This is a genomic window from Kitasatospora sp. NPDC015121, assembly GCF_055562955.1.
In genome coordinates this window covers 1-56588 of sequence record NZ_JBVHEH010000033.1, presented here as the reverse complement: position 1 = coordinate 56588, position 56588 = coordinate 1, and the positions used below count along the sequence as shown (strand labels likewise).

Genomic DNA, 56588 nt, shown 5'->3' with positions numbered 1-56588 from the left:
GGTCCGGTGACCGGCGGCGGGACGGGCACCACGGTGTGGTCGCCCGCGCTCGGCCGGGCCGGGTTCTGGGCCGCCGACCTGCCCGCCCTCCCCGGCGGCCGGGTCTACCAGCTCTGGTTCGACGACGCGGGCACCATGCGCCCCGCCGGGCTGCTCCCCTCCGACGGCTCCCTCGTCCTGGCCGGGGCCATCGGCGGGGCCGACGGCGTCGGCGTCACCGAGGAGCCCGCGGGCGGCTCGGCCCACCCCACCTCGCCCCCGCTCCTCGTCCTGCCCTTCACCTGACGCCCCGGCGGGCCGGCGGGCGGGCGGGCGGGCCGGCGGGCGGACGGGCGGTCCGGCGCGGCGGGGAGCGGCGGCGGCCGGCGGGCGCGGACGCGGGGTTCCCCCGGCCCGCCCGCCGGGTCTACTGTTCGGTAACATCCCGCGCCGTCCGGACGCCCCAGGAGAGCCGATGACCGCCGACCGCCCCGACCGCTCCGCCCGCCTGCTCGGCGGGCTCCTGCTGGCCGCCGGAGCCGCGCACTTCGCCGTCCCGGAGCCGTTCGACGCGATCGTGCCGCGCGCCCTGCCCGGCTCGCCCCGGACCTGGACCAGGGCGAGCGGGCTGGCCGAACTGGCCGTCGGCGCGGCGGTCCTGCACCCGCGCGGCCGCCGCGCCGGCGCGCTGGCGGCCGCGGGGCTGTTCGCCGCCGTCTTCCCGGCCAACGTCCAGATGGCCCACGACTGGCGCCACCGCCCGGCCCCGCTGCGCGCCGCCGCGTTCGCCCGACTGCCCCTGCAGGTCCCGCTGGTCCTCTGGGCGCTGCGGGTCGCCCGCCGCTGACGCCGCGTCAGCGCGGGTACCACTCGGCGGGCCGGACGGTCCCGTCCGCGCCGCCGGGGCGGCGGGCCAGGATCTGGTCGACGCCCATCCGCCCCTCCGCGAAGGCCAGCGAGCTGCCGGCCAGGTAGAGCTGCCACAACCGCACCGTCGGCCGTCCGACCAGCGCGGTGAACCGGTCCTGCTGCCGGGTCAGCTCGGCGCGCCAGGCGTCGATGGTGCGGGCGTAGTGCGGGCGCATCGCCTCGGTGTGCAGCACCTCCAGGCCGGCCGCCTCGATCAGGTCGACGGTCCGCCCCAGCGGGCGCATGTGCATGTCGGGGGTGATGTACGCCTCGATGAACGCGCCGCCGCCGGGCGCGACGGCGCCGCGCGACATCTGCTGGACCAGCAGCCGCCCGCCCGGGCGCAGCAGGCCGTGCAGGCGGGCGGCGAAGGCGGGGTACTCGTCCCGGCCGACGTGTTCGCCCATCTCCACGCAGCTGACCGCGTCGTAGGCGGCCGCGGCGATCTCCCGGTAGTCGCACAGCCGGACGTCCACCAGGTCCGCCACGCCCGCCTCGGCCACCAGGGCCCGGGCGTGGGCGTGCTGGCGGGCGGAGAGGGTGACGGCGGTGACGGCGGCGCCGTAGTGGAGGGCGGCGTGCCGGGCCAGCGCGCCCCAGCCGCAGCCGACGTCGAGCAGGCGGCTGCCGGGGCGCAGGTCGAGCTTGCGGCAGACCAGGTCGAACTTGGCCTCCTGGGCGGCCCGCAGGGACTGGTCGTCGGAGGTGTAGTAGGCGCAGGAGTAGGCCATGGCCGGGCCGAGCAGCAGGGCGTAGAACTCGTTCGACAGGTCGTAGTGGTGGCTGATCACCGCCCGGTCCCGGCTGCGGCTGTGCAGGGCGCCGCGGACCTCCGCCCGGCCGCCGGGCCGGGGCGGCGGGGGCCCGACGGCGCCGAGCCGGGCGGCCGCGGCCAGCAGGGCCGGCCAGCTGCGCGGTGCCGGGCGGCCGACCGTCCGCCCGGCGAGGCCCCGGCGGACGGCGGACAGGGCGGCGGCGAGGTCGCCGTCGACGTCGAGCTCCCCGCTGATCCAGGCGTCGGCGAGGCCGAGTTCGCCCGGCTGCCAGAGCAGCCTGCGCAGGGCCCGGCGGTGGCGCACCCGCAGCCGCGGCCCGTCCGCCGGGCCGGTCGTCGAGCCGTCCCACAGGTGCAGGACGAAGGGCGGCGGCCCGGCGAACAGCTCGTGCAGGACGGGTTCGAGCACGTCGGCGGCGCCCTTCCCCCGTCCGGGCGCCCGGGTGGATCGGGTCGTGGGTGCGGTCATCGGTTCCCCTCCTCCGGACGGGGCCTCGGTGCGGCCCCGCGGTCGTCTGCCCCCGGGATTCGGAGCCGCGCCCGCCGCGGCTTGGCCGCCGTCCGCTCCGGAACGGGGCACCGCTCCCGGAACGGTGCGGGAGCGATGCGGGTGGGGTGGCCCGTCGGCGGACCGGAACCTGGAACGGCAAGGGAACACCGAGAGGTCCGTCCGAACCCGGGAGTGGTCATGGGAATCGTCCGTCGTCTGCACGAAGCCGGTGTCAGCAGCGAGCACGCCTACGCGGCGGCGTTCGGCTCCATCGGCCTGTCGCTGGTGAGTTGGTGCGCCTCGGCGAAGACCGAGGGCGGGGGCGTGGAGCGGGCCGACCGGTGGGGGATCTTCATCGGCGAGTGGGCTCCGACGTTCTTCGCGCTGGGCCTGGCGCTGGCCGGCTACGAGCGCGCGGAAGGGGCGCCGGGAGCCTGAACCACCGCGCGGCCGACCCGCCCGACCCGCCGAACGGCAGGTCGGGCGGGTCGGCCCGTCGGGCCTAGGCCCTCTCTTTCGGATCTTGTCGGATCAGCGCGCGGCGTTGGGCGCCCGGCTGGGAGTGCCGGCCCGACGCCCTCGTACTGGATGTACTTGGGTGTGGGGCCGGTGCTTCCAGGCGGGATGATCCGGCGTCGCGCGCCCGGCAAGACCCGAAAGAGAGGGCCTAGTCGCGCTGCGCCGGTCCGAACCGGACCGGGACGCCGGGGGAGAACAGCACGCTCGCCGGGGGCCCGGTGACCTCGATCCCGGCCGACCGCAGCAGGGTCTCGTCGAGGTGCTCCACCTCCGCCTGGTGCAGCGGCCACGGCGGGTGCTCGACCGGCAGGTAGACCGTGCGGCCGGCGGTGCGGGTGTGCAGCCCCCAGCGGGCGGTGAGGAAGTCGGCGAGCGGGCCCGGGCGTTCGAGGCGCGGGCCGACCCGGGCCCGCAGCACGCACCGGGCGCCGCCGCCCCCGGCCCCGCGCACCCGGGTGGCGAGGTGCAGCACGTCGCCGTCCGCCGTCCAGCGGGTCCGCGACCAGCGGTAGGGGAGGCCGAGCGCCGAGCGCGCCACCAGCACCGCGGGCAGCCGGGGGCAGTCGAGCGAGCGGAAGACCACCCCCCGGCGGCCGTGCCCGTCGACGGAGTAGAGCCGCACGTTGACCTCGGGGAACGTCCCGACGTACGGCAGGGCCGCCCGGCCGGGCCCCAGCCGCTCCATGGAGAAGGCGACGAGCCCGGCCCAGGTGGTGCCGCCGCGGACGTCGGGGAACGCGCCGGGCGGCAGCAGGGGCGCGACGGCGGCGGGGTGCACGGGCCAGTGCAGGAAGAGCACGTCGCGCCAGTCCTGGGACAGCAGCGTCGGCCGCACCGGGCGCGGCGCGGTGCCGGTCACCGCTTCGGGGCGCACGGGAGGGCCCTCCGTCCGGACGGGTCGGCGGCGGACGGGTCCCGGTCCTCGACGGCCCGGCGGAGCAGGTCGAGGGCGGCTTCGAGGGTGCGCGGACGGGGCAGTCCGGCCGGGCGGTCGGGACGGTTCCACCCCGGCCCGGCCGTGACGACCAGCGTGTCCAGGCGGGCACCGGCGGCGCCCCACGAGGCGCGGCCCACCTCGCCCGCGAGGTGCGGGTCGGCGGTGGCGCGGCCCTGGGCCCACAGCAGCACCGCCGAGGGGCCCAGGCGGGTGACCGCGTCCAGGAGCGCCCGCGCGGGCACCGCGGCGCCGAGCATCCGGTAGGGCAGGCCGCCCACCGTCATCGCGGCGGCCACGGCCTCCAGCGGGAGCGTGTGCTGCTCGCCCGGCATGGCGGCGAGCAGCACCGGCGGCGCCGCCCGGAAGCGGGCCGGGGCGACCGCCGCGGTGCGCAGCGCGGCGGCGACGTGCCAGGAGAGCAGGTGCTCGACCTCGACGTACTGTTCGCCGTCGGCGGCCCACTTGCGGCCGGCCGCGCGCAGGGCGGGCATCATCACCTCGGTCCACGCCCGGACGGGTCCGAGGCCGTCCACGGCGCCGCGCAGGATCGCGGCCACCTCCGGGCCGTCGAGCCTGACCGCCGCCCGGGCCAGGCCCCGGCACTCGGGGCGGACGGGGCCGAGCGGCATGGCGCGGCCGCCGCCCGGGTGGGTGGTGGCCGCCGGTTCCGGGGCGGGGCGGGCCGCGACCGGCCCGGTGCCGGGTTCGGCCGGGAGCCGGTCGTCGTCGGGCGTCCGGTGCGCGCCGGGCACGGCGGGCGCGCTGGACGCGGCGGAGCGCGCCGCCTTCGCCGCGCCTGCCGCCTCCGCCGGGGGGATGCCGCGGGCGGTCAGCCGGCACATCTCGTCGAGCAGGGAGACGTCCTCGGGGGACCACCGGCGGTGGCGGCCCGCTCCGCGGTGGGAGGGCCCGATGCCGTAGCGGCGCTCCCAGGAGCGGATCGTGGTGGGCGACACGCCCAGCCGCCGGGCGACCGCGCCGGTCGGCACGCCCAGCGGGGAGTCCGCGCCGGGCGGGGAGTCCGCGCCGGGCCGCCCCGGGGCGGACGCCTCCGCGCGGACGGCGGTCCCGGCCTCGTCCCCCTCGGTCGTCTTCCTCACGGCGGTCTCCTCGGGTGCGGTGGCGGGTCGTGCCGGTCGGGCACGGGTGCGGGTGCGGGGCGCGGCGGGCCGGTCAGCCGTCCCGGAGGGCGCCGCGCAGGCGCAGCAGGCCGTCCCGCATGCGGGACTTGACCGTGCCGAGCGGGAGTCCGAGGGCGGCGGCGATCTGGCTCTGCGAGTAGCCGCCGTAGTAGGCCAGGACCAGGGCCTGGCGCTGGGCCGTGCCCAGGGCGGCCAGGGCGTCCCGGACCCGGGCCGCCTCCATGGCCCGTTCGACCGTCTCGACGACGGGCTCCGGCGTCGCCCGGTCCTCCCGCAGGACGCGCTGCTCGCGTTCGCTGGAGGCGCGGACCGACCGGACCCGGTCCACGGCGCGCCGGTGGGCGATCGTGCACGCCCAGGCGGCGACCGAGCCGCGCTCGGGCCGGTAGGACGGCGCGGAGCGCCACACCTCCAGCAGGGCCTCCTGGGCGACCTCCTCGGCCTGGGCGGGGTCCTTGAGCACGCGCAGCGCGATGCCGTACACGGTCGGCGCGAGGTCCTCGTAGAGGCCGGTGTAGGCGCCCCGGTCGCCCCGGGCGGTGCGGGCCACCAGGCCGCGCAGCCGTTCGGCGCGCAGGGCCCGGCAGTCGGCGGCGGGGGGCTGCACCGGGGCGAGGGTGGTGGCGGGTCTCATGCTCCGAACCTGCCTCCCGGCGCCGCCGGGTTCCACTCGCAGCGTTGTCGCAGCGTTTTCGGCGCAGCGTTTCCGCCGCGGCCGCCGCCGGCCCGGACCCGCCCCCGGACCCGCCCCCGCGGGACCGCCCGGTCAGGGCGCGGCGCTCCCGCGGACGGCCTCGGCCGCCAGGACCTCGGGGAGGTCGTCGAGCCGGTCGAGCCCTCCGACGGCGCGGGCGGTGCGGTGGTTGGCGGCCAGCAGCTCGCGGTGGCGGTGGACGAAGGCCCAGTAGCCGCTGGTGAACGGGCAGGCCCGCTCCCCGGTCCGGTCGCCGGGCCGGTAGGCGCAGGGGCGGCAGAGGTCGCTCATCCGGTTCAGGTACGCGCCGCCGCAGGCGTAGGGCTTGGTGGTCGTGGTGCCGCCGTCGGCGTACTGCGACATGCCGATCACGTTGGGGACCATCACCCAGTCGTAGCCGTCCACGAAGCTGCGGTGGAACCAGTCGGTGACCGCGGCCGGGTCGTAGCCGTGCTGCAGGGCCCAGTTCCCGAGCACCATCAGCCGGGGGACGTGGTGGGTCCACCCGGTGTCGCGGACCTGGGCGAGCACGCGGGACAGGCAGCGGGCCCGGACCGCGTCGGCGTCCAGTTCGGCGAACCAGTCGGGCAGCGGGGTGCGGTGGCCGAGCGCGTCGCGGTGCCGGTGGTCCTCGCCGAGGTACCAGTACAGCTGCCAGACGTACTCGCGCCAGCCGGCCACCTGCCGGACGAACCCCTCGACGCTGTTGAGCGGCGCGCTCCCGGAGCGGTGGGCGTCCTCGGCGCGGCGCACGCACTCGCCCGGGTCGAGCAGGCCGAGGTTCAGCGGGACGGAGAGCAGGCTGTGCGCCATCCACGGGTCGTCCGCCAGGACGGCGTCCTCCCAGCGTCCGAAGTGGGGCAGCCGGGCGGTGGCGAAGTGCTCCAGCGCGCGGACGGCCTCGGCGCGGGTGGCGGCGAAGCGGCGGGGGCCGTCCCGTCCGACGAAGCGCACCTCGCCCGACCGCTCCCAGCGGTCGAGGTCGGCCCGCACCTCCTCGTCGATCCCGTCCTCCTCCGGCCACCGGGGCGGCGGCACGGGCAGGACGGACCTCCCGCGCGGCGGCGGCTCCCGGTTGTCGGCGTCGAGGTTCCACCGGCCGCCGACGGGCTCCCCGGCGGGGTCGAGGAGCAGGTGCTCGGCGCGGCGGACCCGCCGGTAGAAGTCCTCCATCAGCAGCCGCCGTCCGCCGAGGCCGTCGGCCCAGCGGCGGAAGTCCCCGAACGGCACCAGGAAGCCGCGCGGCGGGAGCACCTCCACCCGCGGCAGCGCCGTGACCAGGCCGAGCGCCGCCCTGGACGTGGGGTGGCAGACCGTGACGGCCCCCTCCCCCACCGCCTGCCGCAGGCCCTCCCGGTAGGTCTCCGCCCGCACGTAGCGGGCCCGGTCGCCGAGTTCGGCGGCCCGGTGCCGCATCGCGGACAGCACCAGGTGGGCCTTCGCCCGGTGGAAGCGGCGGCGCCGGAACACCGACCGCGCCTCGACGATCACCACGGGCGCCCCGGGGTCCGGTCCGGGCTCCGCGGGGTCGAGGAAGTGCGGACCGAGCTGGTCCCCGAAGAGCCAGTGCGGCCGGGGCCCGCTCACCGGGCCGCTCCCGGACGCCGGTTCCCGCGGTCCATGACGCCACCCTCTTCCGACGGGGAGGCGGGCGCCTCCGCCCTCCAGCGTCGGCTCCCCGCCCGGGCCCGGGCGAACCGCAGCGTTCGCGCAGCGTTGCCCGACGGCCCCGGCGGTCCCGGCGGTCCCGGCGGTCTCAGCAGGGGGTTCAGGTGAGGTGCGCCCGGGTGGCGACCTCCTCGTTGTGACGCATGTGCTGGTGGGCGCGGTCCCCGAGCTCCGCTATCAGCCCGGCGACGAGGCTCTCGACGACGGCCAGCGTCGGCACCAGGCTGTCGTACGGCGAGGGGGCGCCGACCTGGCTGGAGAAGACGACCTCGGCGTGGGCGCTCACCGGGGAGAGCCAGGTGTCGGTGAACAGGACGACGCGCCCCCCGGCCTCGCGGACGAGTTCGGCGGCGGTGACCTTGTCCTCCTCGTAGCGGCGGTAGTCGAAGACGACGAGGACGTCGCGGCGGGTGAGCGAGGCGAGCAGGGCGGTGCGCTCGACGGGCCGGTCGGGCAGGAAGCGGACGTCGTCGCGCACCTGCATCAGGTGGAGCCCGAGGTACTGGGCGAAGAGGTTCGTGAAGCGGCCGCCGGCGAGGGTGACGCGCCGCTTGGGGTCGGCGAGGAGCTGGACGGCCCGGTCGAGGTCGTGCGGGGTGACCTCCGCGAGGGTGCGGTCGACCGCCGCGGTGAAGACCTCCCGGCCGTGGGCGAGCAGGTCCTCCGCCTTGGCCCCGACGTCCGCCGGGCCGGCCGCGGCGCCGCCGTAGTTGCCGCTGCTGTAGAGCGTCACGGGCGAGGCCTGGCGCTCGTCGAGTTCCGCGCGCAGGGCCGCCTGGAAGTCGGGGAAGCCCCGGTAGCCGAGGCGGTTGACGAACCGGATGACGGTGGGGGCGCTGACGCCGGCCCGCTCGGCGAGGGTGGCGATGGTCTCGAACCCGGCGGCCGGCCACCCGGCGAGCAGGATCCTGCCGACCTTGCGCTCGGCGGGACTGCAGTCGCCGAGTCGTTGGCGGATGTCCTCGGCGAGCGTGACGGTGGGCATGGGCGGGCTCCCCTTCCCGGTCTGCGGGCGGTCTTCGGTGGTGCGGCGCGGAGCGCGTCTCCGCAGCCTAGCGAAGTGCCGGGCCGCGGAGATCGCGGAGCGGGTCCGGTGCCCCGGCGGGGGTCCGGGTCAGCCGGCGGCCGGGTGGACGCCGACCTCCAGGTCGGTGAAGGAGGCGGCGGCGGTGCCGTCGGCGGTCCACGCGCGGGTGTCGCCGCGCCGGCGCAGGACGACCTCGGAGGCGGGGGCGGACTCGAAGGTGGTGGCGGTCGCGGTGCGCTGGGCGGTGGTCGCGGTGAGGGCGCGGGCGGTGCCGGAGAGGGAGTAGGGGTGGCCGTCCGGGGCGTCGACGGAGGAGAAGGCGTCGTGGTTGGGCGGCACGGGGGCGTCGGAGCGGGCGGTGAGCGGGCGCTTGCCCTCCCCGGGCCGCGCGCGCCGGGTGCGCGGGTCGTAGCGGTCGCCGTCGGTGAGGTAGCTGTAGCGGACCCCGTCGATCGTCCAGTGCCCGCCGGCGGTGCCGGTGCGGGCGGTGTGCAGGTCGAACACCGAGACGCCGTGGGTGCCGAGGACGCGCAGGCTCTCGCTGCGGGTGCCGACGTGCTCGACCTCGATCGCGGTGTCCTCGTCGAGGGCGAACACCCGGTCGTGGCCGGTGTCGGCGGCCAGCCGGATCGCCCGCCCCTCGCGGCCCCGGGTGCCGGTGTGGGTGTCGAGCAGGCCGGCGTCGAAGAGGCCGAAGCCGCCCTGCGGGAGGTACCCGAGCCGGGTCGGGTCCGCGAAGTAGCCGGGGGCGCTGCCGTCCCGCAGCGCCTGGTAGCTGTCGCCGCCGGTGACCATGTCGGGCCCGGAGGCGATCTGCGCGCCGGCGCTGGAGCCCGCGACGACGGCTCCGGCGGCGAGCTTGCGGCGGATGGCCGCCATGACCGCGGAGTCGGTGCGGGCGTCGCCGTGCAACAGGCTGGTGACGTAGCGGTACTGGTCGCCGCCGCCGAGGAAGAAGCCGGTCATCGACTCGACCTGGGCGACCGCGGCGGCCGAGTCGGCCGCGTCGACGTGCTCGACGTCGATCGGCACCCACTGGGCGTCGGCGGCGCCGTACCGCTTGAGGAGGTCGGCGTAGAAGCGGCCGTTGCAGCGGGAGTTGGAGCAGGCGTCCGGGTCGGCGGCGTCGGGGTCCTGGCTCTCGGGGACGGAGGCCGCGGTCAGGACGCCGATGCGCGCCCTCCCGGGGCCGCCGGCCCTGGCGACGATCTCGCCGTAGATCGCGGCGTTGCCGTCCTTCAGGCCGCCGCCGACCAGGATCAGGGTGCCCCCGGGCCCGGCGGGCCGGGCGGCCTGGTCGGCGGACCGGGCGGCGGCGGCCTGGGCGGCCTGGTCGGTCGGGGCGAGGAGGGCCAGCGCGGCCGCGAGGGCGAGGGCGGTCCGGCCGCGGTGGGTGCGGAGGTGTCGGTGCATCCGGGAGCTCCGTGGTCGTGGGAGGGGGGAACCGTGCGCCGCCGGGCGGGCGCGCGGGGAGGCGCGTCCGCCCGGCGGTGGTGCGGCCGGCAGCGGCGGTGGTGCGGCCGGTGCGGCCGTCAGCGGCGGCCGAGGCGTTCGACGAGCAGCGCCAGCAGGGCGATCCGGTCCGGTGCGCCGACCGTGTCGAGCCACTCCTCGGGGGTGTGGTCGGCGCCGCCGACCGGGCCGAGGCCGTCGAGGGTGGGGACGCCGAGGCCCGAGGTGAGGTTCGCGTCGCCCACGCCGCCGGTGGAGGCGCCGCGGATCCGCAGGCCGAGGTCGGCGCCGGCCCGCCGGGCCGCGGCGAGCAGGGCCGCCGCCGGCGCGGTGTGCTCCATGGGCGGGCACAGGTCGAGCTGGTCGACCCGGGCCGCGGTGCCCGCGACGACGGTCCGGGCGGCGGCCGCGCGGATCCCGGCGATCGCGTGCTCCAGGCCGGCGGTGGTGGCGGCCCGGACCTCGACGTGCAGCTCGGCCTCGGGGCACACGATGTTGGTGCGGGTGCCCGCGCGGACCACGCCGACGTTCAGGGTGACGCCGGGCCGGGTGCCGTTGAGGGCCTGCAGGGCGACCACCAGGTGGGCGGCGGCGAGGGCGGCGTTGGCGCCGCGCTCGGGCTCGATCCCGGCGTGGGCGGCCCGCCCGGTGACGGTGACCAGCAGGTCGGCGACGCCCTTGCGCTCGACGACCAGGTCGCCGTTCTCCCGGGCGCACTCGAGGCCGAGCGCGTAGTGCGCCCCCGCCGCGGTCCGCTCGGTGACCGGCCGGCTGGCCGGCGAGCCGACCTCCTCGTCGGGGGTGGCGAGGACGACGAGTTCGGCGAAGGCCGTCCGGCCGTGGCGCACCAGGAGTTCGGCGGCGGTGACGCCGGCCAGCAGGCCGCCCTTGTCGTCGCTGACGCCGGGGCCGTGGGCCCGGCCGTCGAGGACGCGGAACGGGCGGGCGGCCGCGGTGCCGTCCTCGAAGACGGTGTCCATGTGGCCGACCAGGACGATCCGCGCTCCCCCGTCCCGCTCCGGGAGGGAGCCGGCGAGCCTGGCCACGAGGACGTCCCCGAAGCGCCGCCCGTCCACCGGGCCGGGGGTGGTGCGCTTGGTGGTGAACCCGATCGAGCGCAGCCGGTGCTCGAACCAGTCGGCGACCCGGTTCACGCCGTCGGCGTCGTGGGAGCCGGAGTCGATGGCGACGAGGTCGGCGAGGTCGGCGAGGTAGCGGGGCAGGGCGGCCCGGGCGGCGTCCAGGAGTTCCGCGGCGGGCGGGGCGGCGGCCCGGGTGGGGGCGCCGCTCACAGGACCTTGGACAGGAAGGCGCGGGTGCGCTCCTGCTCCGGGTCGACCAGGACCCTGCGCGGGTCGCCGGCTTCGACGACCACGCCCTCGTCCATGAAGACGGCGGTGTCGCCGACCTCGCGGGCGAAGCCGATCTCGTGGGTGACCACGACCATCGTCATGCCGTCGGCGGCCAGGTCGCGCATCACGTCCAGGACGTCGCCGACGAGTTCGGGGTCGAGGGCGGAGGTCGGCTCGTCGAAGAGCATCAGCTTGGGCCGCATCGCCAGCGCCCGGGCGATCGCCACCCGCTGCTGCTGGCCGCCGGAGAGCTGGGCGGGGTAGTGGCCGGCGCGGTCGGCGAGGCCGACCCGCTCCAGCAGGCGCAGTGCCTCGGCGCGGGCGTCGGCGCGGTTGACCCCGGCGACCCGGACCGGCGCCTCGGTGACGTTCTCCAGGGCGGTCAGGTGCGGGAAGAGGTTGAAGCGCTGGAAGACCATGCCGATCTCGCGGCGGCGCTCGGCGACCTCGGCCTCGCGCAGCTCGTGCAGCCGGGTGCCGGACTGCCGGTAGCCGACCAGGTCGCCGTCGACGGTGAGGCGTCCGCCGTCGACCTTCTCCAGGTGGTTGATGCAGCGCAGGAAGGTGGACTTGCCGGAGCCGGACGGGCCGAGCAGGCAGCAGACCTGTCCGCGTTCGACGGTCAGGTCGACGCCCTTGAGGACCTCCAGCCTGCCGAAGTGCTTGCGCACGCCCTCGGCGTGCACCATGGGGCGGGCCATCGGGTTCAGCCCTTCCGTTCGCGGGTGGTGGGGAGCAGGCCGGGCAGGCCGGTGAACATCCGCCGCAGCGGGGAGACGTGCCCGGCGCGGGCGGTGCCGCGGCCGTAGCGGCGCTCCAGCCAGGCCTGCGGCACGGACAGGACCGTGGTCAGCGCCAGGTACCAGAGGGCGGCGACCACCAGCATCGGGATGACCTGGTAGTTCTGGGCGTAGACGTCCTGGATGTTGGACATCAGGTCGTGCGCGGCGATCACCGAGACGTACGCGGTGGTCTTGAGCATGTTGATGGTCTCGTTGCCCATCGGCGGGATGATGACCTTCATGGCCTGCGGCAGCACGATCCGGCGCATCGTCAGGGCGGGCTTCATGCCCAGCGAGTGGGCGGCCTCGGTCTGGCCCGGGTCGACGGACTGGATGCCGGCCCGGACGATCTCGGAGGCGTAGGCGGCCTCGTTGAGGCCCAGCGCGAGCAGGGCCGCCACGGACGGGGTGAGCAGGCTGTTGGTGTCGAGCTCGACGAAGGTGACCGTGGTGAACGGGATGCCGATCATCAGGTGCTTGTAGAGCGCGGCCGCGTACGCCCAGAAGATGATCTGGACCAGCAGCGGGGTGCCGCGGAACAGCCACACGAAGCCGGTGGACAGCCCGTACAGGACGGGGTTGGCGGACAGTCGCAGGACGGCGACCAGGGTGCCGAGGGCGAGGCCGAGGGCCATCGCGGCGGCCGTCAGCCACAGGGTGGTGGTCAGGCCGTCGAAGATCAGGTCCGCGAACAGGTAGTGGCCGACGACGTCCCAGCGCAGGTTCGGGTTCCCGGCGAGCGAGCCGACCAGGCCGACGAGGGCGACCAGGGCGAGGGCGGCGGCGACCCAGCGCCCCCAGTGGCGGACGGGCACGGCGACCAGGTCCTGCGCGCCGGCGGTCGCGGCGGCCGCCGGGTCGGCGGGGCGGTGTGCGGTGGTGGGCACGTCAGTCCACCGCGCCGTTCCTGGTGGCCTGCTTCACCGCGATGGAGGCCACGCCGTACGTGTCGTAGATCCTGGCGAGCGAGCCGTCGTCGATCAGCGCCTGGAGGGCCTTCTGCACCGCGTCGGTCAGCTCCGGCAGGTTCTTGGCGACGGCGACGCCGTTCGGGGAGGCGTGGTAGCCGCCGAGCGCGGCCGGGTCGTCGACGACGTCGAACGCGGCGCCGCCGTCGGCGGTCTTCGCGGTCCAGCCGGCGGCCGGCTTGGTGAGGACGTCGGCGACCACCTTGCCGGAGCGCAGGGCGAGTTGGGCGTCGGAGTCCTTGGGGAAGGCCTGGACGTCGACGGCCCCCCTGCCGAGCTCGCGGCACCTGTCCTGGTGCTGCTCCAGGAGCTTCTGCTGGTTGGTGGCGGTCTGCACGGCGACGGCGCGCCCGCACAGGTCGTCGAGGGTGGTGATCCGCTCCGGGTTGCCCTCGGCGACCAGCACGCCGCTGCCGGAGACGGAGTAGTCGACGAAGTCGACGACCTGCTCGCGCTCCCTGTTGTCCGTGATGGCGCTGATCGCGACGTCGTACTTGCCGGCCTGCAGGGCGGGGACGATGCCGTCGAACTTCTGCGCCTGGAACTCGAACCGGACGCCGAGCTTGGCGCCGAGCGCCTGCCCGAGGTCGTAGTCGAGGCCGGTCATCTCCTTGCCGCCCTCGGAGACGTACATCTCGAACGGCGGGTACGGGAGGTCGGTGGCGACCCGGACCTTCCCGGACTTCCTGACGGCGGCGGGCAGCGCGTCGTGCAGGGCCCGGTCGGGGGTGATGACGACGCCGGCCACCGTGACCGGTCCGGCGGTGGCGGCGGGGGCGCCGGTCCCGCCGCTCCCGCAGGCGGTCAGGGCGAGGGCGCCGCACAGGGCGAGGGCGGCCGGCAGGGCCGATCTGCGGGTGGCTGAGGAGTTCACGGAGCAACCTTTCGGGGACCTGAGCGGCGCCGAGGGGCCGCGCCGCACGCCAGGACGTTACAGCTAAACCAACTTCGTGGCTATATGTAATGAAGGCTACGAATGCATAACGCTCGGCGGGCCCCCGGCAAACCGCTGATGGGGGCTCAGAAAGTCAAAGTTCTCCCCCGGTCATCCGTTACATCTTTCGCCATCAGCACTACATCTGTATGTTCCGTTTCTGCCGACGGATCGTCGCACCGCGCCGACCGTCCGCGCACCCGCCTGCGCGCGCCCCGCCGCCCAGGCCCTCCCGCCCGGCGCACCCCACCGCGCCCGGGCCCGCCCCCTCGGAGCAGCCAGTGCCCTCCACCGCTCGCCGCACCTCCGCCCTCACCGTCGCCGCCGCCCTCACCGCGGCACTCGGCGTCCTCACGCCCGCCGGCGCGGCGCACGCCGCCACCGGCCCCGGCGCCCTGATCCTGGGCGGCGGCGCCATCGCCGACACCAACAGCGCCGTCTACGGCACCTTCGTCGCCAGGTCCGGCGGCTCCGGCGCCCGGATCGGCGTGATCACCGCCGCCTCCGTCGTCCCCGCCGACGACCCGAACGCGAACGACCCGGCCACCTGCAGCAACTCCGTCTGCAACGGCGCTTACTACACCGGCCTGCTGAAGAACACCTACGGCGCGGCCGACGCCCAGTGGATCCCGATCGACCTCGACCACGTCGGCAACAACTCCAGCCAGGCCGTCCTCGACCAGATCGGCTCGATGACCGGCTTCTTCTTCGGCGGCGGCGACCAGAGCCGGCTGGTGGCCACCCTGCTGCGGAGCGACGACAGCGACTCCCCCGCGCTCGCCGCGATCCGCGCCAGGTTCGCCGCGGGCGCCGCGATCATGGGCACCAGCGCCGGCACCACCATCACCAACGGCCGCGACATGGTCACCGGCGGCGAGAGCTGGGACGCCCTGCGCTACGGGCCGTACACCAGCATCAGCGACAGCCACCCCGACGACCTCAGCTACCGGCCCGCGGGCGGCTTCGGCTTCTTCACCTCCGGCCTGGTCGACACCCACTTCGCCGCCCGCGGCCGCGAGGGCCGGATCGTCCGCCTCGCCGCCGCCACCGGCCACACCCGCGCCTTCGGCATCGACGAGGACACCGCCCTGGTCGTCACGGCCCCCGGCACCGCCGACGAGACCGACAGCGTGGTCGGCACCAACGGCGTCTCCGTCCTCGACCTGCGGGGCGACACCGTCGGCACCCACAGCGGCTACTGGTCGGTCGACGGCGTCAAGTGGAGCTACCTCACCAGCGGCGACACCTACGCCCCCGCCACCTGGACCACCACCTCCACCAAGCCCGCCTACGCCCCCACCACCGGGACGGTCGGCAGCCGCTGGAGCGACGTCTTCTCCTCGCCGAACTCCCCCACCGACCACCCCTACCAGCTGGTCAGGATGGCCAGGGAACTCGTCGCCGCCGGCCGCAGCACCACCCAGTACGGCATCAGCTACGAGAGCGGCCCCACCTTCGAGGCCGACCTCACCAAGGGCGCCGGCTACCGGGCCTGGAAGAGCGGCACCGCGGTCTCCTTCGCCAACCTCACCACCCACCTGTACGTCTACTGACCACCACCGGGGTCCGACCGTCGCCGGGGTCCGGGCGGAGCAGTTCCGCGCCGGCGAACAGCGCGTCGAGGATCGCGGCGGCCCACCGGCCGGGGTCGTCCCCGGCCGGCAGCCGCGGCGGGCTCCCGGCGACGGCGCGCTCCGCGAAACCGGTCGCCAGGTGGGGCGGCCGGGCCTCCAGGACGCTGACCGCCCGGCCGCGCTGCTCCCGCCGGGCGGTCTCCAGCCATCCGCCGAGCGCCGTCTTCGACGCGCGGTAGGCGGCCGCCGAGACCACGGGCCGCTCGACGACGACCCCGGTGACGGCGCCGACGGCACCGGCGCCGCCGCCCCCGCCGACGACCCGGAGCGCCCCGCGCAGGACGGCGACCGGGGCCAGCGCGTTGACCGTCATCAGGTGCTCCTCGGTCGCGGCGGAGGTGTCCTCGGCCCGCCCGAACGCCACGACGCCGACGGTGACGAGGACGGCGTCGAGTCCGCCCAGGCCCGCGGCGGCCCGGCCGGCCAGCTCCGCGCAGCGGTCGAGGTCGTACGCGTCGACCGCCTGCGGGTGCGGGCAGCCGACGCGCCGGGCGACCGCGGCGAGCCGCCCGGCGTCCCGGCCGGCCGGGACCACGCGGGCCCCGCGGTCGGCCGCGAGCCCGGCCACCAGCCCGCCGAGCTCCCCCGTGGCGCCCACCACGAGCAGGCGCGCCCCGTCGACGTCCACAGTCCTCCTCCTTCCCGGTGGCCGGATCCGCCCGCCTCAGCGGGCCGGGCCGGTGAGGCCCGGGCGGGGCGCCGGGTCACCCAGCGGCAGCGCGGTGCCGGGCCGGGCCGCCTCCGGGTGGCGGTGCCGCCAGTACGGGTTGTCGAGCGGGAGCTTGGAGCTGACCCGGCCGTACATGCCGAACGTGGCGATGACCAGGCCCATCGCGAAGCTGAAGACGACGTTGGGGATCCGGAACGCCAGCACGTTGGCACCCGAGTCGAGCAGGGCGAGGTTGACGAACCCGCTCAGGACGAAGAGGGTGCCCACCACGATGTTGACCGTGGACGCGGTGTTGCCGCCGATCACCGCCCCGGCGATCAGCACCACCGCGGTGGCGATGGAGACCAGGCTGAGCAGGCCGTTGCTCGACAGCCCGGCGATCCGCTCGCCGTCGGTGCTGAAGAAGGCCAGGCCGTCCGCCAGGCCCAGGCAGCCGAAGACCAGCAGCGCCACGCCGCACAGTCCCGCTCCGATCCGGTAGACGTTGGCGAGCCGGTGGTCGACGGGAAGCTCGTCGCGGAAGTCCATGACAGTGCTCCATCTCGTGCGGTGGGAACGGTGCCCCCCGCGACCGACTGTCCCCCGCCGGGCCGACCGCCGGAAGTCGCAGCGTCTGTGCAGCGTTCGGCGCGCCGGACCCGCCGGGCGCGGGCTACCCGCCGGCCAGGCGGCGGGGGTCGAGGAGGGCGTCGAGGACCTCGGGCGGCAGCACCCCCGCCTCCCCCGCGACCTCGCGCACCGGGCGCCGCCGCGCCGCCGCGCGCCGCGCCAGCTCGGTGGCCAGCTCGTAGCCGAGGACCGGGTTGAGCGCGGTGGCGAGGGCGGCGGACCCGCTGGCGTGGCCGTACGTCCGCTCGGCGTCCGCCCGGATCCCCTCGACGCAGGCGGTGGCGAGCAGGGAACAGGCGGCGGCGAGCCGGCGCTGCGCGGTCAGGAGGCGGTGGGCGATCAGCGGCTCGAAGGCGTTGAGCTGGAGCTGGCCCGCCTGCGCGGCCAGCGAGACCGCGGTGTCGGCGGCGACGACGTCGAAGCAGACCTGGGTGACGGCCTCGGGGACGACCGGGTTGACCTTGCCGGGCATGATGCTGGAGCCGGCCTGCAGCTCGGGCAGCCTGATCTCGGCGAATCCGGCCCGGGGGCCGGAGGACAGCAGGCGCAGGTCGTTGCAGAGCTTGACCAGGCGCAGCGCGAACCGCTTGAGGGCGTGGGAGAGTTCGATGAACGCCCCGGTGCTCTGGGTGGCTTCGACGAGGTCGCGGGCCGGGCGCACGGGCACTCCGGTGATCCGGGCGAGGTGGTCGGCGCAGGCCCGCGCGAAGCCGGGGTGGGCGTTGAGGCCGGTGCCGATGGCGGTGCCGCCCATGGTGACCTCGCCCAGGGCGCGGGTGGATCGGCGCAGGACGGCGACGTCGTCGCGGACCCCGAGCGCGAAGGCCCCGAACTCCTGGCCGAGCGTCATGGGCACGGCGTCCTGCAGCTGGGTGCGGCCCAGTTTGACGACGTCCTGGAAGGCGGTGGCGCGGCCGGCGAGCGCGGTGGCGAGGCGCCCCATGGCCGGCAGGAGCGCGTGGGCGGCCGCGTGCAGCGCGAGCTTCACCGCCGTCGGGTAGGCGTCGTTGGTGCTCTGGCCGAGGTTGACGTGGTCGTGGGGGCTGAGCAGCGCGTAGTCGCCGGGCACGCTCCCCAGCAGCTCCAGGGCCCGGTTCGCGATGACCTCGTTGGCGTTCATGTTGGTGGAGGTGCCGGCGCCGCCCTGGAGGACGTCGACGACGAAGTGCTCGTGCCAGCGCCCGGCGCGGATCTCCTGGCAGGCGGCGACGACGGCGTCGCAGCGGCGGGCGTCCAGGACGCCCAGGTCCCGGTGGGCGAGCGCCGCGGCCTGCTTCACCGCGGCGAGGGAGGTGACGAGTTCGGGGTGGACGGAGACGGGCGTCCCGGTCAGCGGGAAGTTCTCGGTGGCCCGGAGGGTGTGGATGCCGATGTAGGCGCCGGCGGGCAGCTCGCGCGCGCCGAGGAGGTCGTGCTCGACGCGGCGGGGGGCGTCGGCGGGTTCGGTGGGTGTCGGGTGGGGGTTCACGGTGTCCCGGGATCGGTCGCGGATGCCGCACAGCTCGTACTGTGCGTTTCAGGGCGGGCAACTATCGGCTCTTTGGTAACGCATCGATGGGGTAACAGCCTTAGTCATCGGATGGTCAGCCATCGTTGCATGACTGTAACTGTCGCTACATTATCTGCGAAAGAGGCTGAGATGTAACTTCTGTTCGCGCCGCCCACCCGGGAGGCGCCTGACCGAAGGACTCCTGCCATGACCTCTCCCGGCACCACCACGATCAGGACGATCACCTCCCTGGCCCTGGCGGCCGCCTGCGCCCTCGCGCTGACCGGGTGCGGATCGTCCGCCGCCGGCCCGGCCGGTGGCGGCGGGGCCGCCGCGCCGACCACCGCCGTCGTCGAGGGCGTCACGATCACGGCCGACCCGAAGCTCGCCGCCACGTTGCCAGAGGCGGTCCGGAAGGCGGGCAGGGTCCGGGTCGCGACCGACCTGCCCTACCCGCCCTTCGAGATGTACGCCTCCGAGGGCGGCGGCGAGATCACCGGCATCGACCCCGACCTGGGCCGGGCGATCGGCGCGCGGCTGGGCGTCGAGTTCGAGTTCACCGGCCAGAAGTTCGACGGCCTCCTCCCGGCGGTGCAGGCGGGCAAGTTCGACGCCGTCATGTCCGCCATGACGGACAAGAAGGCCCGCGAGCAGGTCGTCGACTTCGTCGACTACGTCAACGCCGGGCCGGGCTGGCTGGTCCGGAAGGGCAACCCCGACGGCATCAGGGCCGTCACCGACGTGTGCGGCAAGAACGTCTCGGTGCAGACCGGCACCAACCACCAGAGGATCCTCGACCAGCGCCAGGAGCTGTGCAGGGAGCAGGGCAGGCCGCCGATCACCGTCCTCGCCTTCCCGAAGGACTCCGAGGCGCAGCTCGCGCTCCGCGCGGGCAAGGTGTCGGCGGACTTCCTCGACGAGGTGACGGCCGGCTACGTCGCGGACACCGCCGACGGGGGCGCGACGTTCGAGGCCGTCCTGGGCGAGGCGGCCGTCGGACCGACGAGCGCCTCGCCGATCGGGATCGGCGTCTCGAAGTCGGCCCCCGGGCTGAAGGAGGCGATCCGGGCCGCGCTCCAGTCCCTGATGGACGACGGTTCCTACGCCCGGATCCTGGAGGCCCACCACGTGCCCGGCATCGCCATCCCGGAGGCCACGGTCAACGGCGCCCTCGACTGACGGCCCCTCGGCCACCGGTCCGTCCCCGGGCGCCGCCGGTCCGGCGGGGCCCGGGGACGACGGCCCCCGTCGGCGCGGACTCCCGTTCGGCCCTCCCGGCAGGGCGTTCGTCCGGTTTCCTCCTAGTTTGTTGCATGCCCCGGCCGTGCCGGAGCCGGGCGGGCACCCCGCCCGCCCGTGGTCCTCCACCGTGGAGTCGACATGACGCAGCTTCCCCCGCCGATCACCCCCTACCTGGAGCCGGCCGCGGCCGAGCTCGCCAAGGCCACCGACCCGCACCCGCGGATCTACGAGGTGCCGCCGCCCGAGGGCCGGGACATCCTGCTGGGCCTGCAGAGCGGCGAGGGCGTCGAGCGCCCGGCCGTGGACGAGGAGTGGGTGACCGTCGACGCGGGCGAGTGGGGGCGGGTCCGCACCCGGATCATCAAGCCCAAGGGCGCGACCGGCCCGCTGCCCGTGGTGTTCTACATCCACGGCGCGGGCTGGGTGTTCGGCGACGACAGGACCCACGACCGGCTGTTCCGCGAGCTGGCGGTCGGCGCGGGCGCGGCCGGCGTCTTCCCGGTCTACGACCGGGCGCCGGAGGCGAAGTACCCGACCCAGGTCGAGCAGAACTACGCGGTCGGCCGCTGGCTGCAGGAGCACGGCGCCGAACACGGCCTGGACGCCTCCCGCGTCGCCGTGACCGGCGAGTCGGTCGGCGGCTGCATGTCCGCCGTCTTCGCGAACATGAACAAGGAGCGCGGCGGCCTGGACCTCAAGGCCCAGGTGCTCCTCTACCCGGTCACCAACGCCGACTTCGACACCCCGTCCTACCGGCAGTTCGCCGAGGGCTACTACCTCACCCGCGACGGCATGATCTGGTTCTGGGACCAGTACTCCGACCCGGGCCAGCGCAAGGAGCCGCACGCCTCCCCCCTCCAGACCCCGCTGGAGGACCTGCGCGGCCTCCCCGTCACCCTGGTCATCACCGACGAGGCCGACGTGCTGCGCGACGAGGGCGAGCAGTACGCCAACAAGCTCCGCGAGGCCGGGGTCGACGTCACCGCCGTCCGGGTCGCCGGCATGGTCCACGACTTCCTGCTCCTGGACAGCCTGCGCGACACCCGGGCCGCCAACGTCGCCCGCCACCTCGCCGTCGAGGCCCTGAAGAAGGCCCTGCACGACAGCTGAGCACCGCGCCGCACCGGCCCTCCCCCCGCTTCCCCGGGGGGAGGGCCGGTGCGGCGCGTCGGCGCGGGCCGGGTCAGGCGGTCCGGAAGCGCAGGGCCCCGCCCCCGCCGAAGTCGAACCACAGCTGGCCGGGGTGGCGGGCGACGCGGAAGGCGATCTCGGAGCAGCGGGGGCAGCGGGCGACGGCGGCCGGGCCCTGGTCGTAGACGTGCAGGGCCGCCAGGGCGGCGTCACTGCCGCAGCCGGGGCACAGGCGCAGGGCGGTGGTGGGGTCGGGGAGGAACAGCTCGGACAGCGGGCCGGCGAGGGCGTTTCCGTCACGCATGGGGTCTCCCGGGAGGGTGTCAGCCGAACCGTTCGGTGCGGACGAGGTCGGGGCGGTGGCCGAGGTGGACGAGCAGGCCGGCGGCCTTCTCGACGAAGGCGGTGGGCCCGCAGACGAAGGCGAGGGCCGCGTCGGCGGGCCGGAAGCCCGGCAGGTCGAGGTCGGCGGCGGTGATCCGGCCGACCGGCCGGGGGTGCCCGGGCGGGGCGGTGCGGGTGTACAGGCAGGCGGCGGTGACGGCGGGGTCCTCGGCCTCGGCGACGCCGTCCAGCAGGGCGCCGAACCAGCGCTGCCCGGGGTCGCGCAGCGAGTAGGCCAGGTGGAACGGGGGCCCGTCGCCGCCGAGGTCGAGCCGGGCGCGCAGCATGGCGGCGAGCGGCGCGACGCCGGAGCCGCCGGCCACCAGCAGGACGGGCCCGGGCCGTCCGGGCTTCCAGACGAACCAGCCGCCGAGCGGGCCCGTGACCTCGATCGCGGCGCCGACCGGGAAGTCCTCGGCGAGGTACGGGGAGACTTCGCCGAACGGGGCGGGCTGGACGGAGAGCTCGATCCGGTCGCCGTCCGCGGGCGCGGAGAGGGAGTAGCTGCGCACCGCCCGGTAGCCGTCGTCCGCGGTGAGCCGGACGTCGACGTGCTGGCCGGGCAGGTGGCCGGGCCAGCCGGCCACGGTCAGGTGGAGGGTGCGTGCGGTGTCGCTCTCGGGGGTCCGGGCCCGCAGTTCGGCCCGGCGCCAGTCGCTCATCTCCTGGGCCTCGCCTCAGTCGGTCCAGGTGCGCTGCTCGCGCCACGGGTCGCCGTAGTCGTGGTAGCCGAGCTGCTCCCAGAAGCCGCGCCGGTCGGTGCGGCCGAGGGTGAGGCCGGTGATCCACTTCGCGGACTTCCAGAAGTACAGGTGCGGCACCAGCAGCCGGGCGGGGCCGCCGTGCTCGGCGGCCAGGGGTTCGCCGTCGTAGGTGTGGGCGATCCACGCCTTCCCACCCCGCAGGTCCTCCAGCGGCAGGTTGGTGGTGTAGCCGCCGTAGCACTCGGCGAGGGCGTAGCGGGCCCGGGTGGTGATGTCCGCCAGCAGGGTGTCGAGGGAGACGCCGCGCCAGCGGGTGTCGAACTTCGACCAGCGGGTGACGCAGTGCAGGTCGGTGGTGACCTCCTGCTGCGGCAGGGCCGTCAGCTCCTGCCAGTTCCACCGGTGCCGTTCGCCGTTCTCCGTGGTGAGGGTGAACTCCCATCGGTCGAGCGGGACGTCGGGGGTCGGCCCGGCGGAGAGCACCGGGAAGTCCTCGGTGCGGAACTGGCCGGGCGGGAGGCGGTCGCCGCGGGTGCGGCGGTGGCCGTGGAATCCGGGGGTGAGTGTCGCCATCGTCGGGCTCCTCGTGCGTCCGGGGGCGGTCAGTCCTGCCAGGTGCGCTGTTCGCGCCAGGGGTCGCCGTGGTTGTGGTAGCCGGCGGCCTCCCAGAAGCCGGGTTCGTCGACCGGGCTGAGGGTCAGGCCGCGCACCCACTTCGCGGACTTCCACAGGTACAGGTGCGGCACCAGCAGCCGGGCGGGGCCGCCGTGCTCGGGCGAGAGCGGGAACCCGTCGTACTCGTGGACGATCCACGCCCGCCCGTCGAGGACGTCCTCCAGCGGCAGGTTGGTGGTGTAGCCGCCGTGGCAGTGGGCGATCACGAAGTCCGCCGAGGTCTCGGCGTCCGCGAGGAGGGTGTCGAGGGAGACGCCGCGCCAGCGGGTGTCGAACTTCGACCAGCGGGTGACGCAGTGCAGGTCGGTGGTGACCTCCTGCTGCGGCAGGGCCAGGAACCGCTCCCACGTCCAGGCGGTGTGCTGCCCCGTCTCGGTGTCGAGGGTGAACTCCCACTCCGCGGTGTCGACCTCGGGCGTGGGCCCGGCGGACAGCACGGGGAAGTCGTACGTCGGGTACTGGCCGGGCGGCAGGCGGGACGTGTCGAAGCCTCGGCGGCCGGAGAAACCGGGTGACAGGCTCATGCGGGACCTCCGCTCGGGAGCCGGCAGGCGGACGCGGGCCCGTGGGCGCCGCCCTCCCATCAAAGGCCCGTTCGCCCGGCCCCGCACATCGGCTCCGGCGGGTGCGCCGCGCCCCACCGGCGCTTACGGTGACCGTGTCGAGGCACGCCGCCGACGGAGGAGGCAGGGCATGACCACGCTCCTGAAGGGCGCGGACGTCTGGGACGGCCTGGCCGACGCGCCGGTCGGACGGCGCGACGTCCTGGTCGTCGGGGACCGGATCTCCGCCGTCGGGGAGGGCATCGGGCCGCCGGACGGGGCCGAGGTGCTGGACCTGACCGGGCACACGCTGATGCCGGGCTTCATCGACTGCCACACCCACGTCACGCTCGTCCCGGCCCTCGTGCCGGCGCTGGTCTCCTCCCCGGTGGCCGTCGCCCTGCGGGCGCTGCCGGTACTGCGGACGCTGCTGATGAACGGGTTCACCACCGTCCGCGACCTGATGACCGCGGACGGCGGCTACAACACCCTCGACCTGCGCGACGCCGTGGCCGCCGGGCTGGTCACCGGACCGCGGATGCTCGTCGCGCCGCACATGATCTCGGCGCGCGGCGGCCACGGCGACTTCAGCGCGGCGGTCGCCGACCAGTACCAGGGCCCCGGGCGGCCGCTGGAGCTCGCGGCGGCCGACGGCCCCGACGAGATCCGCACCAGGGTCCGGACCGAGGTCCGGGCGGGCGCCGACTGGATCAAGTTCGCGGCGACGGGCGGCTTCTCCAGCCCGTCCGACGACCCGTCCCAGGTCACCTACAGCCAGGAGGAGATGGACGCCCTCGTCGCCACCGCCCGCGACCTGGGCCGTCCCTCCACCCCGCACTGCTACGGCGACGAGGGGGTGCGGCGCGCCGTGCTGGCCGGGGTGCGCAGCGTCGACCACGGCAACCTGGCCTCCGCGGCGACCCTGCGGCTGATGGCCGAGCGCGGGGTGTTCCTGGTGCCCACCCAGTACACCGTGCTGACCAGTGCCCGGCAGGTCGACGACGACGCCCACTGGGCGGGCAAGCCGCCGCACAAGCGGGCCAAGTTCCGGCGCTACCGGGAGGCCCTGCTGGAGGCCGCGACGGCCGTCGCCGAGAGCGACGTCAAGATCGCCTTCGGCACGGACGCGGGCATGTTCCCGCACGCCGAGAACTGGCGGGAGTTCCCCGCCATGGTCTCCACCGGCATCTCCCCCGCCCGGGCCCTGCGGGCGGCCACCAGCGTGGCCGCCGACCTGCTCGGCCTCGACGACCTGGGCGTCCTCGCCCCTGGCAAGGCCGCCGACCTGGTCGCCGTCCCCGGCGACCCGTTCGCGGACATCACCCTCACCGGCCAGGTCGACTTCGTCATGCGGGCGGGCACGGTCCACCGGCGCCCCTGAGGCCCGTCCGTCCGGTCGGGGCGCGGTGCGCCGACAGGCGTGGCGCGGTGCCGGGACGGAGCAGCCGGGGGCGGCGGGCGGTCCTAGCGTGGCGGTGCCGGCGGGAACGACCCGGCGGCACCGGAGAGAGCCGGCGGAGACGGAGCGGAGCATGGCCACGGGCAGCGGGGAGCGCCGGTTCGAACCGGACCTGCGGGGGATGACGCGGATCAACCTGCGGCCGATCGCGTCGCCGATGCCGCTGGGGTTCTGGACGGTGGCCATCGCCTCGGTGGTGGTGGGCTGCTTCCAGCTCGGGTGCTTCGAGGAGGGGGCGCGGCGGGCGGTGGGGCTGGTGGTCCTGCCGGCGTTCGTGCTGCAACTGGTCGTCGCGCTCTTCGCGCTCGGCGCCCGGGACGTGCTGGCCGCGACGCTGATGGGGTGCTTCTCCGGGCTGTGGCTGGCCAGTGCGGCGGTGCTGGTGCTCGACCCGGTGGGCGGGGGCCGGGTGCTGGGCGTGCTGAACGCCGTGTTCGCGCTGTTCGCGCTGTCGATGGCGGCGGTGGCGGGGCGCAAGCGGGCGCTGTGGCTGGTGCTGTGCGCGGCGGTGCCGCGGTTCGCGGCGGGGGCGCTGGCGGGGCTGGGCGGCGCCGGGTGGGCGCTGCGGCTCTCCGGGGGCCTGGGGCTGCTGCTGGCGGCGGTCGCGCTGTACACGGCGTTCGCGCTGATGCTGGAGGACATGCGCGGCGTCGAGGTGCTGCCGATCGGGCGCAGCGGTCCGGCGCACCACGCGGTGGAGGGCGACCTCGGCGTCCAGCTGCGGGACCTCGAACGGCAGGCCGGCGTCCGCCGCACCCTCTGACCGGCTCCGGTTCTCCTACGACAACTTGCTTGCAATGAAAGGGTTTTGACGATGCCTTACCTGACGCTCGCCGATGGTTCGCAGAAGTTCTACAAGGACTGGGGCACCGGCCGGCCGGTGGTCCTCTCGCACGGCTGGCCGCTGAACGCCGACGCGTGGGACACGGTCTCGGTGGCCCTGGGCGAGGCCGGGTTCCGGGCGATCGCCCACGACCGGCGCGGCCACGGGCGCTCCACCCAGACCTGGGAGGGCAACCACATGGACCAGTACGCGGACGACCTCGCCGAACTGGTCGAGCGGTTGGACCTGCGTGACGCCGTCCTGGTGGGGCACTCCACCGGCGGCGGCGAGGTGGTGCGCTACCTGGCGCGGCACGGCGGCGACCGGGTGGCGAAGGCGGTGCTGCTGGGCGCCGTCCCGCCGCTGATGCTGCGGACCGCGGACAACCCGGAGGGGACGCCGCTGGAGGCCTTCGACGGGATCCGGGCCGGGGTGGCGGCCGACCGCTCGCGGTTCTACTACGAGCTGAGCGAGGCGTTCTACGGATTCAACCGGCCCGGGGCGCAGGTGTCGGAGGGCAAGCGCCGCGAGTTCTGGCTGCAGGGGATGCAGGCCGGGCACAAGGCGGCGCTGGACTGCGTGGCGCAGTTCTCGGAGACCGACTTCACCGAGGACCTGAAGAAGATCGACGTGCCGGTGCTGGTCGCGCACGGCGACGACGACCAGATCGTGCCGATCGCGGCCGCCGCGGAGAAGAGCGTGCGGCTGCTGCCGCAGGGCACGCTGAAGGTCTACGCCGGGGCGCCGCACGGCTTGGTCGGCGAGTTCGAGGCCGAGTTCGTCGCGGACCTGCTGGCGTTCGCGGCCGGATGAGCCGACGCGGGGTACTCCGGGCGGACCGGGCGGGCACGGGGTGGCGTGCTCAGCCCGGTCCGCCCGGTCCGGTTTCCGCCAGCGCGTCGCGCAGGCCGGCCCGGGCGCGGACGCCGAGCTTGGCGAACACCTTCCGCAGGTGGTAGCCGACGGTGCGCGGGGACAGGTAGAGGCGGGCCGCGATGTCGCGGTTGGTCAGGCCCCGGGCGGCCAGCTCGGCGATCTGCCGTTCCTGCGGGGTCAGTTCGGCTCGCGGGCCGCCACTGCCGGGGTCCGGGACGTCCGCGCCGGCGGCCCGCAGCTCGGCGGCCGCCCGGTCCCGCCAGGGCCGGGCATCCAACCGCCGGAAGGTGTCCAGGGCGGCGCCCAGCAGCGGCCGCGCCTCGGCGGGCCGGCGCTGCCGGCGCAGCCACTCCGCGTGGTCGAGCTGGGCCAGGGCCCGTTCGAAGGGCCAGCCGGCGCCGGCCGGGTCGGCGAGCGCCGCGCGGAAGTGCTCCTCGGCGGCGCCGGGTTCGGCGAGCAGCGCGGCGGCCCGGGAGACCACGGCGTGCAGCCGCGGCGAGCGGTCGGCGCCGAGGCCGGGTTCGACGGCGGCGAGGACGGCCCGGGCGTCCTCGACCCGGTCCGCGCGAACGGCCGCGGCGGCGAGGTCGCCCAGGTAGTAGGGGGACGCGTGGTAGTGCACCGGCCGGGGGCTGATGTCGCGGGTGAAGACGGCGCGCAGCTGCCGGTACGCCTCGGCGTGGTCCCCGGCGACGGTCGCGGCGATCGACCGGACCGCGCGGTGGCGGACCCGCAGGGCCAGCGAGCGGCCCAGGTCGACGCCGTGGACGGCCCGCTCGGCGCGCTCGGCGGCGGCCGGGTCGCCCTGCCGGGCGTCGAGGGTGGCCTGCAGGATCCGGGTGCCGGTGGCGGGCAGGTCGGCGCCGGCCTCGGCGGCCATCCACAGGGTGTCCTCGGTGCTGGAGCGGGCCGCCGTCCACGCCCCGGACTCGTACTGGGCCAGGGCGATCGCCTGCGAGACGGTGGCGTTGCTGCCCGCGGTGCCGGCCCGGCGCAGGTGCGCCAGGGCCCGGCCGAGCAGGTCGAGCGCGAGTTCCGTCTCGTCCAGGCACCAGGCGGCGCCGCCGAGCACGGTGAGGTCGGAGAGGCTGTCCTCCGGCATCGCCGCGCGGGCGGCCGCCAGCAGCTCCAGGGCGCGGCGCCGGCCGGTGTGCGGGGCGAGCACGGTCCCGATCCAGGCCTGCGCGGTCGGGTCGGGCACCCGGGCGGTGAGCGCGGCCAGGCGGCCGAGTTCGGCCCGGTGGAACGGGTCGCCGGAGGCGAGCGCGGCGGAGGAGGCCATGCTCAGGGCGGTGAGGGCGACTCCCGGGTCGGCCTCGACCCGCTCCGCGGCGACGCCCAGCAGCCCGGTCAGCGCGTCGTCGTGCCGCAGCGTCACCCCGAGCGCCCAGCCGTTGAGGATGCCGGCGTCGGCGCGCAGCACCGGGTCGTCGGTGAGGTCGGGGACCTTCGCGGTCAGGTCGCCGACCCACTGCGGGTGCCCGGCGAACATCGCCGCGCGGGCGGCGGCCAGCAGGCGCGCGCAGCGCGGCGCCGGGTCGGGGGTGAGGTCGGCGGCCCGTTCCAGGGTGGCCGCGGCGGCGGCGTGCCCGCCGCGGCCGCGGGAGCGGTCGGCGCTGGCGGCGAGCGCGTCGGCGACCTCGGCGTCGGGGCCTGTCGCGGCGGCGGCCAGGTGCCAGGCCCGCCGGTCGGGCTGGGCGGCGAGCGCGTCGGCGAGCGCCAGGTGGGCGGCGCGCCGCTCGGCGAACGGGGCCGCCCGGTAGACGGCGGAGCGCACCAACGGGTGCCGCAACCGCAGCCGTCCCTCCTCGACTCGGACCAGGCCGGCGCGTTCGGCGGGTTCCAGGGCGCGCAGGCAGTCCGGGCCGCCCCAGGCGCCGACCACGTCGGCGAGTTCGCCGGTGTCGGTGGCGGCGGTGAGCAGCAGGGCCCGGCGGGTGTCCGCGGGCAGGTCGGGCAGGTCGGCGGCGAACAGGTTCTCCAGCCGCCTGGTCAGCGGCAGCGACCGGCCGTCCCCGGGCTCGGCCCGGCCGTGCGCGAGGGCCCGGCTGAGTTCGACCAGCGCCAGCGGGTTGCCGGCCGCCTCCTGCAGGATCCGGGCCCGGGCCCGGCCGCGCGGCGGCACCGGCTGGGCGTCCAGCAGCAGGCCGGCCGCCGCGCGCTCCAGCGGACCGGCGGCGACCTGGGCGAAGTCCCGGTCGAAGCGCGGCGGGACGGTGTCCTCGCGGGCGGCGGCCAGCAGGGCGGCGGCCTCGCCGTCCAGGCGGCGGCCGACGAAGGCCAGCAGGTCCAGCGTGCCGAGGTCGAGCCACTGGACGTCGTCGGCGAGCAGCAGCAGCGGCTGCCGGGCGGCGGCCTCGCCGACCAGGGTGGCCGCGCCGACCCGCAGGTGCAGCGGGTCGACCGGTTCGCCGGCCCGGGCGCCGATGCCGAACGCGCCGCGCAGCGCCCGGCGCTGGCTCTCCGGCAGCCGGGCGGCGCCCGGCAGCAGCGGGCGCAGCAGCTGGTGCGCCCCCGCCAGGCCGATGCCGTGCTCGCTCTCGCTGCCGCGCACCCGCAGGACCAGGGCGCCGGCCTCGGCGGCCCGGTCGGCGGCGTGGTCGAGCAGCGAACTCTTGCCCGCGCCGGGTTCACCGGTCAGGACGAGCACCGAGGGGCCCGGGCCGCCGGACAGGGTGGCCAGCAGGGCGTCGATCCGGGCGGTCTCCCGCTCCCGGCCGAACAGCGCCGGGGCGGCGTCGGTGCGCTGCCGGGTGGTGCCCACGCTGTCGCCCCCGTCGTCCTGCCGGCCCGTCACGTCCCGGCCATCCTGCCACGGGCGGGTCGTCGGCCGGTCGGCCGGGGCGGGGAAAGCGCTGCTCAGCGCGGGTGCGGGGCCGCGGTCGGGCCGGTCGGGGCGGTCGGGGCGGTCGGGGCAGGCGACGAGGCCGGGGCGGTCGGGCCGGTCGGGGCGGTCTGCCAGCGGCTGGGCGGCACCCCGTACTCGTCGCGGAAGACCCGGCTGAAGTGGGAGGGGTTGGCGAAGCCCCAGCGGGCCGCCACCGCCGCCACCGAGGCCCGGCGGTGCGGCGGGCGGTCCAGTTCCTGCCGGCACGCCTCCAGTCGGCGGCGGCGCACCCACCGGCCGACCGTCACGCCGTCCTGCTGGAACAGCTTGTGCAGGTAGCGGACGGAGATGTGGTGGGCGCGGGCGATGGACTGCGGGGACAGCGCCGGGTCCGCCAGGTTCCGTTCGATGTGGACGCGGATCCGGTTCAGCAGCGCCGCCGTGCCGTCGGCGCGGGCGGGGCCCTGCCGGTCCAGCAGGTCGGCGAGCAGCAGGGCGAGCAGGTCGGCGGCGTTGCGGGCCAGCCGGACCCGGGCGGGCGTCTGCGGCCCGGCGGCCGGCTCGGCGAGCAGGGTGAGGAAGCGGGAGGCGAGCGCGCCCACGCCCTCGTCGCCGGGGGCGAGCAGGACGCCGGCGGCGCGCACCTCGGCGAGCGAGACGCCCAGCGCGGCGCACGGCACCCGGTACACCAGGGCCGTCCGGTCGGCCGTCCCCAGCAGGTTCGCCGGCCGGGGTTCCGCGCTGACCACCAGGTCGCCCGGCGCGAGCGGCAGTTCGCCCTCCGGCCGGTGCAGGGCCGCCCGGCCGGTCAGGTGCACGGTGACGTGGACGCGGGGCCCGGCGGGCGGGTTGCCGTCCACCGGGAGCAGGTCGAGGCAGCCGCCCGAGCCCGCCGCGTCCGGCCGGGGCGCGGCGGTCGGCGGGAGGGTGCTGGTACTCGGAAGGCGCACGGGAGGTCCGTTCGTGAGGTGAGGGGCGGGACAGGAGGGGTGTGAAGTGAGGGGTGTGAGGTGAGGGGGTGGTGGGGGTGCGGGCCGCGCCACCGATTCTGGGCGGCGGCCGCACCCGGCCACCACCGCCGCGCGTAGGGAACGCGGGGGCGGGGTTCCACGGTCTGTCGCGGCCGTGGTGGCGGGGCGTCAGGACGCGGCCGACACCGGGCGGGTCCCGGCCAGCACTCCGGCCAGGCGCAGGCCCAGGTGCAGCAGCAGGCGGTCGGCGCCGCTGTCGAGGTCCAGTCCGGTGACCTCCTGGATCTGGCGCAGCCGGTAGTACAGCGAGGTGCGGTGCAGGCAGAGGTCCCGCGCGGTCCGCGGGACGGACCCCGCGTTCTCCAGGTAGCAGGCCAGGGTCTCGGTCAGCCGGGCGTGCTGGGGGTGGTCGAGCAGGCGGCGCAGCGGCCGGGGCACCAGGGAGGGCGTGAGCGTCTCCTCGGGCAGTTGCAGCAGCACCCCGTACTCGCCGAGCCGCTCCCAGACGCCGATGCCGGCGAGGTGCGGCAGGCGGCGGGCGGCCCGCAGGGCGGTGCGGGCCTGCTCGCCGGAGACCCACGCCTCGGCGGGGGTGGGACGCACGCCGCCGACACCGACCGCCGCGGTCGCACCCGGCCCCAGGTAGGGGGCGAGGGCGTCGGCGATCCGGCGGGCCTGCTCGGCGAGTTCGGCCTCGGCGGGCTCCCGGTCGAAGCACTGCACCAGGACGGCGCGGTCGTCGTCCACCGCCGGCACCCCGCGGGCGGTGCGGGTGCGCAGGCAGCCCTCCAGGGCGCCGCGCAGCGCCACCGCGACCGGACCGGCGGCGGCGCGCGGCCCGCTCACCGCGATCCTGGTGACCGCGGTGGGGCCCTCGGAGAGCGGTCCGTCGTCGACCAGGGCGCGCAGCGCCGCCCCGCGGGCCGGACCGTCGCGGCCCACCAGCCCCCGGACCAGGGCGCGGGAGCGCCGGTCGTCGGCGTCGGCGGCGAGGCGCTCCGCGTACAGCTGGACGGCCACCGCGCGGCCGGTCGCGTCGATCGCGTCGCGCTGGGCCGGGGCCGGCTCACCCTCCTCGGCGACGACCATGAGGACGCCCAGCAGGTGCCCGCGCTCCCGGAGCGGAACGCAGTAGCGCGGCCGCAGGCCCAGGTCGGGCCGGCCGGTGGTCCAGCCCGGGGCGGTCCAGCGGGTGACGCCCTGGGCGAGGACGTGGCGCACCGGCTCGGCGTCCGCGGTGCCCTGCAGCAGGGTGCGGACCCGCACCGGGTCCTCGTCGCCGAAGTGCCGGCTGGTGCACACCATCCGGATCAGCGGGTCGTCCAGCACCACCGAGCGGCCCAGCCGCTCCGCCAGGCCGTCGACCAGGGCCTGCACCGTCTCGCTCGCCCCGCGGGCGCGCTGGATCCACGTCGTCATCTCCCGTACCTCCCGGCCGTATTCCTACTGGCCCCGGGACGGGACGGCCAAGCTCCGCCGGGCCGCCCGGCGCGACTCGCCGACCGCCCGCCGGGCCGGTGGGAACGCCGCTGAGCTGCGCCGACGCCGTCGGCCCTGCGGCGGGCGCGGCGCCGGGCGCACCGGGGAGGACTGGTCATTCGACCGATGGGCGCGCCGGCCCGCGCACGGGCGGGGCGGCCAGGGCGTGGGTGACGGACGGGGCGGCGCGCAGCAGGCGGCGGGCCGCCCGGTCGAGGGCGCGGTCGTCGGCGGTGCCGCGGTCGTCGTGCTGGGCCAGGTGCTCGTCCCAGGACGCGACGGTGAAGCTCTCCAGCACGCGGCCCGGGTCGGCCAGGTCGTGGAACAGGCCCCAGGCGGTGGCGCCGGTCCGGCGGCGCGCCCCGCCGACGGCGTCCATCGCGGCCGCGAACGCGCCCTGGTCGGCGGGGGCGACCCGGTACTCGACGAGCACCAGGACGGGACCGTCGGCCGGCCCGGGCTCCCCCGGCCCGACCGGCTCCGGCCAGCAGTCGGCGGGGCCGGGGTCGGCGCGGCCCGCCGGGAGCGGCAGCCGCCGCAGGGTCAGCGCGCCGGCCGCCAGCAGGCAGGCGGCGGCGCCCAGCGCGGCACCGGCCCCGCACAGGGCCGCGATCCGGCCCCAGGCGAGCGCCGCGAGGGCCTGCCCGCCCTGGAAGACCACCAGGTGGACCGCGACCGCGCGGGCCCGCACCCAGCCGGGCAGCTCCAGTTGGAGGGCCGCGTTGAGGGTGGCCAGCGCCCAGATCCACGCCGCCCCGGCCGCCGCCAGCACCGGCACCGCCCAGCGGGCGTCCCGGGTCGCGGCCAGCGACAGCAGCGCACCGGCCGTCACCGCGGCGGCGACCGCCAGCAGCCCCGTACCGCCGATCCGCCCGGCGATCCGGGGCAGTGCCAGCGCCCCGAGGACCGCGCCCGCGCCGACCGCGCCCAGCAGCAGCCCGTACCCGGCGGAGCCCGTACGCAGGCGTTCGGCCGCGACGACCGGCAGCAGCGTCCACAGCGCGCCGGCCCCCGGGACGAACAGGGCGGTGCGCAGCATGATCCGCCGCACCCGCGGCGCGTGCCGGACGTAGCGCAGCCCCGCCGCCAGCGCGGCCGCGGCCGGCTCGCGGCGGCGCGGGGCGTCGGCGGCGGGCGGCGGACGCAGCGCCAGCACGGCCAGGACGGCGAGGAAGGACGCGGCGTTGACCGCGAACGTCCAGCCCGCGCCCGCCGCGGCGACCAGCAGGCCGCCGAGCGCGGGGCCCACCGCCCGGGCCAGGTTCATGTTGACCGCGCCGAGGGCGGACGCCTGCCGCAGCAGACCGCGCGGGACCAGCGAGGGCTGCAGGGCCTGCCAGGCGGGCGCGCCGACCGCGGTGAGGCAGCCGAGCACGAAGGTGCCGCACAGGACGACGGCCGGGGAGCCCCGACCGGCCAGCGCGAGGACGGCGAGGACGGCGGCGACCGCCGCGAGCGCCCCCTGGACGACCAGCAGCAACCGCCGCCGGTCGACCGAGTCGGCCAGCACGCCACCCGGCAGCGCCAGCAGCAGCACCGGCAGCCCGGCGGCGACCTGCACCAGGGCGACGGCCTGCGCACCGTGACCCACCAGCAGCCACTGGGCGCCGACGGTCTGCACCCAACCACCCACGTTGGACGCGAACTGCGCCAGCCACAGGGCGCGAAAGACCCGCTCCCGCAACGGGGCCCAGGCAGTGGGCATGACGGAGGACCTCCTGGACGAGCGAACGGGCGGACGGGCGGACGGGCGGACGGGCGGACGGGCCAATGGATGAGCTGCCGAGCGGGCCAGCAGGCGAGCGGGCGAGCAGGCCAGCAGGCCAGCTGCCGAACGGATGAGCTGCCAGCAGGCCAGCGGGCGTGCCACCAAGCGCGCCAGCGCGCCAGCGGGCCAGCGGGCCAGCGGGCCAGCGGGCCAGCAAGCGAGCGGGCGAGCTGCCAAGCAGGCGAACGGGCCAGCGGGCGAGCGGACAAGCTACCGAGCAGCCAGGAGGCCAACGGACAAGCTGTCGAGCGGGCCAACGGGCCAGCTCCCGACCTGCCAAGCCGCCAAGCCGCCAAGCTCCTGAGCTGCCAAGCTCCCAAGCCCTCAAAAAGCCGGCGGGCGTGCGGGCGGCGGACGGGGACCGCCCGCCGCAGCGGTGGCTGGGGCGGGCGGGTGCGGCCGGGTGGTCTCAGGTTGGCGCGTCGATGGGCGCGGGGTGGTGCAGGAGCGCCCGGACGGCGAGCGCTCCGCCGATCCCGGCGGCGTCGGCGGCGGCCGCCCACCAGGCGGGCCACGGGGTCAGGCCCAGCGCGGCGTCCAGTGACCAGCGGCCCGGCCCGGTGGCGGCGAGCGCCGCGCCGGACAGGACCAGCACCAGCGGGTACTCGTAGCCGTCGTGCTGGACCCACAGCCCGTGCGGGCGCTTGACGGTGACCGCGACGGCCATCACGCCCACGACGCCCGCCGCGGCGAGCGGGGTGAGCAGCCCGGCGGCCAGCATCAGTCCGGCGCCCGCCTGGGTGCCGCCGGCCGCCAAGGCGGTCAGCCGGCCCCCGCGGAAGCCGTCGCCGCGGAACTCGGCGGCGCCGCCCGCCAGTCCGGCGCCGCCCAGCCGGAAGCTGACCTTCTGGATGCCGTGGCCCGCGATCAGCAGGCCCACCGTGAGCCGCAGCAGCAGCAGACCGGTGTTCACGATGACGCCTCCCCGGTCCGGCGTCAGCCCGCGGCGTGCGGGTCGATCATGGTCTGGGCGTAGACCAGGCCCAGGCCGTACGCACCGCCGTGCTCCTTGACCAGTTCGGTCACCGGCCCGTACGTGGCGGTCCGGGCCCAGTCGCGCTGGAGTTCCAGCAGCACCTGCAGCCAGGTGACCGGGACCGCCCCGGCCGCGGTCATCCGCTGCAGGGCGTGCTCGTGGGCCTGCGGGGTGACGCCGCCGGAGGCGTCCGCGACCACGTACACCTCGTAGCCCTGGTCGAGGGCGGACAGCGCGGGCAGCACCAGGCACACCTCGGTCCACAGGCCGGACAGCACGATCTTGGTGCGGCCGGTCGCCCGCACCGCGTCCACCAGCGCCGGGTCCTCCCAGGCGTTCATCGTGGTGCGGTCGATCACCTCGTGGTCCGGGAACACCGACCGCAGCTGCGGCAGGATCGGCCCGGAGAACGAGGCGGCGGCGACCGTGGAGAGCACCACCGGCACGTCGAAGACCCGGGCGGCCTTGGCCAGCGCGACCGTCGCGTTGACGATCGCGGTCCGGTCGCCGCTGCCGGTGCCGAAGAACATCTGCGGCTGGTGGTCGACAAAGAGCATCACCGCGTTCTCCGGGGTGAGCAGATCGGGGGCGGGCGCGGCCTGGACGGCGGCGAGATCGACCATGGGTCGTTCCTTCCGGGGGAGTTGACAGGGCGTCGGGACGGCGCGGGGCGACCGCCCTCGGCGCCGTCCCCAGGACGCTAGGCCGCCGCCGGGGCCCCGGCGCGCCCTCCGGCGCCCCGCGACTGTTCCGTCGGCGCACCGCCGCGGCGCGGTCCGCGAGCCGTGCGCGGCCGGTCCGACCGCGGTGCGCGCAGCGGCGATCCGGCCCGGCCGGGCCGACCTAGCGTGCCCGGGACCAGCCGTGACCGGCCGACCGCCCGGTGCGCCGCCCACCCCCGACCGGAGGAACCCCGTTGTCCAGCATGCCCGTCACCGGAATCCGCCCCGCGACTCCCGCCTCCCCCGCCGACCTCGTCCTGCGCAACGCCCGGATCCACACCGGCGACCCGCGCCGCCCCGCCGCCACCGCCCTCGCGGTCCGGGACGGCCTGGTCGTCGCGGTGGGCGACGACGCCGACACCGCGCCGCTGGTCGGCCCGGACACCCGGGTCGTCGACGCCCTCGGCCGCCGCACCGTGCCGGGCCTCAACGACGCGCACCTGCACGTGATCCGCGGCGGCCTCAACTACGTGCTGGAGCTGCGCTGGGACGGGGTGCCGACGCTCCGGCAGGCGCTGGCGATGCTGCGCGAGCAGGCCGAGCGCACCCCGCCCGGCCAGTGGGTCCGGGTGGTCGGCGGCTGGTCCGCCGAGCAGTTCGCCGAACGCCGCCTGCCGACCCTCGCCGAACTGAACGCCGCCGCCCCGCGGACACCGGTCTTCGTCCTGCACCTCTACCAGTCGGCGCTGCTCAACCGGGCCGCCCTGCGCGCCGCCGGCTTCACCCGCGCCAGCGCCGACCCGGCCGGCGGCCAGATCGTCCGCGGTCACGACGGCCTGCCCACCGGGCTGCTGCTCGCCGCCCCGAGCGCGCTGCTGCTCTACTCCACCCTCGCCAAGGCCCCCGTCCTCGACGAGGCCGAGCGGGAGGCCTCCACCCGGCACTTCCTGCGCGAGCTGAACCGCTTCGGCCTCACCTCGGCGATCGACGCCGCGGGCGGCTTCCAGAGCTTCCCGGAGAACTACGCCGCCGTCACCGCGCTGGCCCGCCGGGGCGAGCTCACCCTGCGGATCGCCTACCACCTGTTCCCGCAGACCGCCGGACAGGAACTCGACGACCTGCGCCGCTGGACCTCCACCGTCCGCCCCGGCGACGGCGACGCCTGGCTACGCCTCAACGGCGCGGGCGAGAACCTCACCTGGGCCGCCGCGGACTTCGAGAACTTCTCCGAGCCGCGTCCCGAACTCGGCCCTTACGAAGCCGAGTTCGAGCAGGCCGTCCGGCTGCTCGGGGAGCACGGCTGGGGCTTCCGGCTGCACGCCACCTACGACGAGACGATCCGGCGGGACCTCGCCGTCCTCGAACGGCTCGCCGCCGAGGGCCTGTTCCCCGGCTCCGGCCGCTGGCTGTTCGACCACGCGGAGACGGTCGGCCCCGCCAGCCTCGACCGGATCGCCGCGCTCGGCGGCGCGGTCTCGGTGCAGAACCGGCTCTCCTTCCAGGGCGGCGCCTTCCTCGACCGCTACGGCGCCCAGGCCGCCGCCGAGGCCCCGCCGCTGCGCGCCATGCTCGACCGGGGCCTGACGGTCGCCGCCGGCACCGACGCCACCCGGGTCTCCTCCTACAACCCGTGGGTGGCCCTGCACTGGCTGGTCAGCGGCCGCACCGTGGGCGGCCGCCGCCTCGCCGCCGACCGCAACCGCCTCAGCCGCGAGCAGGCCCTGGAGCTCTACACCCTCGGCGGCGCCCGCCTGACCGGCGAGCAGGACGTCAAGGGCCGCCTCGCCCCGGGCTGCTACGCCGACTTCGCGGTGCTCAGCGCGGACTGGTTCACCGCCCCCGAGGCCGAACTGCCGCACATCGAATCCGTCCTCACCGTCGTCGGCGGACGGATCGTCCACGGCGCCCTGGAACACGAGGCGCTCGCCGCCCCCCTGCCGCCCGTCACCCCCGCCTGGAGCCCGGTCGCCCGCTTCGGCGGCTACCGCGCCGCGCCCGCCGGCGTCCGCCAGGCCGAACGGGTCGAGGAGGCCGCCGCCGAGGCCGACCTGCACCTGGCCTGGCGCACGGCCCGCGGCCTGGCGGCCCCCGGGCAGCCCGGCCCCGGCCTGCTCGACCCCTGCTTCCACTGACGTCCACCCGCCTCCGCCGTCGGCCCCCCGAGGGAGGTCAGGCGAGCGGGGCGTCGGCCGGGGCGGGGTGCCGGCCCTTCCAGTCGAGGCAGACGACGAGGGCGTCGTCCAGGGCCTCGTCGTCGCGGTGGGCGGCGAGGGCGGTCAGGATCGCCCGCGGCACCTCGGCCGCCGGCAGCAGCCGGGTCTCCTGGATGGCGCGGGGCAGCCGTGCCGCGCCGTACTCCTCGCCGGACGTCGAGGCGGCGGCGTGCACGCCGTCGCTGACGAAGACCAGCCGGTCGCCGCGCTCCAGCCGGATGCGCTGCGCCCGGTACGGGGTGCCGTCGGCCAGGCCGAGCGGCAGCTGCGCTTCGAAGGGGACGTGCTGGACGGTGCCGCCCCGCAGCCGGAGCAGCCGCGGGGAGCCCGCGTCGACGATCTCCACCAGGCCGGTGTCCAGGTGGAACTCCAGCAGCAGCACGGAGACGTACACCTCGCCCCGGTACTGCCCGTACACGGCCTGGTCGGCCAGCGCCGCCTGGTCGGCGATGTCGACGCCGGCGCGGCGCGCGTTGCGCAGCGCGTTGACGGCGAGGTTGGTGAGCAGCGCGGCGTCGATGCCCTCCCCCATGCCGTTGGTGACGGTCAGGGTGAGCCGGTCCTCGGTGGCGGCCCAGTCGAAGTTGTCGCCGCGGATGGCGTAGGCGGGTTCCAGCTGGGCGCCGATGGCGTACTCCTCCCGGGCGCAGGCCCGGGCCGGCAGCAGTTGCCACTGCATCTCGGCGGCCAGGGTGAGGCGGCTCTTGCGGCGGGCCTGGAGGTAGAGGTCGGTGTCCCGCTCGGCCACCACGAGGTGGTGGCCGAGGATCTCGGCGATCTCCCGGAACTCCTCCTGCCGCTGCGGCGTGAGGTGGACGCCGTCCAGCACGAGGCTCAGGACGCCGAGGCGGTCGCCGCGCACGGTCACCGGCAGGTGCAGCACGGCCGGGCCGCCGTCCGGCCCGGCCTCGGCGAAGGGCTGCTGGGACCCGAAGGCCCGCCCGGGGGCGCTGGTGTGCACCGGGACCGGCGGGGCGGTGTACGGCAGGTCGGTGACCCGCTGGAGCACGGTCAGGCTGTAGTCGGCGAGCAGCAGTTCGGCCTCTGGTACGCCGTACAGCCGGACGAGGCTCTCCCGCAGGGTCTCCAACAGGGCGTACGGGGCGGCGGCGCGCAGGGCGCGCTCCACCGCGGACAGGTTTTCCGTCACCTGGGTGCTCCTTCTCCTCTTCGGTGTCGACCGGTCGTGCCGACGGGTTGTGGTGGGCCGGGAGGGGGGTGTCAGGATGGACCCATGGACCTCGTCCCCGCGTTCCCGGACCGCACCGACGACGCCGCGACCGCGTCGTCGGTGGTGGAGCTGCTGGAGGTGCTCTGGGGCGGCGGGCGCGAGCTGGAGGCCCGGCCGGTGTCGGTGTCCCAGTTGCGCGTCCTCTACGTGCTGGCGGAGAGCGACGGCATCAACCTGCGCACCCTCACCGAGGCCCTGGACTCGCGCCCCTCGTCGGTCAGCCGGCTGTGCGACCGCCTGGAGGCGGCCGGGCTGGTGCGGCGCGCGGCCAGCACGACCAGCCGGCGCGAGCTGGAGCTGCACCTGACGCCGACCGGGCTGGCCTTCCTGGCCGACCTGCGCGCCGCCCGGGAGCGGGCGCTCGCGGCGGTGCTCGACGACATGTCCCCGGCCGAGCGCGGTGCGCTGATGGCCGGGCTGGAGGCGTTCCGGGCCGTCGCGGCCCGCCGCACCGCGGTGGGTGCCGGGGGGAGCGCCGAGGCCCCGCCGAGCACGCTGACGGCCTGAGGTTCCAGGCCCGGCCGCACCGGCTCCGTGCGACGATCCGACAATCGTTGCCGGAGGTGGAATGTTGTCGAAGGGCAAATGTTCCCTCTAGGGTGGAGGGACCGCAACTCGCGGTCCCGGGCAGCGCCTCGTGCACCGCCCGGTGAAGGGAGGCCTGCATGGCCGAACAACCGGTACCACCGGAGCAGCTGACCGCGACGGTCGTCGTTCACGCGACCGTCGCCCACCTGCGCCTGTCCGGCGAACTCGACCTGGACACCGTCCCCGAAGTCGAGGCCGCCGTCCGGGAGGCCTTCCTGGGCCGTCCCCGCATCATGATCATCGAGGCTTCCGCCCTGTCCTTCTGCGACTGCGCCGGACTCGGTGCGCTCCTGCGTGCCCGTCGCCGGATCGCCGACGCCGGCGGCACCTTCCACCTGGAGAACCCCTCTCCGCGGCTCGTCCGCCTGGCGGCCCTCACCGGCACCGCCACCGTCCTGGGCCTGGTCGCGCCGGTGCTCCGCCCCCGGCCGGAAGCGCGGACCGACACGAGCGCGCTCAGCGCGGGCCACTGAGCCCCCGCCGCTCCGCCCGGCCGCACCGGGCGGGGCGGTACGACCGCGTCCGAACTCCATCGACCCGCTCCGCTCCTCCGCTCCGGCGTCCGGTTGGCCGCCTACCCCGTCCGGGCGGCCTCAGCCCTCGGCAGGCGGCCCGTCACGGCCCGTCGCGGCCGCTCACCCGGCGGTCGGCCCGCCGCCACCGCCCCGGGCGGGCGGCGGGGTGCGCGGCCGCAGCCGCTCGCCCTGCGGTCCGAACACCGCCAGGTACTCGACCGGGCCGTCCGGGCCCGCGTTGGCCACCCCGTGCGGGGTCCGGGTGTCGAACTCGGCGACCTCCCCGGCGGTCAGGACGAGGTCCCGGTCGCCGAGCGCGAGCCACAGCCGCCCGTACAGCACGCACAGCCACTCGTGGCCCTCGTGGGAGGCCCGGCGGGGCCGGACCGGCGGGCCGTCGAGGGCGGGCAGCACGTGCTTGTGCGCGTGCAGGCCGCCGACGTACCGGGTCAGCGGCAGCACCGCCTTGCCGTCGCCGAAGCCCAGCGGCGCCCTGACGCGCGGCTCGGGCGCGGGGGCGGGCGCCCGGCCGGCCAGTTCGTCCAGGGAGGCGCCGTACTCCTCCGCCAGGCGCAGCAGCACGTCCAGGGTGGGCCGGCGCCGGCCGTTCTCGATCCGGGACAGCGTGCTGACGGGGATGCCGGTGGCGCGGCCGACGGCGCTGAGCGTCGCCCCGCCGCGCTCGCGCGCGGCCCGCAGCCGGAGTCCCATCGCGTCCGGCGTGCTGTCGGCTGCCACCCTCGTCCTCCTCCGCCCCGCACCGCCCCCTGCTGCGAGTTTGCCAGAACGGCAACGGTCGTCGCGCCGGTCGGGCGGCGCGCCGCATGATCGACGGACAGCCGCGCACACCACGAACCGAGGAGCAGCCGTGCGATCCGAGCCGACCGCCGCACCCCGCCACCGCACCGTCCGGACCCCCGCCGGGCGGCTGCACCTGGTCGAGCAGGGCACCGGCCCGCTCGTCCTGCTCGTGCACGGCTTCCCCGAGTCCTGGTACTCCTGGCGCCACCAGCTCCCGGCCCTGGCCGCGGCCGGCCACCGGGCGGTGGCGATCGACATGCGCGGGTACGGCCGCTCCTCCAGGCCGGCGGCGGTCGACGCCTACCGGATGCTCGACCTGGTGGAGGACAACGTGGCCGTCGTGCGCGCCCTCGGCGAGGAGGAGGCGGTGGTCGTCGGCCACGACCTGGGCTCCCCCGTCGCCGCCGCCTCCGCCCTGCTCCACCCCGGCGTCTTCCGGGCCGTCGGCCTGCTGAGCGTCCCCTACGCACCGCCCGGCGGCCCCCGCCCCACCGAGGTCTTCCGCCGGGTCGGGGGCCCCGGGCAGGAGTTCTACGTCTCCGCCTTCCAGGAGCCCGGCCGCGCCGAGGCGGAGATCGAGCCCGACGTCCGGGGCTGGCTCGCGGGCTTCTACGCGGCCCTGTCCGCCGACACCATGCCCGCCCCGCACGAGCCCGACCCGCACTTCCTCACCCCCGGCGGCCGGCTGCGCGACCGCTTCCCCGCGGGCGTCCGCCCGGCCTGGCTGGGCGAGGACGACCTCGACTTCTACGCCGGGGAGTTCGAGCGCACCGGGTTCACCGGCGCGCTCAACCGCTACCGCAACCTGGACCGGGACTGGGCGGACCTCGCCCCGTACCGCGGCGCCCCGGTCGAGCAGCCGTCCCTGTTCATCGGCGGCACCCTGGACGCCTCCACCACCTGGATGTCCGACGCCGTCGACGCGCACCCCGCCACCCTCCCCGGCCTGACCGCCTCCCACCTCCTGGAGGGCTGCGGCCACTGGATCCAGCAGGAGCGCCCCGACGAGGTCAACCGGCTGCTCACCGACTGGCTCGCCACCCTCCGGGGCTGAGCCGCCGCCGGCCCCCGCCCCGGCCACGCGCGGGCGGGGGCCGGGGGCTCAGCGGAGCAGCAGGTCGCGGATCGCCGCCGCGATCTCGTCGGGCGCCTCCTCGGCCATGAAGTGCCCGGCCCGGGTCAGCCGGTGGTCCAGGTCCGGGGCCCAGGCCCGCCACACCCCGGCCGCGTCGTAGCCCAGCCGGGCGCCCCAGTCCTGCTGGACCACCGTCACGGGCATCGCCAGCTGCGACCCGGCGTCCAGGTCGGCCCGGTCGTGGGCGACGTCGACGCCGGCCGAGGCCCGGTAGTCCGCGACGATCGACGGCACCGCCGCGGCGCTCGCCCGCAGGTAGGCGGCGCGCACCTCCGGCGGCAGCGCGGCCGGGTCGTTCGCCCAGGCGTCCAGGAACGAGCCGAAGAACGCGTCCGCACTGTTGGCGATCATCGTCTCCGGCAGTCCCGGCGGCTGCGCCATCAGGTACAGGTGGTAGCCGACCGCCGCCGGGACGCCGTGCAGCACGTCCCACATGTCCAGCGTCGGCACCACGTCGAGGACGCCCAGGTGGGTGACGGCCTCCGGGTGGTCCAGAGCGGCCCGGAAGGCGACCAGGGCGCCCCGGTCGTGGCCGACCAGGGCGAAGCGCTCGTGGCCGAGCGCCGCCGCCAGGGCGACCACGTCCGCGGCCATGGCGCGCTTGGAGTACACCTCGGGACCGGTGGCGGCCGGCTTGTCGCTGGCGCCGTAGCCGCGCAGGTCGGGGCAGATCACCGTGTGCCGGTCGGCGAGCCGCCCGGCCACGTGCCGCCACATCAGGTGGGTCTGCGGGAAGCCGTGCAGCAGCACGACCGGACTGCCGCCGCCGCCGACGGCGGCGGCCAGCTCCACCCCGTCCGCGCCGGGCAGGCGGACGTGGTCGAAACCGGGAACGGTGAACGTCACGGGAGGCCCCTTCCAGGGGTCGGCGGACCGGCGGGAACCCGGTCCGGGACTGGTGCGACCAGCCTGGACGACGGCGATCAGCAGCCGATCAGCACGCTTCGACGCGGCGCCCCCGGACCCGGAGGATGGGGGCATGCGCATCGACGTGCTCGGCTCCGTCCGGGCCCTCCACGACGACGGCACCCCCGTCGACCTGGGCGGGCCCCGCCACCGGGAGGTGCTGGGCCGGCTCGTCGCCGCCGACGGCCGACTGGTCGCCACCGACACCCTGGTCGACGACCTGTGGCCCGGCGACCCGCCGCCGCGCGCCGTCGGGGCCCTGCGCACCTTCGTCGCCGCACTGCGCCGGGCCCTCGAACCCGGGCGTCCGCCCCGCACCCCGCCGCGCCTGCTGGTCACCGAGGGCCCCGGCTACGCCCTGCGGCTGCCCCGCGAGGACGTCGACGTCCACCGCTTCGAGGACGCCCTGGCCCGGGCCCGGCGCGCCCCCGACGGGCCGGGCGGCCCCGACGCGCCGGCCGGCCTCGACGCGGCCCTCGCCGCCTGGCGCGGCCCGGCCTACGCCGACGTGACCGCCGCCGCCTGGGCCCGGCGCGAGCGCACCAGGCTGGAGGAACTGCGGCTGGAGGCGACGGAACTGCGCGCCCGCCTGCTCCTCGACGCGGGCGCGGGGGCCGACCTCGTCGCCGGGCTCGGCGCCCACGTCGCCGAACACCCCTGGCGCGAACCGGCCTGGGGACTGCTGGCCCGGGCCCTGCACCGGGCGGGCCGCCAGGCGGACGCACTGGCCACCCTCCGCCGCGCCCGCACCATGCTGGCGGACCGGCTCGGGCTCGACCCCGGGGCCGAACTGCGCCGCCTGGAGGCGGACATCCTCCAGGGCGCCCCGCCGTCCCCGCCCCCGGCCCCGGCCCCGCACCCCGCCCGGCCCGGCGGCGTCCGGCTCGGCCCGCGCACCACCGTCGAACTGGCCCGCACCCTGGCCCTGGCGGGCGGCGACGCCCTGGCCCACTCGCGGCGCGACCGCCTCGCCGCCGCCCTGGCCGCGGAGCGCACCGGGGACGCCGCCCTGACCGCCCGCGTCATCGGCGCCTACGACGTGCCCGCCCTGTGGAGCCGGGCGGACGACCCCGGGCAGTCCCGGGCCGTCGTCGAGGCCGCCGAACGCACCCTCGCCGCGCTCGGCCCCGACGGACCCGCCGCCTCGCGGGCCCGCCTGCTGGCCACCGTCGCGGTCGAGAGCCGCAGCGCCGACCTGTCCGACGGCGCGCTGCGGCGGGCCGCCCGGGCCGCGCGGGAAGCCGAGGCGCTGGCCCGGCGCCTGGACGACCCCGCCCTGCTGGCCTTCGCCCTCAACGGCGTCTTCCTCCAGTCCTTCGCCCGGCCCGGGCTCGCGGCCGCCCGGGACGCGACCGGCGCCGAGCTCCTCGACCTCGCCACCCGGCACGACCTGCCGAACTTCGCCGTGCTGGGGCGGCTCGTCCGCCTGCAGTCCGCCTCCGCGCTCGGCGACCTGGACGCCGCGGCCGCGCACGCCGAGGCCGCCGAACGGCTCGCCGCCACCACCGAGGCCTCCCTCGTGCCCGTCCTCACCGCCTGGTACGGGGCCCGGGCCGCGGCCGCCCGCAGCACCGGCCCCGGCGGGCCGGGCGCCGCCACCGTCGCGGCCCGCTACCGCGCCGCCGAGGACGCGCTCGCCGCGACGGGAGCCATGCCGGGCCTGCACCGCGGCCTGTTCGCCCTCGCCCTGCTGGGCCTGCGCCTCCTGCACGACCGCCCCGCGCCCACCGACCCCGCCCTCGACTGGGGCCCCTACCGCCCGTGGACCCGCCCCCTGGTGCTGCTCGCCCGGCACCGGACCGAGGAGGCCCGCGCCGCCCTCGCCGCCGCCCCCGCACCGCCCCGCGACCACCTGCAGGAGGCGCTCTGGTCCCTCACCGCCCACGCGGCCGCCCGCCTCGGCGAGCCCGGGGCCGCCGCCCGCGCCGCGGCGGCCCTGCGCCCCGCCCGGGCCGAACACGCGGGCGCGGCCAGCGGACTGCTGACCCTGGGGCCGGTGGCCCGCTACCTGGCGGAGGCGGAGGCCTGCGCCGACGGGCGCTGAGCCAGGGCGCCCGCCGGCGCGGGCGGGACGGGCGGGGCGAGCGAGGCGGCCCGGGCCGGCTCAGCAGCGGAAGACCTGGTGCACGGAGGCGGTGGCGCCGCCGGTCCGTCCGGACGGGTGGGTCGGGGGCGCGCCGGGGCCGCTCCCCGGCGCGTGCGACGGGACGGGCCCGGCGCCGGCCCGGCCGGACGCGGCGAACCGCACCCCGTTCCAGGTGCCGGGTCCCGACCGGGCGGCCGTGGCCGAGAGGTGCCGCGCGGGGACGCCGGCGGGCGGATCCTGCTCGGTCTCCGTCCGCTCCTCGGGTGCCGGGGCGGCACAGGCCGCGGTGGCCGGCGGGCCGGGTTCGAACCCCTCCGCGACCGCGGGTCCCGTCAGCAGCAGGAGGAGGCCGGCCCGGGCGGAGAGCAGTGCGGTGATCGTGCGGCTTCGACGCACCCGTGTCCCCTCTCCCGGTCGGCGGTGTGCACGTTCAGGTTGGTGAGCGCGGCTGATGGCCGGTCAGTTTGCGCAGGGCGGGCGGGACGTGACGGAGCGTGCACGGCGCCGTGGCCGGATCGCGAGGTTCCGCGGGCGTGGCATGTTCACCGAATTGTTAGCGCTAACAATGACTTCGTCAAACCTTCTCCGCAAAGCCTCCACCGCAGCCGGTGCCACATCGGGCAGTGCTGCGCGACCCCTTGACGCTGATTCTGTGAGCGCTAACACTCTGATGACGCCGGACTGCGGGCGGACCGCGCGCACCAGCCCCGGGCCTTCGCCGCGCCGGGTCGACGACCCGTCCCCTCCCCCGGGAGGGGCGCGCCGGTCCGGCCGCCGTCCGGCTCCACCCCGACCCCGCCCACCCGCTCGTCGGTCGAGCCCGGCCCTCCCTCACCACCGGGGCCGGCCCGCCGGCCCGGCCCGGGCGCCCCCATGGAGGAATTGTGCGGAAGCTTTCGACGGCCCTCGCCGCAGGCGCCCTGGCGCTGACCCTGGCCGCATGCGGCCAGAGCGCGAACGGCGTCGGCGACGGTGCGGCCAAGGGCGACGGCAAGGGCGGCCTGGTGGGCATCGCCATGCCGACCAAGTCGTCCGAGCGCTGGATCGACGACGGCACCAACATGGTCAAGGAGTTCCAGGCCAAGGGCTACAAGACCGACCTGCAGTACGGCGACAACGTGGTGGAGAACCAGGTCTCACAGATCGAGAACATGATCACCAAGGGCGCCAGGCTGCTGGTGGTCGCGGCCATCGACGGCTCCTCCCTCACCGACGTGCTGCGCAAGGCCGCCGACGCGCACATCCCGGTGATCTCCTACGACCGGCTGATCCGCGGCACCGAGGACGTCGACTACTACGCCACCTTCGACAACTTCAAGGTGGGCGTGCTCCAGGGCACCTACATCGCGGAGAAGTTGGGTCTCAAGGACGGCAAGGGCCCGTTCAACGTCGAGCTGTTCGCCGGCTCCCCGGACGACAACAACGCCAACTTCTTCTTCGACGGCGCGATGAGCGTCCTCAAGCCGTACCTCGACGACAAGAAGCTGGTCGTGCAGAGCGGACAGACCGCGTTCAACCAGGTGGCCACCCTGCGGTGGGACGGCGGGCTCGCGCAGTCCCGGATGGACAACCTGCTGAGCAAGTCCTACACCTCGGCCCGGGTGGACGCCGTGCTGTCCCCGTACGACGGCATCTCCATCGGCGTCCTGTCCTCCCTCAAGGGCGTCGGCTACGGCGGCGCGGGCAAGCCGCTGCCGATCGTCACCGGTCAGGACGCCGAGCTGGCCTCGGTGAAGTCCATCATCGCCGGCGAGCAGACCCAGACCGTCTACAAGGACACCCGTCAACTCGCCAAGGTCGCCGTCCAGATGGGCGACGCCCTGCTCACCGGCGGCAAGCCCGAGACCAACGACACCACCCAGTACGACAACGGCGCCAAGGTCGTCCCCGCCTACCTGCTCCAGCCCGTGAGCGTGGACAGGGACAACTACCGGAAGGTGCTCGTCGACGGCGGCCAGTACAGCGCGGACCAGCTCAAGTAGCCCCGCCCGCGCCCGCCCGCAGCCGACCGCACCCGCACCCGCACCCGCCGAAACAGCCGAAACGGATTCCCCATGGCCGGACCCGTCCTCGAGATGCGCGCGATCACCAAGACCTTCCCCGGGGTCACCGCACTGTCCGACGTCAACCTCACCGTCGCCGCCGGCGAGGTGCACGCGATCTGCGGCGAGAACGGCGCCGGCAAGTCCACCCTGATGAAGGTGCTCAGCGGGGTCCACCCGCACGGCACCTACCAGGGCGAGATCCTGTTCAAGGGCGAGCCCTGCCGGTTCAGGGACATCCGCGCCAGCGAGCGGCGCGGGATCGTCATCATCCACCAGGAACTGGCCCTGGTCCCGTACCTGTCCATCGCCGAGAACGTCTTCCTCGGCAACGAGCACGCCCGCCGCGGGATCATCGGCTGGCACCGGACCCTCACCCACGCCGCCGAGCTGCTGCGGCGCGTCGGCCTGCACGAGCACCCGCGGACCAGGGTCGCCGACATCGGCGTGGGAAAGCAGCAACTGGTCGAGATCGCCAAGGCGCTCGCCAAGGAGGTCGAACTCCTCATCCTCGACGAGCCGACCGCCGCGCTCAACGACGAGGACAGCCGCAAGCTGCTGGAACTGATCCTGGAGCTCAAGGCCCAGGGCATCGCCTGCATCCTCATCTCGCACAAGCTGAACGAGATCGCCAAGGTCGCCGACTCCGTCACCGTGCTGCGCGACGGGCGCACCATCGAGACGCTCGCCGTCGGCCCCGGGGGCGTCTCCGAGGAGCGGATCATCCGCGGCATGGTCGGCCGCGACCTGGAGCACCGCTACCCCGAGCGCACCCCGCAGATCGGCGGGATCGCGCTGGCCGTCGAGGACTGGACGGTCCAGCACCCGATCGACCACCACCGCAACGTCGTCGACGGCGTCTCGCTGCACGTGCGGCACGGCGAGATCGTCGGCATCGCGGGCCTGATGGGCGCCGGCCGCACCGAGCTCGCGATGAGCGTCTTCGGCCGCTCCTACGGACGGTGGACCCGCGGCCGGGTCCTGATGAACGGCACCGAGATCCGCACCCGCACCGTCTCCGAGGCGATCGGCCACGGCATCGCGTACGTCACCGAGGACCGCAAGCAGTTCGGCCTCAACCTCGCGGACGGCATCAGCCGCAACATCTCGCTGGGCGCGCTCGGCAAAGTCTCCCGCCGCGGCTGGATCAACGAGCACGAGGAGACCCGGGTCGCCGAGCACTACCGCGCGTCCATGAACATCAAGGCCCCCTCGGTGTTCGCGGAGACCGGCAAGCTCAGCGGCGGCAACCAGCAGAAGGTCGTCCTCAGCAAGTGGATCTTCGCCGGACCCGAGGTGCTGATCCTCGACGAGCCGACCCGCGGCATCGACGTCGGCGCCAAGGCGGAGATCTACACCGTCATCGCCGACCTGGCCGCCCAGGGCAAGGCGGTGCTGGTCATCTCCTCCGAACTCCCCGAACTGCTGGGCCTGTGCGACCGCGTCTACACCATGGCCGAAGGACGGCTGACCGGTGAGGTGGAGCGGGCGGACGCGACCCAGGAATCCCTCATGCGCCTCATGACCGTGAGCGCCGCGACCCAGAACGAGCAGGTGTGACGCATGGCCCAGACCGGGACCACCCCCCAGACCAGGAAGGCCGCCCCGGAGGCGGCCGGACGGCCGTCCGCCCGGACCCTCCTCGCCCGGGCGCTGCGCGGGAACATCCGCCAGTACGGCATGCTGGTCGCCCTCGCGCTGATCGTGGTGCTGTTCCAGATCTGGACGGACGGCATCCTGCTCCAGCCGCTGAACGTCACCAACCTGATCCAGCAGAACAGCTACGTCCTGATCCTGGCCATCGGCATGATGATCGTCATCATCGCCGGGCACATCGACCTGTCGGTCGGCTCGCTGGCCGCCTTCACCGGCGCGGCGGCGGCCGTCATGATGGTCCGGCACCACCTGCCCTGGCCGGTGGCGCTGATCGCCTGCCTGCTGATCGGCGCGGCGGCCGGTGCCTGGCAGGGCTTCTGGATCTCCTACGTCGGCATCCCGTCGTTCATCGTGACGCTGGCGGGCATGCTGGTCTTCCGCGGCGGCACCCAGATCATGCTGCAGGGCCAGTCGATCGCCCCGTTCCCCAAGGGCTTCCAGAAGATCGGCAGCGGCTTCCTGCCCGAGGTCGGCCCGCACACCGACTACCACAACCTCACCCTGCTGCTCGGCGCCGCCGTCCTCGCCGTCGCGCTCCTGCAGGAGGTCCGCGGCCGCCGCCAGGCCGCCTCGTACGGCCTGGAACTCCTGCCGACGGGCTTCTTCCTGGCCAAGCTGGCGGCCGTGACCGCCTCGGTGGCGGTCTTCACGCTGCTGCTGGCCAGCTACCACGGCTTCCCGGTCGTGCTGCTGATCCTGGCGGTGCTGCTGTTCTGCTTCGGCTACCTGATGCGCAACTCGGTCATCGGGCGGCACACCTACGCCATCGGCGGCAACGAGGCCGCCGCCAAGCTGTCGGGCGTGAAGAGCAAGCGGGTGGTCTTCCTCGCCTTCGTCACCATGGGCGTGCTGGCCGCCCTGGCCGGGCTGGTCTTCGCCGCCCGCCTCAACGCCGGGACCCCGCAGGCCGGCATCAACTTCGAACTGGAGGCGATCGCCGCCGCGTTCATCGGCGGCGCCTCGGCCTCCGGCGGCGTCGGCACCGTGCTCGGCGCGATCATCGGCGGCCTGGTCCTCGGCGTCCTCAACAACGGCATGTCGCTGGTCGGCATCGGCACCGACTACCAGCAGGTGATCAAGGGCCTGGTCCTGCTCGCCGCGGTCGGCTTCGACGTCTACAACAAGCGCAAGGCCGGCTCCTGACCCCTCCCCGCCCGTCCGCCCGGCCGCGGCACCGGCACCGGCACCCGTGCCGACCGGGCCGGGCCGGGCATCACACCGCCCATCGGGGGTACCCGTCAGCGGACCACGGCCCACCCGCACGGTGGGGTCGGCCGTCCGGCAACGGAGAGTGGTGTGAACGTGACGACAGTGGAGAGCATCGACGAAACGGTCCTGTTCGCCGACCGCTACCGGGTCGAGGGCACCCTGGGGCAGGGGAGCGCCGCCGAAGTGCTGCGCGCCGTCGACCTCCGCCTGGGCCGGAGGGTCGCGCTGAAGGTGCTGCACCGGGGCGCTCCCGAGGACTTCGCCCGCCGGTTCACCGCCGAGGCGCGGACGCTCGCCCGGCTCCGGCACCACGGCGTGGTCGAGGTCTACGACCACGGCCGCGCCGGCGACCGCCCCTACCTCGTCCTGGAACTCGTGGACGGGACGACGCTCGCCGACACGCTGCGCGCCTCACCGCTGCCCGCCTCCGCCACCCTCCGGCTCGGCCGGGAACTCGCCGGCACCCTCGCGTTCGTCCACGCCCACGGCGTCGTCCACCGCGACGTCAAACCGTCCAACGTCCTGATCGACACCGCGGGGACCCCCCGCCTCACGGACTTCGGCATCGCCCGCCACCCCTCGGACGAGGACGCCCAGGACACCGACGCGACCCGGACCGGCTTCGTCGTCGGCACCCCCGCCTACCTGGCACCGGAGCAGCTCCGCGGCGAGGGGGCCCGCCCGCCCGCCGACGTCTACGCCCTGGGCCTGCTGCTGATCGAGTGCCTCACCGGACGGCGCGCCTACCCCGGCGGCCCCATGGAAGCGGCGGTGGCCCGCCTGCTGCACTCCCCCGCCGTCCCCCCGGGCACGCCCGCACGGCTCGCCCGGGCCCTGCACGCCATGACCCGGACGGACCCCGGCGAGCGCCCGTCCGCCGCGACCTGCGCGGACCTGCTCGACCCGCGGACACCGCCGCTCCCGCCCCCCGGCCACCGGGCACCGGCGGGCCGGAACACCACCCGGCGCACGCGCGTCGCCCTGTCCGCCGGGACGGTCGGCCTGCTGCTCGCCGCCGGGGCCGGAAGCATGGCCTTCGGCACCGGACACCACGCCGGACCGCCCGCACGACAGCCCGCCCCCGCCTCCACCCCCGCACCGGACCCCACCCCCTCCACCGCCCCGCCGCAGACGCCGACCGCGAGCCCCGACGACACCGGCACGCCGGCCGGTTCGGCCGCGCGGACCACGGCACCGTCCGGCCCCGGCACCGGCCCGCAGGCCGACCCGGCGGGGGCGCCCCGCAGCGACAGCGGGAAGAAGGGGGAGAAGGCGCAGAAGGCGGAGAAGGACGGGAAGCCGGCCCGCAAAGGACCGAAGCGGTGACGCGGCGCCCCGGCCGCCCCCGCGACACCCCGCCCCGCCCCCGGTGCCGGCGGTCATGACCGGTGCGCTCACCGTCGGCCGGGACGGCGGCGGTACTGTCGTGGCGGACGATGCCGCCGCGAAGGCGGCCGGCGTCCGCCCGAACTGACCAGACCGGGCCCCGCCCGCGCGGCGGGCCCGGGCCCGACGAAGCCGGAACGGTGGTCCATGGCCGCGCCCCGCCGCACGACGCTCGCCGACGTCGGCCGGGAGGTCGGCGTGAGCGCCAAGACCGTCTCCCGGGTGCTCAACGGCGACGGGCCGACCTCCCCCGAGACCCGGCAGAAGGTCCTGGCGGCGGTCGAGAAGCTCGGCTTCCAGCCCAACCTGATGGCCCGCAACATTCGCGTCGGCGGCCCGGACAGCACCGTCGGCCTGATCGTCCCCGACATGGGCAACCCGTTCTTCGGCTCCGTCGCCGGCGGCATCGAGAGCGCGGTGCGCGAACGCGGACTGACCCTGCTGATGGGCTCCTGCGCCGACGACCCCGCCCGCGAACGCGCCCTGATCGACACCTTCCTGGCCCGCCGGGTCAGCGCCCTGATGGTGGTGCCCACCGCCGGCGCCGACCACGCCCACCTGCGCACCGCCCGGACGAACGGCCTGCCCGTGGTCTTCCTCGACCGCCCCGGCACCAACCTGGCCGCCGACAGCGTGGTCAGCTCCAACCGGGACGGCGCCCGCGCGGGCACCGCCCACCTGATCGCCGCCGGACACCGCCGGATCGCCTTCATCGGCGACCGTCCCGCCACCCTCTACACCCGCCGCGAGCGCCTGGCCGGCTACCGCGAGGCCCTCGACGCCGCCGACCTGCCGTACGACCGCTCGCTCCTCCTCGACGGCCACACCGAGACCGAGGCCGCCGACGCCGTCCAGCGCGCCCTGCGCGACCCGCGGCCGCCCACCGCGATCCTCGCCGCCAACAACTTCGCCGCCATGGGCACCGTCCTGGCCACCACCCGGGCCGGCCGGCGCGACGTCGCCCTGGTCTCGTTCGACGACCTGCCCTTCGCCGAGATCCTGCAACCCGCCATCACCACCGTCGCCCAGGACCCCACCGCCATCGGCACCACCGCGGCCGCCATCGCCCTGGCCCGCCTCGACGGCGACCGCACCCGGGCCCGCACCGTCACCGTCCCCACCCGCCTCATCCCCCGCGGCTCCGGCGAACTCCCGCCCACCACCCGGTAGTTCCCCAGCACCGCGCCCCCCCGGGCCACCGGTGGCCCGGGACGGTCACCACGGGACCGGGGTGAGCCGGAGTGGGAGGGCACCACGGCGTCGGTCTGCCACCCGGTCGCGCTCCAAGCCAGTTATTATTATCGTCTTTACGGGCCGGATGCGGTGATCCTCCGGCCCGCTCCCACCGCGCTCCGCGCAGGCCGCGCCCCGCCTCCTGCGATTCGCCACCCCCACCTCCGGCCGGTGCGTCAGACTTGTCCGGCGCCAGCAGTTCCCAGGACAGGCACCGGAGGTAGGACCCATGACACGCTACGGAGTCGACCTCGACCAACATCGACTGATCGCCTCGTGGGGCACCGGCGAGGGCGACCTCTCCACCCGCATCGCCGCCCTGCCGGGCGACGCCGGGACCCCCACGCTGCTGGCCCTGGCCCGCTCCCTCACCCAACTGTCGGACGCCGCCTGGCGCACCTACACCCACCCGGCCAGCGCCGCCGGCTCCCTGGAGCCCGACAGCGAGGGCCGGCGCCGGGAGCGGGAACGCGAGGCCTTCGACAAGGTCGCCGGCGCGATCGCCGACCCGCACCTGCCGCACGGCGGCACGATGATGGTCTCCTACAGCCGCCTGGTCGAGTCCGCCCACCGCGTCGGACGCGCCCTCCACGACCTCGGCGAGGAGGCCCTGACGGAAGCCGTCCTCGCCGAAGCCGCCCTGGAACTCGCCTCGGTGGAGAACGCCGAACTCGGCGACCTCACCGGCCGCGCCCAACAGGCCGTCCTCCTCAGCCGCGAGGACGCCTCCCCCGTCCAGGTCGCCGCCGCCGACCGGCTGCTGGAACAGGACCCCTTCGGCCCCACCGCGCTGTTCTCCACCGTCGACCCCACCGCGGCCGCCGTCGCCGCCGCGCACTGGCTCGCCGCCGCGGCGGAGGTCACCGCCCGGTCCTCCGGCGGGGACCCCACCCAGGTCGTCATGGAAGCCGACACCATCGAGTCCCTCCCCCACGAGACCCCCACCCTCGTCCTGGGCCTCATCGAGGACGGCGCCACCCCGTACGAGGCCGTCACCGCGCTCGTCCGTCACGCCATGCACATCACCGACGGCCTCCTGCTGGACCCCGTCTCGCTGCGCGACCAACTGGAGGACTTCGAGGAGACCGTCGCCGAACACACCGGCGAGGACGACCCCGACCTCGACGACGTCGCCGTCCGCCTCACCCCGCTCGACCCCAAGCGCCCCGCCCGCGACCTCCTCGAAGACCTCCTCGCCGGCATCCACGGCTGCTGGCTCCTGCACGGCGAGTCCGCCGACCCCGACGAGGACGAAGGCCCCGGCGACGCCGAGGCCCGCCAGCGGCGCAGCCACGAACGCTTCGCCGACCTCGTCCGCGCGACCGCCGCCGCCCGCCGCGACCGCCTCGTCTGACCGGCGCCCGGTCTCCCGGGCGCCGTCGACGGCGGCGTGTCCCCGGATCCCCGGCCTCCGGCCCGTGCCCGCCCGGGACCGGCTCAGCCGTAGGCGTTGAACTCGGCGATCGACCACCAGGAGCTGGACGTGCCGGTCTGCACGACCTTCACGTACCGGGCGCTCTGCGCCGGGAAGTCGACCGTCACGAGGGCGCCGGTACCGGTGCCGGTGGCCACCGCCGAGCCCCACGCCACCCCGTCCGAGGACAGGAACACCTGGTAGCCGCGGGCGTAGTCGTTCGCGCTGCCGGCCGAGTCCATCGTGATCCGGGCCAGCGGCCGCACCGCACCGGTGTCGACCGTCACCGACTGCCCCGCCGCCATCGGCACGCCCGACGACCAGCGCGAACCCGCCGACCCGTCCAGCATGTTCGCCGCCACGTCACTCCCACCGGTGGCGGAGGCCGACGCCGCCCAGCCCGTGCGCGGCAGCACGCTCACGGCGCCGCCGGAGGTGTAGGCGTTGAACTCGGCGATCGACCACCAGGAGCTGGACGTGCCGGTCTGCACGACCTTCACGTACCGGGCGCTCTGCGCCGGGAAGTCGACCGTCACGAGGGCGCCGGTACCGGTGCCGGTGGCCACCGCCGAGCCCCACGCCACCCCGTCCGAGGACAGGAACACCTGGTAGCCGCGGGCGTAGTCGTTCGCGCTGCCGGCCGAGTCCATCGTGATCCGGGCCAGCGGCCGCACCGCACCGGTGTCGACCGTCACCGACTGCCCCGCCGCCATCGGCACGCCCGACGACCAACGCGAACCCGCCGACCCGTCCAGCATGTTCGCCGCCACATCACTCCCACCGGTGGCGGAGGCCGACGCCGCCCAGCCCGTGCGCGGCAGCAGGACCGGGCCGCCGCTGCCGGTGCCGCCGGTGACGGTGGTCGTGGCGGTCAGCCGCAGGTCGCGGGAGGAGGAGCCGACCGAGACGGTGTGGGTTCCGGGCGCGGTGGTCCAACTCCCGTTCCAGTACTGGAAGCTGCGGGCGTCCAGGGTCAGGGCGACGTGCTTGGTCCCGCCCGGGTCGAGGGCGACCTTCCGGAAGCCGCGCAGGTTCTTCGGCGGTTCGCCGCTGCCGGCGGGCTGGCCGACGTACACCTGGGCGACCTCGGAGCCGGCCCGGGTGCCGGTGTTGGTGACGTCGAAGCCGACGGCGACGTTGCCGGCGGCGTCGGGGGCGGAGACGGTCAGGCCGGAGTAGCCGAAGGTGGTGTAGGAGAGGCCGTGGCCGAAGGGGTACAGCGGCTCCTTGTTCTTGGCGTCGTACCAGCGGTAGCCGACGTTCACGCCCTCGGAGTACTGGACGCCGCCGTTCTGGCCGGGCCACTGGGCGGTGGTCGCGGCGGGCACGTCGGCGAGCGACTTCGGGAAGGTCACGGGGAGCTTGCCGGAGAAGTTGACGTCGCCGTAGAGCAGCGCGGCGACGGCGGTGCCCGCCTCCTGTCCGGGGTACCAGTTCTCGACGATGCCCTGCACCGAACCCGCCCAGGGCATGGTGACGGCGGAGCCGCTGTTGACGACCACCACGGTGTGCGGGTTGACGGCGGCGACGTCCGCGACGAGCTGGTTCTGCGCGGCGGACAGGTCGATGTCGCGCAGGTCGGAGCCCTCGGACTGGAAGTCGCTGACGAAGACGAGCGCCAGTTCGGAGCCGCGGGCGGCCGCGACGGCCTGGTCGTGGGCGCTCTGGCCGGGCACGGACCAGCCGAGGGCGGCGTTGCTGCCGCCGCCGGCCTGGTAGTAGTCGACCTCGATGTCGACCGGCTGACCGGCGGTCAGGGTGACGCTGCCGGTGCGGGTGGTGGGGCCCTGGTTATACCAGTTGTCGATGACCTGCCGGCCGTTGACGAGCAGGCGGCTGCCGTCGTCGCTGTTCAGCGAGAACTGGTAGCTGCCGCCGACGGGCGGGGTCAGCGTGCCGGTCCACTTCACCGACCAGTTGGTGGCGTTGACCCCGGTGGCGGGCGACCGGCCGCCCCAGACCGTGTCGATGTCCGCGTCCACCCGGCTCGCCACGACCGGGCCGGACAGGTCGGTGCTGTTGTGGTACTCGCCGTACAGGCCGGTGCCGGTGCCGCTGGACGGCTTGAGCGCGCCGGACGGCACCGGCGGCAGCGAGCCGTCGGCGGCGGGGCCGCCCTGGGCGAACGTCACCGTGGTCCCGGCCCCGGCCCGGGCCTTGATGCCCTGGTAGGGCGTCACCACGTGGGGGGCGTTGACGGCGGCGCTGCCGCCGCCCTGGGTCATGACGCCCGCCCCGGCGTCCTCGCCGATCACCGCGATCGACTTCACCGACGGCGCCACGGGCAGCACCGAGGCGTCGTTCTTCAGCAGGACGCTCCCCTCCTGGGCGACCCGCTGCGCGACGGCGGCGTTGGCGGCGTTGGTGACGACCGCGTCCCGGTCGCCGTTCTGCGGGTGGTCGAACAGGCCCCGGCGGAACATCGACACCAGCACCCGGCGGACGTGGTCGTCGATCGTCGCCCGCGACACCTGGCCGGCGTCGACGGCGTTGGTCAGCGCGGTGCCGTAGTAGTCGCTGCCGGGCATCTCCACGTCCAGGCCGTTGTTGGCCGAGGCGACGGTGGAGTGGGTGGCGCCCCAGTCGGCGGTGACGAAGCCCTTGAACCCGAGGTCGCCCTTGAGGACGCCGTTCTGCAGCGGCCCGTTCTCGCACGCGAAGGCGCCGTTGACCGCCGAGTACGAGCACATCGCCGAGTCGACGCCCTGCCGGACGGCCGCCTCGAACGCCGGGAGGTAGATCTCCCGCTCGGCCCGGTCGGAGACCACCGCGTTGTCGGCGGGGGTGTTGCGGTCGGTCTCCTGGTTGTAGACCGCGAAGTGCTTCACCTGGGCCATCGGGCCCTGGCTCTGGAGGCCCGCGATGTCGGCGGCGCCGATCTGCCCGGCCAGGTACGGGTCCTCGCCGAACGACTCGAAGGCCCGGCCCCAGCGCGGGTCCCGGACGATGTTGACGGTCGGGGCGAGCACCACGTTGGTGCCCTTGCCCCACTGCTCGGCGCCGAGCACCTGGCCGTAGGCGCGCATCAGGTCCGGGTCCCAACTGGCGGCGCCGGACACCGGGGCCGCGAGCTGGGTCACGCCGGTCAGGCCGTCGCCGGCGCCCACCGGGCCGTCCTGGAAGTGCAGCGCGGGGATGCCGAGGCGGGTGTTGGCCGGGACGCATCCCGCGTAGCCGCAGGACGGCCCGCCGTGCAGCATGGTCAGCTTCTCGGCCTGCGTCATCGCGGCGAGCAGCTCGTCGGCCCGCTGGTCGGGGGTCTGGGACGCGTTGGTCCACGGCTGGTCGGCGGCGCTCGCCGCCGGACTGCCGAGGGCGGCCAGGGCCCCGGCCACCAGGAGGGCGGCGAGCGGCCCGGCCAGGGCGGTTCGCGGGTGAGGACGGCGCACGACGGCTCCAGTCGGCGGAAGGGCACCCCGGCCGACGGCTCGGGGCGCGGGAACGGGGGTGGGGGTGGGGTGGGGGCGGCCGCGGCGTCGTCGACGGCGCCGGGCGGGCGGGGTGGCGGGGGCGGGGGCCCCCCCCCCCCGGCCCCCCCCCCGGGGGCCCCCCCGGCCCCCCCCCCCCCCCCCCCCAAAAAATGAGGCCCCACCGGGGGGGGGGGGGGGGGTGGGGGGGCCGCAC

49 protein-coding genes (1 of these 49 running past the window's edge) are annotated in these 56588 nt (G+C 76.1%); 20 read left to right on the top strand and 29 right to left on the bottom strand.

Annotation, left to right across the window (positions count from 1 at the left end):
* Both ACZ3J7_RS34600 and ACZ3J7_RS34595 read left to right on the top strand, forming a co-directional pair.
* Window positions 1-285, top strand: the final stretch of a protein-coding gene (locus tag ACZ3J7_RS34600; RefSeq protein WP_465627365.1) for an anti-sigma factor. It extends 459 nt beyond the left edge of the window; only the last 285 of its 744 coding nucleotides appear in the window; its start codon lies off the left edge, out of view; its stop codon occupies window positions 283-285.
* Window positions 286-454: 169 nt separating this feature from the next.
* Window positions 455-826, top strand: coding sequence for a DoxX family protein (locus ACZ3J7_RS34595; RefSeq protein ID WP_465627364.1), 372 nt, complete (start codon window positions 455-457; stop codon window positions 824-826).
* A 7-nt stretch (window positions 827-833) separates the two neighbouring features.
* On the opposite strand, the gene ACZ3J7_RS34590 is transcribed toward ACZ3J7_RS34595, so the two are convergent.
* Window positions 834-2132, bottom strand: a complete 1299-nt coding sequence (locus tag ACZ3J7_RS34590; protein WP_465627363.1) for a class I SAM-dependent methyltransferase — start codon at window positions 2130-2132, stop codon at window positions 834-836.
* A gap of 219 nt (window positions 2133-2351) precedes the next feature.
* Between ACZ3J7_RS34590 and ACZ3J7_RS34585 the strand changes: the two genes are divergently transcribed.
* Window positions 2352-2591 carry a hypothetical protein gene (locus ACZ3J7_RS34585; RefSeq protein WP_465627362.1) on the top strand — a complete coding sequence of 80 codons (240 nt, stop codon included), beginning with the start codon at window positions 2352-2354 and terminating at the stop codon, window positions 2589-2591.
* 229 nt (window positions 2592-2820) lie between these two features.
* Here the strand turns inward: ACZ3J7_RS34585 and ACZ3J7_RS34580 are convergent, their stop codons facing one another.
* The 10 genes from ACZ3J7_RS34580 to ACZ3J7_RS34535 all read right to left on the bottom strand — a co-directional run bounded on the left by ACZ3J7_RS34580 (window position 2821) and on the right by ACZ3J7_RS34535 (window position 13568).
* The gene (locus tag ACZ3J7_RS34580) at window positions 2821-3546 is read right to left on the bottom strand and encodes a YqjF family protein (protein ID WP_465627361.1); all 726 of its coding nucleotides are present in this window, start codon (window positions 3544-3546) and stop codon (window positions 2821-2823) included.
* A complete protein-coding gene (locus ACZ3J7_RS34575) occupies window positions 3528-4709 on the bottom strand; it encodes a MerR family transcriptional regulator (RefSeq protein ID WP_465627360.1) in 1182 nt (393 codons plus the stop codon). The genes ACZ3J7_RS34580 and ACZ3J7_RS34575 overlap by 19 nt, the downstream gene beginning before the upstream one ends.
* 73 nt (window positions 4710-4782) lie before the next feature.
* Entirely contained in the window at window positions 4783-5385 is a 603-nt protein-coding gene (locus tag ACZ3J7_RS34570) for a sigma-70 family RNA polymerase sigma factor (protein WP_465627359.1), read from the bottom strand.
* A gap of 132 nt (window positions 5386-5517) precedes the next feature.
* Window positions 5518-7032 carry a cryptochrome/photolyase family protein gene (locus ACZ3J7_RS34565; RefSeq protein WP_465627358.1) on the bottom strand — a complete coding sequence of 505 codons (1515 nt, stop codon included), beginning with the start codon at window positions 7030-7032 and terminating at the stop codon, window positions 5518-5520.
* A 181-nt stretch (window positions 7033-7213) separates the two neighbouring features.
* The gene (locus ACZ3J7_RS34560) at window positions 7214-8098 is read right to left on the bottom strand and encodes a MurR/RpiR family transcriptional regulator (protein ID WP_465627357.1); all 885 of its coding nucleotides are present in this window, start codon (window positions 8096-8098) and stop codon (window positions 7214-7216) included.
* Between the two features lie 129 nt (window positions 8099-8227).
* The gene (locus ACZ3J7_RS34555; protein WP_465627356.1) at window positions 8228-9553 is read right to left on the bottom strand and encodes a cyanophycinase; all 1326 of its coding nucleotides are present in this window, start codon (window positions 9551-9553) and stop codon (window positions 8228-8230) included.
* A 119-nt stretch (window positions 9554-9672) separates the two neighbouring features.
* Window positions 9673-10884 carry a M20/M25/M40 family metallo-hydrolase gene (locus tag ACZ3J7_RS34550; RefSeq protein WP_465627355.1) on the bottom strand — a complete coding sequence of 404 codons (1212 nt, stop codon included), beginning with the start codon at window positions 10882-10884 and terminating at the stop codon, window positions 9673-9675.
* On the bottom strand, window positions 10881-11633 hold the full coding sequence (locus tag ACZ3J7_RS34545) for an amino acid ABC transporter ATP-binding protein (protein WP_465627381.1): 753 nt from the start codon (window positions 11631-11633) through the stop codon (window positions 10881-10883). The genes ACZ3J7_RS34550 and ACZ3J7_RS34545 overlap by 4 nt, the downstream gene beginning before the upstream one ends.
* Window positions 11634-11650: 17 nt before the next feature.
* Window positions 11651-12613, bottom strand: coding sequence for an amino acid ABC transporter permease (locus ACZ3J7_RS34540; protein WP_465627354.1), 963 nt, complete (start codon window positions 12611-12613; stop codon window positions 11651-11653).
* 1 nt (window position 12614) lies between these two features.
* The gene (locus ACZ3J7_RS34535) at window positions 12615-13568 is read right to left on the bottom strand and encodes an ABC transporter substrate-binding protein (protein ID WP_465627353.1); all 954 of its coding nucleotides are present in this window, start codon (window positions 13566-13568) and stop codon (window positions 12615-12617) included.
* 341 nt (window positions 13569-13909) lie between these two features.
* On the opposite strand from ACZ3J7_RS34535, the gene ACZ3J7_RS34530 reads away from it, so the two are divergent.
* Window positions 13910-15181: a cyanophycinase gene (locus ACZ3J7_RS34530; RefSeq protein WP_465627352.1), complete on the top strand. Its 1272-nt coding sequence runs from the start codon at window positions 13910-13912 to the stop codon at window positions 15179-15181.
* Here ACZ3J7_RS34530 and ACZ3J7_RS34525 read toward each other — a convergent pair.
* The 3 genes from ACZ3J7_RS34525 to ACZ3J7_RS34515 all read right to left on the bottom strand — a co-directional run bounded on the left by ACZ3J7_RS34525 (window position 15156) and on the right by ACZ3J7_RS34515 (window position 18009).
* The gene (locus ACZ3J7_RS34525; protein ID WP_465627351.1) at window positions 15156-15890 is read right to left on the bottom strand and encodes an SDR family NAD(P)-dependent oxidoreductase; all 735 of its coding nucleotides are present in this window, start codon (window positions 15888-15890) and stop codon (window positions 15156-15158) included. The two genes, ACZ3J7_RS34530 and ACZ3J7_RS34525, sit on opposite strands and share 26 nt — an antisense overlap.
* Before the next feature lie 36 nt (window positions 15891-15926).
* Window positions 15927-16460, bottom strand: a complete 534-nt coding sequence (locus tag ACZ3J7_RS34520) for a DUF4383 domain-containing protein (RefSeq protein WP_465627350.1) — start codon at window positions 16458-16460, stop codon at window positions 15927-15929.
* Between the two features lie 124 nt (window positions 16461-16584).
* Window positions 16585-18009 (bottom strand): aspartate ammonia-lyase, encoded by a 1425-nt coding sequence (locus ACZ3J7_RS34515; RefSeq protein ID WP_465627349.1) that lies wholly within the window; start codon window positions 18007-18009, stop codon window positions 16585-16587.
* Between the two features lie 228 nt (window positions 18010-18237).
* Between ACZ3J7_RS34515 and ACZ3J7_RS34510 the strand changes: the two genes are divergently transcribed.
* A complete protein-coding gene (locus ACZ3J7_RS34510; RefSeq protein WP_465627348.1) occupies window positions 18238-19209 on the top strand; it encodes an ABC transporter substrate-binding protein in 972 nt (323 codons plus the stop codon).
* Between the two features lie 201 nt (window positions 19210-19410).
* Window positions 19411-20382, top strand: coding sequence for an alpha/beta hydrolase (locus ACZ3J7_RS34505; RefSeq protein WP_465627347.1), 972 nt, complete (start codon window positions 19411-19413; stop codon window positions 20380-20382).
* Window positions 20383-20455: 73 nt separating this feature from the next.
* Here ACZ3J7_RS34505 and ACZ3J7_RS34500 read toward each other — a convergent pair whose 3' ends face one another.
* The 4 genes from ACZ3J7_RS34500 to ACZ3J7_RS34485 are packed head-to-tail and all read right to left on the bottom strand — an operon-like array spanning window position 20456 to window position 22690.
* Window positions 20456-20707, bottom strand: a complete 252-nt coding sequence (locus ACZ3J7_RS34500; RefSeq protein WP_465627346.1) for a DUF6510 family protein — start codon at window positions 20705-20707, stop codon at window positions 20456-20458.
* A gap of 19 nt (window positions 20708-20726) precedes the next feature.
* A complete protein-coding gene (locus tag ACZ3J7_RS34495; RefSeq protein ID WP_465627345.1) occupies window positions 20727-21449 on the bottom strand; it encodes an FAD-binding oxidoreductase in 723 nt (240 codons plus the stop codon).
* A gap of 15 nt (window positions 21450-21464) precedes the next feature.
* Window positions 21465-22064: a sulfite oxidase-like oxidoreductase gene (locus ACZ3J7_RS34490; RefSeq protein ID WP_465627344.1), complete on the bottom strand. Its 600-nt coding sequence runs from the start codon at window positions 22062-22064 to the stop codon at window positions 21465-21467.
* 29 nt (window positions 22065-22093) lie between these two features.
* Window positions 22094-22690 carry a sulfite oxidase-like oxidoreductase gene (locus ACZ3J7_RS34485; protein ID WP_465627343.1) on the bottom strand — a complete coding sequence of 199 codons (597 nt, stop codon included), beginning with the start codon at window positions 22688-22690 and terminating at the stop codon, window positions 22094-22096.
* A 169-nt stretch (window positions 22691-22859) separates the two neighbouring features.
* On the opposite strand from ACZ3J7_RS34485, the gene ACZ3J7_RS34480 reads away from it, so the two are divergent.
* From ACZ3J7_RS34480 to ACZ3J7_RS34470, 3 genes are all read left to right on the top strand, one after another.
* Entirely contained in the window at window positions 22860-24089 is a 1230-nt protein-coding gene (locus ACZ3J7_RS34480) for a metal-dependent hydrolase family protein (protein WP_465627342.1), read from the top strand.
* A gap of 151 nt (window positions 24090-24240) precedes the next feature.
* Complete coding sequence (locus ACZ3J7_RS34475) at window positions 24241-24930, top strand: acetate uptake transporter family protein (RefSeq protein ID WP_465627341.1); 690 nt, start codon at window positions 24241-24243, stop codon at window positions 24928-24930.
* A gap of 51 nt (window positions 24931-24981) precedes the next feature.
* The gene (locus ACZ3J7_RS34470) at window positions 24982-25803 is read left to right on the top strand and encodes an alpha/beta fold hydrolase (RefSeq protein WP_465627340.1); all 822 of its coding nucleotides are present in this window, start codon (window positions 24982-24984) and stop codon (window positions 25801-25803) included.
* A gap of 49 nt (window positions 25804-25852) precedes the next feature.
* Here ACZ3J7_RS34470 and ACZ3J7_RS34465 read toward each other — a convergent pair whose 3' ends face one another.
* The 6 genes from ACZ3J7_RS34465 to ACZ3J7_RS34440 all read right to left on the bottom strand — a co-directional run bounded on the left by ACZ3J7_RS34465 (window position 25853) and on the right by ACZ3J7_RS34440 (window position 34510).
* The gene (locus ACZ3J7_RS34465) at window positions 25853-28663 is read right to left on the bottom strand and encodes an AAA family ATPase (RefSeq protein ID WP_465627339.1); all 2811 of its coding nucleotides are present in this window, start codon (window positions 28661-28663) and stop codon (window positions 25853-25855) included.
* A 62-nt stretch (window positions 28664-28725) separates the two neighbouring features.
* Window positions 28726-29643 carry a helix-turn-helix domain-containing protein gene (locus tag ACZ3J7_RS34460; RefSeq protein WP_465627338.1) on the bottom strand — a complete coding sequence of 306 codons (918 nt, stop codon included), beginning with the start codon at window positions 29641-29643 and terminating at the stop codon, window positions 28726-28728.
* 189 nt (window positions 29644-29832) lie between these two features.
* Complete coding sequence (locus tag ACZ3J7_RS34455; RefSeq protein WP_465627337.1) at window positions 29833-31083, bottom strand: PucR family transcriptional regulator; 1251 nt, start codon at window positions 31081-31083, stop codon at window positions 29833-29835.
* A gap of 175 nt (window positions 31084-31258) precedes the next feature.
* On the bottom strand, window positions 31259-32848 hold the full coding sequence (locus ACZ3J7_RS34450; protein WP_465627336.1) for an MFS transporter: 1590 nt from the start codon (window positions 32846-32848) through the stop codon (window positions 31259-31261).
* Between the two features lie 472 nt (window positions 32849-33320).
* On the bottom strand, window positions 33321-33824 hold the full coding sequence (locus ACZ3J7_RS34445) for a DoxX family protein (RefSeq protein WP_465627335.1): 504 nt from the start codon (window positions 33822-33824) through the stop codon (window positions 33321-33323).
* A 23-nt stretch (window positions 33825-33847) separates the two neighbouring features.
* A complete protein-coding gene (locus ACZ3J7_RS34440; RefSeq protein WP_465627334.1) occupies window positions 33848-34510 on the bottom strand; it encodes a hydrolase in 663 nt (220 codons plus the stop codon).
* Window positions 34511-34812: 302 nt separating this feature from the next.
* Here ACZ3J7_RS34440 and ACZ3J7_RS34435 point away from each other — a divergent pair, with 302 nt between their 5' ends.
* On the top strand, window positions 34813-36681 hold the full coding sequence (locus tag ACZ3J7_RS34435; RefSeq protein WP_465627380.1) for an amidohydrolase: 1869 nt from the start codon (window positions 34813-34815) through the stop codon (window positions 36679-36681).
* A gap of 37 nt (window positions 36682-36718) precedes the next feature.
* Here ACZ3J7_RS34435 and ACZ3J7_RS34430 read toward each other — a convergent pair whose 3' ends face one another.
* Window positions 36719-37912 (bottom strand): PP2C family protein-serine/threonine phosphatase, encoded by a 1194-nt coding sequence (locus tag ACZ3J7_RS34430; RefSeq protein WP_465627333.1) that lies wholly within the window; start codon window positions 37910-37912, stop codon window positions 36719-36721.
* An 84-nt stretch (window positions 37913-37996) separates the two neighbouring features.
* On the opposite strand from ACZ3J7_RS34430, the gene ACZ3J7_RS34425 reads away from it, so the two are divergent.
* A complete protein-coding gene (locus ACZ3J7_RS34425; protein ID WP_465627332.1) occupies window positions 37997-38500 on the top strand; it encodes a MarR family winged helix-turn-helix transcriptional regulator in 504 nt (167 codons plus the stop codon).
* A 158-nt stretch (window positions 38501-38658) separates the two neighbouring features.
* Window positions 38659-39054: an STAS domain-containing protein gene (locus tag ACZ3J7_RS34420; protein WP_465627331.1), complete on the top strand. Its 396-nt coding sequence runs from the start codon at window positions 38659-38661 to the stop codon at window positions 39052-39054.
* Window positions 39055-39216: 162 nt separating this feature from the next.
* On the opposite strand, the gene ACZ3J7_RS34415 is transcribed toward ACZ3J7_RS34420, so the two are convergent.
* Window positions 39217-39807, bottom strand: a complete 591-nt coding sequence (locus tag ACZ3J7_RS34415) for a helix-turn-helix domain-containing protein (protein ID WP_465627379.1) — start codon at window positions 39805-39807, stop codon at window positions 39217-39219.
* 157 nt (window positions 39808-39964) lie between these two features.
* On the opposite strand from ACZ3J7_RS34415, the gene ACZ3J7_RS34410 reads away from it, so the two are divergent.
* Window positions 39965-40951: an alpha/beta fold hydrolase gene (locus ACZ3J7_RS34410; RefSeq protein ID WP_465627330.1), complete on the top strand. Its 987-nt coding sequence runs from the start codon at window positions 39965-39967 to the stop codon at window positions 40949-40951.
* A 48-nt stretch (window positions 40952-40999) separates the two neighbouring features.
* On the opposite strand, the gene ACZ3J7_RS34405 is transcribed toward ACZ3J7_RS34410, so the two are convergent.
* A complete protein-coding gene (locus ACZ3J7_RS34405) occupies window positions 41000-41878 on the bottom strand; it encodes an alpha/beta fold hydrolase (RefSeq protein WP_465627329.1) in 879 nt (292 codons plus the stop codon).
* Window positions 41879-42011: 133 nt separating this feature from the next.
* Between ACZ3J7_RS34405 and ACZ3J7_RS34400 the strand changes: the two genes are divergently transcribed.
* Window positions 42012-43982, top strand: coding sequence for a BTAD domain-containing putative transcriptional regulator (locus ACZ3J7_RS34400; protein ID WP_465627328.1), 1971 nt, complete (start codon window positions 42012-42014; stop codon window positions 43980-43982).
* 60 nt (window positions 43983-44042) lie between these two features.
* On the opposite strand, the gene ACZ3J7_RS34395 is transcribed toward ACZ3J7_RS34400, so the two are convergent.
* Window positions 44043-44420, bottom strand: a complete 378-nt coding sequence (locus tag ACZ3J7_RS34395) for a hypothetical protein (protein WP_465627327.1) — start codon at window positions 44418-44420, stop codon at window positions 44043-44045.
* Between the two features lie 488 nt (window positions 44421-44908).
* Between ACZ3J7_RS34395 and chvE the strand changes: the two genes are divergently transcribed.
* From chvE to ACZ3J7_RS34365, 6 genes are all read left to right on the top strand, one after another.
* Window positions 44909-46006 (top strand): multiple monosaccharide ABC transporter substrate-binding protein, encoded by a 1098-nt coding sequence (chvE, locus tag ACZ3J7_RS34390; protein ID WP_465627326.1) that lies wholly within the window; start codon window positions 44909-44911, stop codon window positions 46004-46006.
* Window positions 46007-46078: 72 nt separating this feature from the next.
* Window positions 46079-47626, top strand: a complete 1548-nt coding sequence (mmsA, locus tag ACZ3J7_RS34385) for a multiple monosaccharide ABC transporter ATP-binding protein (RefSeq protein WP_465627325.1) — start codon at window positions 46079-46081, stop codon at window positions 47624-47626.
* A 3-nt stretch (window positions 47627-47629) separates the two neighbouring features.
* Entirely contained in the window at window positions 47630-48865 is a 1236-nt protein-coding gene (gene mmsB, locus ACZ3J7_RS34380; RefSeq protein ID WP_465627324.1) for a multiple monosaccharide ABC transporter permease, read from the top strand.
* Window positions 48866-49018: 153 nt separating this feature from the next.
* Window positions 49019-50257: a serine/threonine-protein kinase gene (locus tag ACZ3J7_RS34375; RefSeq protein WP_465627323.1), complete on the top strand. Its 1239-nt coding sequence runs from the start codon at window positions 49019-49021 to the stop codon at window positions 50255-50257.
* A 207-nt stretch (window positions 50258-50464) separates the two neighbouring features.
* Complete coding sequence (locus ACZ3J7_RS34370) at window positions 50465-51487, top strand: LacI family DNA-binding transcriptional regulator (RefSeq protein WP_465627322.1); 1023 nt, start codon at window positions 50465-50467, stop codon at window positions 51485-51487.
* A 292-nt stretch (window positions 51488-51779) separates the two neighbouring features.
* Window positions 51780-52904 (top strand): hypothetical protein, encoded by a 1125-nt coding sequence (locus ACZ3J7_RS34365; RefSeq protein WP_465627321.1) that lies wholly within the window; start codon window positions 51780-51782, stop codon window positions 52902-52904.
* An 83-nt stretch (window positions 52905-52987) separates the two neighbouring features.
* On the opposite strand, the gene ACZ3J7_RS34360 is transcribed toward ACZ3J7_RS34365, so the two are convergent.
* Entirely contained in the window at window positions 52988-56353 is a 3366-nt protein-coding gene (locus tag ACZ3J7_RS34360; RefSeq protein WP_465627320.1) for a glycoside hydrolase family 3 C-terminal domain-containing protein, read from the bottom strand.
* Between the last annotated feature and the right edge of the window lie 235 nt (window positions 56354-56588).

Bases quoted from the DNA above. Each gene is read 5' to 3' on its own strand.
- ACZ3J7_RS34440 (WP_465627334.1), bottom strand. From the start codon at position 34,510: ATGGTCGATCTCGCCGCCGTCCAGGCCGCGCCCGCCCCCGATCTGCTC.
- ACZ3J7_RS34545 (WP_465627381.1), bottom strand. From the start codon at position 11,633: ATGGTGCACGCCGAGGGCGTGCGCAAGCACTTCGGCAGGCTGGAGGTC.
- ACZ3J7_RS34585 (WP_465627362.1), top strand. From the start codon at position 2,352: ATGGGAATCGTCCGTCGTCTGCACGAAGCCGGTGTCAGCAGCGAGCAC.
- ACZ3J7_RS34505 (WP_465627347.1), top strand. From the start codon at position 19,411: ATGACGCAGCTTCCCCCGCCGATCACCCCCTACCTGGAGCCGGCCGCG.
- ACZ3J7_RS34595 (WP_465627364.1), top strand. From the start codon at position 455: ATGACCGCCGACCGCCCCGACCGCTCCGCCCGCCTGCTCGGCGGGCTC.
- ACZ3J7_RS34455 (WP_465627337.1), bottom strand. From the start codon at position 31,083: ATGACGACGTGGATCCAGCGCGCCCGCGGGGCGAGCGAGACGGTGCAG.
- ACZ3J7_RS34490 (WP_465627344.1), bottom strand. From the start codon at position 22,064: ATGGCGACACTCACCCCCGGATTCCACGGCCACCGCCGCACCCGCGGC.
- ACZ3J7_RS34420 (WP_465627331.1), top strand. From the start codon at position 38,659: ATGGCCGAACAACCGGTACCACCGGAGCAGCTGACCGCGACGGTCGTC.
- ACZ3J7_RS34500 (WP_465627346.1), bottom strand. From the start codon at position 20,707: ATGCGTGACGGAAACGCCCTCGCCGGCCCGCTGTCCGAGCTGTTCCTC.
- ACZ3J7_RS34435 (WP_465627380.1), top strand. From the start codon at position 34,813: ATGCCCGTCACCGGAATCCGCCCCGCGACTCCCGCCTCCCCCGCCGAC.
- ACZ3J7_RS34480 (WP_465627342.1), top strand. From the start codon at position 22,860: ATGACCACGCTCCTGAAGGGCGCGGACGTCTGGGACGGCCTGGCCGAC.
- ACZ3J7_RS34470 (WP_465627340.1), top strand. From the start codon at position 24,982: ATGCCTTACCTGACGCTCGCCGATGGTTCGCAGAAGTTCTACAAGGAC.
- ACZ3J7_RS34475 (WP_465627341.1), top strand. From the start codon at position 24,241: ATGGCCACGGGCAGCGGGGAGCGCCGGTTCGAACCGGACCTGCGGGGG.
- ACZ3J7_RS34365 (WP_465627321.1), top strand. From the start codon at position 51,780: ATGACACGCTACGGAGTCGACCTCGACCAACATCGACTGATCGCCTCG.
- ACZ3J7_RS34450 (WP_465627336.1), bottom strand. From the start codon at position 32,848: ATGCCCACTGCCTGGGCCCCGTTGCGGGAGCGGGTCTTTCGCGCCCTG.
- ACZ3J7_RS34485 (WP_465627343.1), bottom strand. From the start codon at position 22,690: ATGAGCCTGTCACCCGGTTTCTCCGGCCGCCGAGGCTTCGACACGTCC.
- mmsB (WP_465627324.1), top strand. From the start codon at position 47,630: ATGGCCCAGACCGGGACCACCCCCCAGACCAGGAAGGCCGCCCCGGAG.
- ACZ3J7_RS34520 (WP_465627350.1), bottom strand. From the start codon at position 16,460: ATGGACTTCCGCGACGAGCTTCCCGTCGACCACCGGCTCGCCAACGTC.
- ACZ3J7_RS34560 (WP_465627357.1), bottom strand. From the start codon at position 8,098: ATGCCCACCGTCACGCTCGCCGAGGACATCCGCCAACGACTCGGCGAC.
- ACZ3J7_RS34425 (WP_465627332.1), top strand. From the start codon at position 37,997: ATGGACCTCGTCCCCGCGTTCCCGGACCGCACCGACGACGCCGCGACC.
- ACZ3J7_RS34510 (WP_465627348.1), top strand. From the start codon at position 18,238: ATGACCTCTCCCGGCACCACCACGATCAGGACGATCACCTCCCTGGCC.
- ACZ3J7_RS34495 (WP_465627345.1), bottom strand. From the start codon at position 21,449: ATGAGCGACTGGCGCCGGGCCGAACTGCGGGCCCGGACCCCCGAGAGC.
- ACZ3J7_RS34590 (WP_465627363.1), bottom strand. From the start codon at position 2,132: ATGACCGCACCCACGACCCGATCCACCCGGGCGCCCGGACGGGGGAAG.
- ACZ3J7_RS34370 (WP_465627322.1), top strand. From the start codon at position 50,465: ATGGCCGCGCCCCGCCGCACGACGCTCGCCGACGTCGGCCGGGAGGTC.
- mmsA (WP_465627325.1), top strand. From the start codon at position 46,079: ATGGCCGGACCCGTCCTCGAGATGCGCGCGATCACCAAGACCTTCCCC.
- ACZ3J7_RS34400 (WP_465627328.1), top strand. From the start codon at position 42,012: ATGCGCATCGACGTGCTCGGCTCCGTCCGGGCCCTCCACGACGACGGC.
- ACZ3J7_RS34415 (WP_465627379.1), bottom strand. From the start codon at position 39,807: ATGGGACTCCGGCTGCGGGCCGCGCGCGAGCGCGGCGGGGCGACGCTC.
- ACZ3J7_RS34570 (WP_465627359.1), bottom strand. From the start codon at position 5,385: ATGAGACCCGCCACCACCCTCGCCCCGGTGCAGCCCCCCGCCGCCGAC.
- ACZ3J7_RS34555 (WP_465627356.1), bottom strand. From the start codon at position 9,553: ATGCACCGACACCTCCGCACCCACCGCGGCCGGACCGCCCTCGCCCTC.